The 56,830-nt window shown below is 63.5% G+C and carries 53 protein-coding genes and 1 tRNA gene (2 of these 54 only partly in view); 22 read left to right on the forward strand and 32 right to left on the reverse strand.

The window, feature by feature from the left end:
* The 4 genes from LL253_RS03500 to LL253_RS03515 all read right to left on the reverse strand — a co-directional run.
* Positions 1-3,038: the 5' portion of an autotransporter outer membrane beta-barrel domain-containing protein gene (locus tag LL253_RS03500; RefSeq protein ID WP_228226223.1), read on the reverse strand. 178 nt of this gene lie to the left of the window's left edge; only the first 3,038 of its 3,216 coding nucleotides appear in the window; it begins with the start codon at positions 3,036-3,038; its stop codon lies off the left edge, out of view.
* A 115-nt stretch (positions 3,039-3,153) separates the two neighbouring features.
* On the reverse strand, positions 3,154-5,589 hold the full coding sequence (locus tag LL253_RS03505) for a TonB-dependent receptor domain-containing protein (RefSeq protein ID WP_228226224.1): 2,436 nt from the start codon (positions 5,587-5,589) through the stop codon (positions 3,154-3,156).
* Positions 5,573-6,520, reverse strand: a complete 948-nt coding sequence (locus LL253_RS03510; RefSeq protein WP_228226225.1) for a FecR family protein — start codon at positions 6,518-6,520, stop codon at positions 5,573-5,575. The genes LL253_RS03505 and LL253_RS03510 overlap by 17 nt, the downstream gene beginning before the upstream one ends.
* Before the next feature lie 55 nt (positions 6,521-6,575).
* Positions 6,576-7,088 (reverse strand): RNA polymerase sigma factor, encoded by a 513-nt coding sequence (locus LL253_RS03515; protein ID WP_228226226.1) that lies wholly within the window; start codon positions 7,086-7,088, stop codon positions 6,576-6,578.
* Positions 7,089-7,221: 133 nt separating this feature from the next.
* On the opposite strand from LL253_RS03515, the gene LL253_RS03520 reads away from it, so the two are divergent.
* From LL253_RS03520 to glgX, 6 genes are all read left to right on the forward strand, one after another.
* Entirely contained in the window at positions 7,222-8,427 is a 1,206-nt protein-coding gene (locus tag LL253_RS03520) for a serine hydrolase domain-containing protein (protein ID WP_228226227.1), read from the forward strand.
* A gap of 110 nt (positions 8,428-8,537) precedes the next feature.
* Positions 8,538-11,006, forward strand: coding sequence for a glycogen/starch/alpha-glucan phosphorylase (locus LL253_RS03525; protein WP_228226228.1), 2,469 nt, complete (start codon positions 8,538-8,540; stop codon positions 11,004-11,006).
* A 20-nt stretch (positions 11,007-11,026) separates the two neighbouring features.
* A complete protein-coding gene (glgB, locus tag LL253_RS03530) occupies positions 11,027-13,186 on the forward strand; it encodes a 1,4-alpha-glucan branching protein GlgB (protein WP_228226229.1) in 2,160 nt (719 codons plus the stop codon).
* A 52-nt stretch (positions 13,187-13,238) separates the two neighbouring features.
* Complete coding sequence (glgC, locus tag LL253_RS03535; RefSeq protein WP_228226230.1) at positions 13,239-14,498, forward strand: glucose-1-phosphate adenylyltransferase; 1,260 nt, start codon at positions 13,239-13,241, stop codon at positions 14,496-14,498.
* Between the two features lie 7 nt (positions 14,499-14,505).
* Positions 14,506-15,954: a glycogen synthase GlgA gene (glgA, locus tag LL253_RS03540; protein ID WP_228226231.1), complete on the forward strand. Its 1,449-nt coding sequence runs from the start codon at positions 14,506-14,508 to the stop codon at positions 15,952-15,954.
* On the forward strand, positions 15,951-17,831 hold the full coding sequence (gene glgX, locus LL253_RS03545; RefSeq protein WP_228226232.1) for a glycogen debranching protein GlgX: 1,881 nt from the start codon (positions 15,951-15,953) through the stop codon (positions 17,829-17,831). Before glgA ends, glgX begins: the two co-directional genes overlap by 4 nt.
* On the opposite strand, the gene LL253_RS03550 is transcribed toward glgX, so the two are convergent.
* From LL253_RS03550 to folK, 3 genes are all read right to left on the reverse strand, one after another.
* Positions 17,812-18,378 carry an NUDIX domain-containing protein gene (locus tag LL253_RS03550; RefSeq protein WP_228226233.1) on the reverse strand — a complete coding sequence of 189 codons (567 nt, stop codon included), beginning with the start codon at positions 18,376-18,378 and terminating at the stop codon, positions 17,812-17,814. The two genes, glgX and LL253_RS03550, sit on opposite strands and share 20 nt — an antisense overlap.
* Before the next feature lie 16 nt (positions 18,379-18,394).
* A tRNA-Lys gene (locus tag LL253_RS03555) sits at positions 18,395-18,470 on the reverse strand.
* Positions 18,471-18,512: 42 nt separating this feature from the next.
* Positions 18,513-19,034, reverse strand: a complete 522-nt coding sequence (gene folK / locus LL253_RS03560) for a 2-amino-4-hydroxy-6-hydroxymethyldihydropteridine diphosphokinase (RefSeq protein ID WP_009821263.1) — start codon at positions 19,032-19,034, stop codon at positions 18,513-18,515.
* A 23-nt stretch (positions 19,035-19,057) separates the two neighbouring features.
* Here folK and LL253_RS03565 point away from each other — a divergent pair, with 23 nt between their 5' ends.
* The 3 genes from LL253_RS03565 (at position 19,058) to LL253_RS03575 (ending at position 20,505) form a co-directional block, all read left to right on the forward strand.
* On the forward strand, positions 19,058-19,732 hold the full coding sequence (locus tag LL253_RS03565) for a uracil-DNA glycosylase (RefSeq protein WP_228226234.1): 675 nt from the start codon (positions 19,058-19,060) through the stop codon (positions 19,730-19,732).
* Positions 19,733-19,825: 93 nt separating this feature from the next.
* The gene (locus tag LL253_RS03570) at positions 19,826-20,167 is read left to right on the forward strand and encodes a hypothetical protein (protein WP_228226235.1); all 342 of its coding nucleotides are present in this window, start codon (positions 19,826-19,828) and stop codon (positions 20,165-20,167) included.
* Positions 20,140-20,505 carry a hypothetical protein gene (locus tag LL253_RS03575; protein WP_228226236.1) on the forward strand — a complete coding sequence of 122 codons (366 nt, stop codon included), beginning with the start codon at positions 20,140-20,142 and terminating at the stop codon, positions 20,503-20,505. Before LL253_RS03570 ends, LL253_RS03575 begins: the two co-directional genes overlap by 28 nt.
* A gap of 72 nt (positions 20,506-20,577) precedes the next feature.
* Here the strand turns inward: LL253_RS03575 and rpsD are convergent, their stop codons facing one another.
* Positions 20,578-21,192, reverse strand: coding sequence for a 30S ribosomal protein S4 (gene rpsD / locus LL253_RS03580; protein WP_021225518.1), 615 nt, complete (start codon positions 21,190-21,192; stop codon positions 20,578-20,580).
* A 182-nt stretch (positions 21,193-21,374) separates the two neighbouring features.
* Here rpsD and LL253_RS03585 point away from each other — a divergent pair, with 182 nt between their 5' ends.
* Positions 21,375-21,671, forward strand: a complete 297-nt coding sequence (locus tag LL253_RS03585; protein WP_228226237.1) for a chorismate mutase — start codon at positions 21,375-21,377, stop codon at positions 21,669-21,671.
* A gap of 233 nt (positions 21,672-21,904) precedes the next feature.
* Here the strand turns inward: LL253_RS03585 and LL253_RS03590 are convergent, their stop codons facing one another.
* Positions 21,905-23,047 (reverse strand): pyridoxal phosphate-dependent aminotransferase, encoded by a 1,143-nt coding sequence (locus LL253_RS03590; protein ID WP_228226238.1) that lies wholly within the window; start codon positions 23,045-23,047, stop codon positions 21,905-21,907.
* Between the two features lie 55 nt (positions 23,048-23,102).
* Between LL253_RS03590 and LL253_RS03595 the strand changes: the two genes are divergently transcribed.
* Complete coding sequence (locus LL253_RS03595; RefSeq protein WP_228226239.1) at positions 23,103-23,366, forward strand: hypothetical protein; 264 nt, start codon at positions 23,103-23,105, stop codon at positions 23,364-23,366.
* Between the two features lie 7 nt (positions 23,367-23,373).
* Here LL253_RS03595 and pgl read toward each other — a convergent pair whose 3' ends face one another.
* From pgl to LL253_RS03620, 5 genes are all read right to left on the reverse strand, one after another.
* Positions 23,374-24,066 carry a 6-phosphogluconolactonase gene (gene pgl / locus LL253_RS03600; RefSeq protein WP_228226240.1) on the reverse strand — a complete coding sequence of 231 codons (693 nt, stop codon included), beginning with the start codon at positions 24,064-24,066 and terminating at the stop codon, positions 23,374-23,376.
* Positions 24,067-24,068: 2 nt separating this feature from the next.
* Positions 24,069-24,545, reverse strand: a complete 477-nt coding sequence (locus tag LL253_RS03605) for a YbaK/EbsC family protein (protein WP_228226241.1) — start codon at positions 24,543-24,545, stop codon at positions 24,069-24,071.
* Positions 24,542-25,540 (reverse strand): UDP-glucose 4-epimerase GalE, encoded by a 999-nt coding sequence (galE, locus tag LL253_RS03610; protein WP_228226242.1) that lies wholly within the window; start codon positions 25,538-25,540, stop codon positions 24,542-24,544. The genes LL253_RS03605 and galE overlap by 4 nt, the downstream gene beginning before the upstream one ends.
* Before the next feature lie 67 nt (positions 25,541-25,607).
* On the reverse strand, positions 25,608-27,785 hold the full coding sequence (locus LL253_RS03615; RefSeq protein WP_228226243.1) for a 3-hydroxyacyl-CoA dehydrogenase NAD-binding domain-containing protein: 2,178 nt from the start codon (positions 27,783-27,785) through the stop codon (positions 25,608-25,610).
* A gap of 108 nt (positions 27,786-27,893) precedes the next feature.
* Positions 27,894-29,102, reverse strand: coding sequence for an acetyl-CoA C-acetyltransferase (locus tag LL253_RS03620; RefSeq protein WP_228226372.1), 1,209 nt, complete (start codon positions 29,100-29,102; stop codon positions 27,894-27,896).
* Between the two features lie 316 nt (positions 29,103-29,418).
* Between LL253_RS03620 and LL253_RS03625 the strand changes: the two genes are divergently transcribed.
* Positions 29,419-31,089: an MFS transporter gene (locus LL253_RS03625; RefSeq protein ID WP_228220426.1), complete on the forward strand. Its 1,671-nt coding sequence runs from the start codon at positions 29,419-29,421 to the stop codon at positions 31,087-31,089.
* Here LL253_RS03625 and LL253_RS03630 read toward each other — a convergent pair whose 3' ends face one another.
* Complete coding sequence (locus LL253_RS03630) at positions 31,090-31,674, reverse strand: nucleotidyltransferase family protein (RefSeq protein WP_009821277.1); 585 nt, start codon at positions 31,672-31,674, stop codon at positions 31,090-31,092.
* 154 nt (positions 31,675-31,828) lie between these two features.
* Between LL253_RS03630 and folE the strand changes: the two genes are divergently transcribed.
* The 5 genes from folE to LL253_RS03655 all read left to right on the forward strand — a co-directional run bounded on the left by folE (position 31,829) and on the right by LL253_RS03655 (position 37,932).
* Positions 31,829-32,434, forward strand: coding sequence for a GTP cyclohydrolase I FolE (folE, locus tag LL253_RS03635; protein WP_228226244.1), 606 nt, complete (start codon positions 31,829-31,831; stop codon positions 32,432-32,434).
* On the forward strand, positions 32,431-33,270 hold the full coding sequence (locus tag LL253_RS03640) for an SDR family oxidoreductase (protein WP_228226245.1): 840 nt from the start codon (positions 32,431-32,433) through the stop codon (positions 33,268-33,270). Before folE ends, LL253_RS03640 begins: the two co-directional genes overlap by 4 nt.
* 87 nt (positions 33,271-33,357) lie before the next feature.
* The gene (locus tag LL253_RS03645) at positions 33,358-34,137 is read left to right on the forward strand and encodes an enoyl-CoA hydratase-related protein (protein ID WP_228226246.1); all 780 of its coding nucleotides are present in this window, start codon (positions 33,358-33,360) and stop codon (positions 34,135-34,137) included.
* Positions 34,138-34,330: 193 nt separating this feature from the next.
* Positions 34,331-36,703 carry a TonB-dependent receptor gene (locus tag LL253_RS03650; protein ID WP_228226247.1) on the forward strand — a complete coding sequence of 791 codons (2,373 nt, stop codon included), beginning with the start codon at positions 34,331-34,333 and terminating at the stop codon, positions 36,701-36,703.
* Entirely contained in the window at positions 36,703-37,932 is a 1,230-nt protein-coding gene (locus LL253_RS03655; RefSeq protein WP_228226248.1) for a dipeptidase, read from the forward strand. The genes LL253_RS03650 and LL253_RS03655 overlap by 1 nt, the downstream gene beginning before the upstream one ends.
* 14 nt (positions 37,933-37,946) lie before the next feature.
* On the opposite strand, the gene mmsB is transcribed toward LL253_RS03655, so the two are convergent.
* The 3 genes from mmsB to LL253_RS03670 are packed head-to-tail and all read right to left on the reverse strand — an operon-like array spanning position 37,947 to position 41,138.
* A complete protein-coding gene (gene mmsB, locus LL253_RS03660; RefSeq protein ID WP_009821283.1) occupies positions 37,947-38,831 on the reverse strand; it encodes a 3-hydroxyisobutyrate dehydrogenase in 885 nt (294 codons plus the stop codon).
* A 43-nt stretch (positions 38,832-38,874) separates the two neighbouring features.
* The gene (locus LL253_RS03665; protein ID WP_228226373.1) at positions 38,875-39,960 is read right to left on the reverse strand and encodes an enoyl-CoA hydratase/isomerase family protein; all 1,086 of its coding nucleotides are present in this window, start codon (positions 39,958-39,960) and stop codon (positions 38,875-38,877) included.
* A 32-nt stretch (positions 39,961-39,992) separates the two neighbouring features.
* Entirely contained in the window at positions 39,993-41,138 is a 1,146-nt protein-coding gene (locus tag LL253_RS03670) for an acyl-CoA dehydrogenase family protein (RefSeq protein ID WP_228226249.1), read from the reverse strand.
* Between the two features lie 139 nt (positions 41,139-41,277).
* On the opposite strand from LL253_RS03670, the gene LL253_RS03675 reads away from it, so the two are divergent.
* The 4 genes from LL253_RS03675 (at position 41,278) to LL253_RS03690 (ending at position 44,651) form a co-directional block, all read left to right on the forward strand.
* The gene (locus LL253_RS03675; RefSeq protein ID WP_228226250.1) at positions 41,278-42,171 is read left to right on the forward strand and encodes a LysR family transcriptional regulator; all 894 of its coding nucleotides are present in this window, start codon (positions 41,278-41,280) and stop codon (positions 42,169-42,171) included.
* A 90-nt stretch (positions 42,172-42,261) separates the two neighbouring features.
* Positions 42,262-42,891, forward strand: coding sequence for a class I SAM-dependent methyltransferase (locus tag LL253_RS03680; protein WP_009821288.1), 630 nt, complete (start codon positions 42,262-42,264; stop codon positions 42,889-42,891).
* Positions 42,892-42,951: 60 nt separating this feature from the next.
* Positions 42,952-43,884 (forward strand): ABC transporter ATP-binding protein, encoded by a 933-nt coding sequence (locus LL253_RS03685; protein ID WP_228226251.1) that lies wholly within the window; start codon positions 42,952-42,954, stop codon positions 43,882-43,884.
* Positions 43,881-44,651, forward strand: coding sequence for an ABC transporter permease (locus LL253_RS03690; protein ID WP_009821290.1), 771 nt, complete (start codon positions 43,881-43,883; stop codon positions 44,649-44,651). Before LL253_RS03685 ends, LL253_RS03690 begins: the two co-directional genes overlap by 4 nt.
* Positions 44,652-44,715: 64 nt before the next feature.
* Here LL253_RS03690 and LL253_RS03695 read toward each other — a convergent pair whose 3' ends face one another.
* The 8 genes from LL253_RS03695 to rpsF all read right to left on the reverse strand — a co-directional run bounded on the left by LL253_RS03695 (position 44,716) and on the right by rpsF (position 49,604).
* Positions 44,716-45,036: a WYL domain-containing protein gene (locus LL253_RS03695; protein WP_031297835.1), complete on the reverse strand. Its 321-nt coding sequence runs from the start codon at positions 45,034-45,036 to the stop codon at positions 44,716-44,718.
* A gap of 90 nt (positions 45,037-45,126) precedes the next feature.
* The gene (locus tag LL253_RS03700) at positions 45,127-46,500 is read right to left on the reverse strand and encodes an MATE family efflux transporter (RefSeq protein WP_228226252.1); all 1,374 of its coding nucleotides are present in this window, start codon (positions 46,498-46,500) and stop codon (positions 45,127-45,129) included.
* A gap of 55 nt (positions 46,501-46,555) precedes the next feature.
* Positions 46,556-47,485, reverse strand: a complete 930-nt coding sequence (locus tag LL253_RS03705; protein WP_228226253.1) for a DUF808 domain-containing protein — start codon at positions 47,483-47,485, stop codon at positions 46,556-46,558.
* A 106-nt stretch (positions 47,486-47,591) separates the two neighbouring features.
* The gene (locus LL253_RS03710) at positions 47,592-47,816 is read right to left on the reverse strand and encodes a hypothetical protein (RefSeq protein WP_009821295.1); all 225 of its coding nucleotides are present in this window, start codon (positions 47,814-47,816) and stop codon (positions 47,592-47,594) included.
* Positions 47,813-48,145 (reverse strand): hypothetical protein, encoded by a 333-nt coding sequence (locus LL253_RS03715; protein WP_228226254.1) that lies wholly within the window; start codon positions 48,143-48,145, stop codon positions 47,813-47,815. The genes LL253_RS03710 and LL253_RS03715 overlap by 4 nt, the downstream gene beginning before the upstream one ends.
* Before the next feature lie 179 nt (positions 48,146-48,324).
* Positions 48,325-48,927 carry a 50S ribosomal protein L9 gene (rplI, locus tag LL253_RS03720; RefSeq protein WP_009821297.1) on the reverse strand — a complete coding sequence of 201 codons (603 nt, stop codon included), beginning with the start codon at positions 48,925-48,927 and terminating at the stop codon, positions 48,325-48,327.
* Positions 48,928-48,940: 13 nt separating this feature from the next.
* Complete coding sequence (gene rpsR, locus LL253_RS03725; RefSeq protein WP_009821298.1) at positions 48,941-49,165, reverse strand: 30S ribosomal protein S18; 225 nt, start codon at positions 49,163-49,165, stop codon at positions 48,941-48,943.
* A 13-nt stretch (positions 49,166-49,178) separates the two neighbouring features.
* Positions 49,179-49,604 carry a 30S ribosomal protein S6 gene (rpsF, locus tag LL253_RS03730; protein ID WP_009821299.1) on the reverse strand — a complete coding sequence of 142 codons (426 nt, stop codon included), beginning with the start codon at positions 49,602-49,604 and terminating at the stop codon, positions 49,179-49,181.
* A gap of 317 nt (positions 49,605-49,921) precedes the next feature.
* On the opposite strand from rpsF, the gene LL253_RS03735 reads away from it, so the two are divergent.
* Positions 49,922-51,322, forward strand: coding sequence for a GntP family permease (locus LL253_RS03735; RefSeq protein ID WP_228226255.1), 1,401 nt, complete (start codon positions 49,922-49,924; stop codon positions 51,320-51,322).
* On the opposite strand, the gene LL253_RS03740 is transcribed toward LL253_RS03735, so the two are convergent.
* The 6 genes from LL253_RS03740 to LL253_RS03765 all read right to left on the reverse strand — a co-directional run.
* Complete coding sequence (locus LL253_RS03740; protein WP_266100859.1) at positions 51,319-51,702, reverse strand: BLUF domain-containing protein; 384 nt, start codon at positions 51,700-51,702, stop codon at positions 51,319-51,321. The two genes, LL253_RS03735 and LL253_RS03740, sit on opposite strands and share 4 nt — an antisense overlap.
* 159 nt (positions 51,703-51,861) lie before the next feature.
* Entirely contained in the window at positions 51,862-52,233 is a 372-nt protein-coding gene (locus LL253_RS03745; RefSeq protein WP_228226257.1) for an RcnB family protein, read from the reverse strand.
* Between the two features lie 169 nt (positions 52,234-52,402).
* Complete coding sequence (locus LL253_RS03750; protein ID WP_228226258.1) at positions 52,403-53,608, reverse strand: ABC transporter permease; 1,206 nt, start codon at positions 53,606-53,608, stop codon at positions 52,403-52,405.
* Positions 53,608-54,309 carry an ABC transporter ATP-binding protein gene (locus LL253_RS03755; protein ID WP_228220410.1) on the reverse strand — a complete coding sequence of 234 codons (702 nt, stop codon included), beginning with the start codon at positions 54,307-54,309 and terminating at the stop codon, positions 53,608-53,610. Before LL253_RS03755 ends, LL253_RS03750 begins: the two co-directional genes overlap by 1 nt.
* A gap of 6 nt (positions 54,310-54,315) precedes the next feature.
* Complete coding sequence (locus tag LL253_RS03760; protein ID WP_228226259.1) at positions 54,316-55,857, reverse strand: efflux RND transporter periplasmic adaptor subunit; 1,542 nt, start codon at positions 55,855-55,857, stop codon at positions 54,316-54,318.
* Positions 55,847-56,830: the 3' portion of an efflux transporter outer membrane subunit gene (locus LL253_RS03765; protein WP_228226260.1), read on the reverse strand. Its footprint extends 468 nt past the window's final position; only the last 984 of its 1,452 coding nucleotides appear in the window; the start codon falls outside the window, past its right edge; the stop codon is at positions 55,847-55,849. The genes LL253_RS03760 and LL253_RS03765 overlap by 11 nt, the downstream gene beginning before the upstream one ends.

Genomic DNA, 56,830 nt, shown 5'->3' on the forward strand with positions numbered 1-56,830 from the left:
TAGGCGGTGGTGTCGCCGAGCGATCCGCCAATAATCTGACGCCGGCCGCCTTCCAGCTCCAGCCTGACCCAGCCGTCGGCAGGGTTCAGGCTGCCGAAATCATAACCGGCCGTGATCGTGCCATTGGCGGTGGTCTCGTCGCTCGTGCGATCGAGCACCGTCAAGTTGAAGGCATCGCCGCCGCCGGTTTCGGCATAGCCATCTTCCTTGAGGCGATAATAGTCGATCCCTACCGCCGGACGCAGGCTGAACCGGTTGAACTGTAACTGGTAGGACAGGCCGGCAGTCGCCGAGTAGAGATCGCCATCCCATTCACCGTCAGCGGTGCGCGTCACGTCACCATTTTCGAAATGGCGGGTGCCCGAAAAATTGATCTTCGCAGCCGACAGGCGGGCAAAGGCCAGCAACGGGCCCCATTGACCCCGCCAGTGCGCCGCCAGCTCATATTGATCGGAGTCCACGGCATTGTTCGAACTGCCGCTGGAATCGCTGCCGTGAATATAGGCGAAGGATCCCCCGAAGGCGCCCAGACCCGTCAGATATTCGACGCCGCCGCCAGCGCCCCAGCCGTTGATGTCATAGGATGCCGTGCTGCCAACGCTCTTTGCGCTGCCGAAGGCGACCTGTTGCAGCCAGAAGCCCAGCCGCCCGTCCTTCGTGCGGTAGATGCCGTTGGGATCGGAGAGAATGCGGGCGGTCGCGCGCGATCCCGACGTGACGGCTTCAAACGTGCCGCCGGCATGATCGGGTAGCATCTGGCGCAAATTGGCGTTCAGCGTACTGCCGTCCGATATGCCGAGATAGGCGTCGGCAATGTCGCTGTCATTATCGAGCGCGTTGAAGATGGCGTCATAGGCGCGGGCCGTTGAGCCGCTCAGCCCCAGTTCCGACACGCTTTTGGCCGCGATCGACAGGGTGACGGTGCCGGCAGAATTATCGCCAGTCACACTGCCCTTGAAAATATAGGGCAGCAGGGTTTCGGTATCGAATGCCGGAGCGCCGTTCAGCGATCCTGCCCGGACGATGACATAGTCGCCCTCCGACCCGCCGACCTGCGCCAGATTGACCTTGACCTGCGATCCGCTGGCGAAGCTGGCGGCCCCTGATACGTCGTAGAGCGTACTGGTGCCCTTGTCCGCATCAATGGTAACACCGATGGTCGATGTGCCATTGGCAGCGAGCGAGTTCAGCGCGATCGTCCCGCCATTGGTGGCGTTCAGCGTGCCGCCGTTCAGCACCACGTCGATGCCGCCGGCATTGTTGATCGCACCGGACAGGCTGGATGTGCCTCCCATCGTCAGCGTGCCGCTGCCTCCGCCGAAATCGATTGCGCCGACAATAGCGGCGGTGTCAGACAGGGTAAGGCTGGCTGAACCTGTGCCGAAGCTGGTGTCGCCGGTCAGCCTGGACGCCCCGGAGAGGGAAAGACCGTCGTTTCCGCCACCTAGTGCCAGGTCGCCAGTGATGGTGCCAGCCGAGACCGTGACGTTATCGTTACCAGAGCCGAGGCGAATGTCCCCGGTGATTTGAGGCGCTTTGGCAGTTTCGCTGGCAAGCGACTGGGACAATGTGACGCCACTGCTATTGGCGCTCATGTCGATTGCGATGTTGGTCGCGCCGCCGCTGGCGGTAATCGCACCAGTATTCTTGAGGCTGGACACCGTGCCCGAGGAATCCAGGATTGCGATAGCCGTCCCCTTTTCATCGTCGAGCGCAGCCGCCGCTACCGTCCCACCGACCACAAGATTGCTGACGGTTGCGCCGGAATCGATGACAAGACCGCGAGCAGCCGTGCCTTCCTTTGACGATCCGCTGGCGCCGACGACCCCACCGATCTGAATCGTATCGGAGCGCGCGCCGGAACCCAGGCGTATGGCGGTGGCGTTGCTGTCATAGGAAACCGCGCCGATGCTGCCATTGACCAAAACGCCCTTCGCAATGTCGACATTGCTTCCCAGCCCGCCGATGACGAGGCCATTGGCGTCGACCCCGTCATAGATGCCATAGCCGGCGATGGTTCCGTTGACGATCAATCCGTAGCCCGATCCGCCCGCAGCTACAGCTCCGATCATCGTGTCCGTATCAGCCGCGCCGACCTGCACGGCGGCGGATGATCCGTAGGTCACGATCGACGCCGACCCTTCGGTGCTATCGGTCAGGCCGTCATCGTCGATGTCGGTGTCATCTTCGTCATCATCATCACCTGCGACCGGCGGCACGTCGAAGATAACGCCACCGCTGACATTGCCGGCGATCACGACAGCCGACCCGCCCTGAAGCAGGTCGTCCTCGTCCAGATCTTCCGTATCCGCGGGCCGGGTGGTGTAGCGATAGCCGTTGCTGACGATCGATCCCTGAATCTTCACAGCGCCATCCACATCGCCCAGCAAGGCCGCGCCGATGCTGTTTTCGCCCGTCGCGCTGATGGCGCCGCGCAAGGTGACGTCGCCGGTCACGTCGTTGGCGACAACGCCGTAGCTATTGTCGCCGACAACCGTGATCGAGCCGCTGGTCGCCCAGTCGCCTGTCAATGCGCCATCCAAGCGGATGCCGGCCGAATTATTCCCTTCAATGGAGATGGTGCCGCTATGGGAGATATCGCCGCTATGGCCCGCGCCGGATTGTACCCAGATGCCCTTTTTGTTGCTGCCTTTTGCAAAGGGGCCATCTGTGTCCCCGTCGTCATCATCGTCCTTGGCGGTATAGTCCTCCGTCAGCGTGATCGTGCCGCTATTGGTGATATCGCCGGTCGTGCCGGGCGCGACCAGGATACCGGTGACGTTATCCGCGTCGTTGATGGTGATCGTTCCCCCGTTCGAAACGTCATTATTGCTGTCCACCGTCACCGCGGTCCCGCTGGTCAGCGTAATCGACCCGGCGGATGTGATGGTGATGTCGTCGGCCGATCCGCTAGCCACGGTCGATGTCCGGGCAGGCGCGGTGGTTGCGGACGTAATCTTGGTTTCTGCCGCCGCGTCCGTGCCGGCTAGTGCCGCCAGAACCGGGGCGATGGCCGTACAGGCCAAAAGATGTCGCATGATGTCTCCTCTGCGTGCCGCGCTGCAATTATTCTGAAAGGCGCGCGTGCGCATGGGACGTCGCCGGGCCGTGCTTCCCGTCCGGCGCTGCGACGAATGGATATTCAGGCGATCGTCAAAAGGCGAAATCGATCCCTAAACGCACGGTGCGCGGCCGCAGCGGCGTGTAATAGTCTGACCGCAAATCGAACGGCGTGCCGAGCGAAAAGCGATTGCCATCGCTGTCGAGCAGGTTGGTGAGCGATAGCGAATATTGCAGGGGCCCACGCCGGAGACTGGTGGTCAGGCTGGTGTCGATATAATCGCCCTGCGTCTGCCCCAATATCGGTCCGACGCCCAGTCTGGATTTTCCGACATAGCGCGCAGCGCCATTGACATGAAGGTCCGTGTCGCCGGCCAAGGCTATCCGATAATCGGCCGCCAGACGCCCCCCCAGATTGGCAACATTGGGCAGGGAAAGGGATTCGCCGTCAAAGGACAAGGCGCGTAGAAACTGCGCGGGCCGGCTGAGTTTGCTGTCATTGTAGATGAAGCTGCCGTCAAGGGTCAGCGCAGGCAGTGGTCGCAGCACGATCCTGCCTTCTATCGTATAAATCCGACCGTCCCCGATATTTGCGGTCGTCGGCAATCCGATCCGGTCGGTGACGTCGGCCTGGATATCGCGCCAGTCGGTATAGGCCACGTTGGCGCTGAGCGCGAACGGGTCGCGGCCCGGCGCGCCCTTGCGAAACCCGAGCTCGAAGGTGGAAACGCGGTCATTCTGGTATCGACGCACCCTCTGGTCATCGACAGCAAGGCCACCCGGTCGAAAACCCCGCTGAAACCTGGCGTAAAGGGTAATGTCAGGAATGGCGTCGGTCAGCAGGGAGGCGGAAGGCAGGAAGATTGTCTCGTTTCGATCCGCCTGTGCTTCGGCGCGGGCGAGGTCCGCCGACGACAGGGCGGCAATCGGGTCCAGAGCCGCGCCTGAAAGGCGGCTATTGGTCAGCCGCCCGCCGATGGTGGCGATCAGGCCCTGAACGGGCTCGAACGAGGCTTCCCCGAAAAGGGTCGCCTCTTTCACCTTGTTGCGTACCCCCGTCGCCGGCGCAGGCACGCCGCGTCCGAATACCGGCACGTTGGGGATGATTTCCGGGAGGACCGTGGCCGTGCCGAAGGAGGTCAACGATCGTTGGATGTCCGACGTGCTTTGAAGATAGGACGCGCCCAAAATCCAGCCCAATCCATTGTCGAGGTCACGCACCAGCCGGTTCTCGGTCGAGAAAATATCGACCTTGTTGTACTGGCGGAACAGGGCCGGCGCGCCTTCGGGTTGGGTGGCGTCGTAGCTTTCTGTCAGTTCATGCCGGACAAAGCCGGTCGAAGAGACAAAGCGCAAACTGTCCCACTGGAGCTCGATCCGCAGGTTGCCGAGCACGTAATCGGAGGAATAGGGCTGGGTGACGGCCGACGCACGGTCCAGGCGGCCCACAGATCGGTCGGCATATTGTGCATCGTCGCCCGCAATATGCTGGTAGACGCCATTGAGGTCGATGGTCCAGTTCTCATCCGGCGCGAAGCGCAGCGCCGTGCGGCCGCCCCAGGTTCGCACCCGGTTGACGTCATCCATGTCGCGAGTGACATCGTCGATATAGCCGCCTTCCTGAACGCCATAGCCCACCAGCCTCAATGCCAATTTCTCTGCAACGATCGGCATGTTGAGTGCCGCTGAAAGATCGCCCCCCAGATCGCCATGCTGGGTAACCGATACGCCGGCAGACATCTGGCCGCCATAGTCGCCCAGATTGGGCGCGTTGGGCATGATGCGGATGACCCCGCCCAAAGACCCGGCACCGTATAATGTGCCTTGCGGGCCCTCCAGCACCTCTACCCGGCCGACATCATAGAGTTTGAGGTCGGGGTCGGGAGCTGCATAGTTTAATCGCATATCACCCAGATATTGGCCCGTCGTCGCCTGGGTGGGGCCGGCAACGCCTGAATCAGCGATGGCCCGGATGAATAGCTTGTTGCGGCCATTGCCGGCGTGTGTGGAGCTGAGGCTTGCGATCCGCGCGAGCAGCGTTGCGCTGCCATTGGCGGCTTCCGCGCTGGTGAAAACACTGTTGTCGAGAGCTTCGACCATCCCTGCATAGCGGGGGAGGGGCGTGTCGCGCTTGGACGCGGTGACGATGATCTTGACCGGATCGGCCTGGGTTGCAGCTTTGGCGGCGATGGAGGACGAAGCGCGCGGACGGTAGGGTGATTGGGACCTCCCGCGCTCCAGACGCCATGTGTTCGCCGCAATGCGGCGTGCCTTGACCCCCGTTCCGTCCAGCAGTCGTTTGAGTGCCCCGTCGAGCGACATCTTCCCACTCAGGCCTTTGGTTGGCAGTCCTGCCAAGGACTGATCCGACATGCCGATGCTGACGCCGGTCTGACGGCCAAGCGCGATCGCGGCCTCGCCCAGCCGACCGGGGGCGATGCTGATCCTGTGTCTGTCCGCCGCAAGTGCGGGCGCGGTAGTCGCCAAAATGGCGGCGGTGACGAAAAGAAGGTCAGTCCTGCGGCGCATTCCCTTCCCTGGACGATGCCGGCTTCAAAACCCAAACGCCGTCCCTGGAAACGGCCGAAAGCCCCATCAATGGCGCGGCGCCCGAAAAGAAGCGTGCCGGATTCCTGTCCAGCCGGATCGTTCCTGTAAAGCGCATCGCTCCGGCAGAGGCAGTTGCCGTCACGGGAATGCCGAGCGATCGGCTGATGTCCTGGCTGATGTCGTCGATCGCGGCGTTGCTGTAGACCAGCCGTCCTTCGCGCCAACTGGCGACCGCGGCGGGCGCGACGTTCATGACGCGCAATCCTTGTGCATCGTCGGCAAGCGCCCGGCCAGCCGGTAGTGCGATCGCCTCCGCCTCCGGATTATAGATTACCTTGCCTTCGGACACGCCGATCCGGGTCGCCTTCGCCGTATGAACAATGTTGAACACCGTCCCTGCATCTTCGAACACGGCATCGCCGACGTTCACGCGGAAGGGATCACTGGCGTCGTGCCGGACGGTAAAGGCGGCCTCGCCGCGGTCCAGCGCGGCAAAGCGCATGTCGTTTCGATCGAGGCGCAGCCGCGTGTCGCCGTTCAGGTCGATCATCGTGCCGTCGTCGAGCGCAATGCGGCGGGTTTCGCCGGGGCGCGTGGTGACGCTGTAAATGTCAGCGCGATTCATCATGCCGATCGACACGGTTGCGACTAGGGCAGCGGCGACCGCCCCGCCTGCCGCCCAGCGCCATGCCACACGGCGCGGCGGCGGCGCAGCATCATTGGCGGCCAAGGGCATCGTTACCGGGTCTGCCGGAATGATGGCGTCCAAATCCGCGTCCTGCGCCATCAGCGCGTCATAGGCCAGCGCGCGCGCAGGATCGCCCTCCAGCCAGATGGTGAAGGCCTCCCAGTCGTCAAATCCAGGATCGCGCGTGCGGATCACCCACGCGAGCGCCTCCTCGTTCACCATGGCTTTAGCCCTGTTCCTATTATGCCCCTTGCTAGGCCTGACGTCGCCGACCCGCTCATTCCGTATCCATTTTCTGCTTGAGCGCGATCATTGCGCGATAGGCCTTTTGCAGGTCCTTCTCCACCGTGGTGAGGCTGACCCCCAGCTCATCGGCAATGACTTTCTGCCCGACTCCTTCGATCCGGAAGCGGCGGAAGACCAACTCGACCCTAGGCCCCAGTGCACGCAGCACGCTGCGCGCTTCGCCCAGTTGCTGGGTCAGGATCAACCGGTCGTCTACCGGGACGTCATCGGTGGGGTCAGCCATGACGCCGCCTGCGCCCCCGGCCCAATCCTGCTCGCGCCGCTCGCGGCGTGTCGATGATCGATATCGGTCGAGCATCAGATTGTTGGCCATGCGATAAAGATAGGGCAGTGGATCGGCCACCGGGCCGAGGTCCTTGGCCTCCAGCTTCATCCACATATCCTGCAACAGGTCTTCAGCGTCGTCGCCCGCGCCGCGCGCGCGCAAAAAGCGCAGCAGCGCGGCGCGGTGCGTCATGAATATCGCGGAAAGGCCGGTGGCCATGCCTGTTCTGGGTCCAATGCGTGCGATCAGGCCGGATGCCATAGAGGGGGTTGCGGGGTGTTGGCAATCGGCAAGCTGTTTACGTTGCCGCGAGCGTGCTTTAGCGCGGCAGGCTAAGGCCAGGCGATGAGGGATGCGGATGCTTGACGGGTTGGACAGGGCGGCAGCGATAGCGGCGGGCATGGATGCGGACCGACTGGATGCGCTCGTGATGTTTCTCGACCACCACTATATCCAGAGCGGCAAGCTGCCCCACATGCAGTTTTTCCTGTCGCGCGATGAGGTGCCGCTGCTATCGGTGACGCGCGGTGCGGCGCGGGTCGACGGGACCCCGCTGCACCCCGATGCCCTCTATCGCATCGCATCAATGACGAAGCCGGTCACGTCCGTTGCCTTCATGATGCTGGTGGAGCAGGCTTTGGTCGCTCTCGACACGCCGGTCACCGACGTCATCCCTGAATTTGCGGACTTGCGCGTTGGGAGCGCGAGCCAAAGCCGGCCTGCACGCCCGATGCAGATGATTGATCTTCTGCGCCATACGTCGGGCCTGACCTATGGTTTGCAGCGGCAGACCGCGATAGACGCGCGCTATCGGGAGATGGGGCTGGACGAGTTTCAGCAAAAGCGCAGCTCCGACCAGTTCATTGCCGATCTCGCGACCTTGCCGCTGGAATTTTCTCCGGGAGACAGATGGAATTATTCGGTGTCTACGGACGTGCTGGGCGTCGTGGTCGAGCGATTGACGGGAACGGACCTGCAAAGCCATTTCGAGCGCGCCATCTTCACGCCGCTGGGCATGGAAGACACCGGCTTTGTGCTGCCCGACAGCAAGACGGCGCGCATGACGGACGCCTGGCGGCTGGAGGAAAGCGGGGTGCGCGTTCCCGCCGACCTGGGTGCGCGCAGCGGCTGGCGGCGGGCCGGATGTTTCTTTTCGGGCGGCGGCGGGCTGGTGTCGAGCGTCGCCGACTATCATCGGTTCGCCCGGATGTTGCTGCGCGGTGGCGAACTCGATGGCACGCGTCTGCTGTCGGAGGAGACGGTCGCGGCGATGCGGACCAACCAGTTGCCCGGCGGCAGCGACCTGGCGGGCATGTCGAGCGCGATGTTCAGCGAGGCGGATTATCAGGATGTGGGTTTTGGCCTGGGCTTCGCCATGGGGTTGGAGAGGGGCGAATATTATTGGGGTGGTGTGTTTTCGACCTATTTCTGGATCGACCCGGTGGAACGGCTGATCGGGATATTCATGACCCAGCTTCTGCCATCCAGCGCCTATCCTGTGCGGGCGCAAATGCGCGCGGCCGTGTCCGATGCGATTGTCCGATCGTGGCGCGGCTGACGGATCAAAAGGCCGCGCGACAAGTTCTTGCTGCACCGCCGAAATGCTGATGGCGCTGGTCTTGCGCCTATGCCATCATCATGGGTGATTCAGCAGGGGGACGTCACGCCATGAACTTTGAGGGCCAGACCAAACTTCCCCGGCCCGCACCGCGGCAGGTCGATCCCGAATTGCTGGCCCGCGAAATCGTCGAGCGGCTGACCTATCGCATCGGCAAGGATGCCGCCGCCGCAAAGCCCCATGACTGGCTGCATGCCGTCATCCTGGCGATCCGCGACCGGGTGATCGACGCCTGGATCGAATCCACCCACAAAACCTACGAGGCGCAGGGGCGGCGGGTTTATTATCTCAGCCTGGAATTCCTGATCGGCCGGTTGATGCGCGACGCTGCATCCAACATGGAAATGCTGGACGATCTTCAGGCCGCGCTGGCGTCGTTGGGTGTCGATATGGACATCATCGCCGCGCTGGAGCCCGACGCCGCGCTGGGCAATGGTGGCCTGGGTCGGCTGGCGGCTTGTTTCATGGAAAGCATGGCGACGGTGGACGTGCCCGCTTATGGCTATGGCATCCGCTATGTAAACGGCATGTTCCGGCAGGAAATCAGCGATGGCTGGCAGGTGGAATTGCCCGAAAACTGGCTGGCGCATGGCAATCCCTGGGAGTTCGAGCGGCGCGAGGCGAGCTACGAGGTCGGCTTTGGCGGACGCGTCGATCCGGCGGAGGGGGGGGAGGCTGGACCGCATCAGATGCACTGGCGGCCGGGCGAACGCGTCATCGCCACCCCCTATGACACGCCGATCGCGGGCTGGCGGGGCAAGCGGGTCAATACGCTGCGACTGTGGGAAGCCCAGCCCATCGACCCGATCCTGCTCGATAAATTCAACGCCGGCGACCATCTTGGCGCCTTATCAGAAAGCAATCGGGCGGAAGCGCTGACCCGCGTGCTCTACCCGGCCGACTCCTCACCCGCCGGGCAGGAATTGCGGTTGCGGCAGGAATATTTCTTCTCCTCCGCTTCGCTACAGGACATTGTCCGTCGGCATATTCAATATTTCGGCGACATCCGGACGCTGCCTGACAAGGCGGCGATCCAGCTTAATGACACCCATCCGGCGGTTTCGGTCGCTGAATTGATGCGCATTTTGCTCGACGATCATGGGCTGGACTTCGACGAAGGGTGGGACATTACCCGCCGCACCTTCAGCTATACCAACCACACCCTGTTGCCCGAGGCGCTGGAGAGCTGGCCAGTGCCGCTGTTCGAGCGGCTGCTGCCGCGCCACATGCAGATCGTCTATGCGGTGAACAGCCGGCTGCTGGCGGAAGCGCGCCGGTCCGGGCAGTTTGATGACGGCGCGATCGGCGCGATTTCCCTGATCGACGAGCATGGCGGCCGCCGGGTGCGAATGGGCAATCTCGCCTTTGCCGGATCGCACAGCGTCAACGGTGTGTCGGCGCTGCACACCGATCTGATGAAGGAAACGGTCTTCGCTGACCTGCACCGCCTTTACCCCGCGCGCATCAACAACAAGACCAATGGCGTCACCTTCCGCCGCTGGCTGATGCAGTGCAATCCGGGCCTCACCGCTTTGATCCGTGATGCCATAGGCGATCGGTTCCTGGACGATCCCGAGGCGTTGCGCGAGCTGGATCGCTTCGCCGATGATGCTGCCTTTCAGGAGCGTTTCCTGACGGTCAAGCGCGCCAACAAGGTGGCGCTCTCTGAGCTGCTGCGCAAGCGTGTCAATGCCCGGATCGACCCGGCCGCCTTGTTCGACATTCAGATCAAGCGCATCCATGAATATAAGCGCCAGCTGCTCAACATCATTGAGGCGGTGTCGCTTTACGACCAGATTCGCTCTCATCCTGAAAGGGATTGGGCGCCGCGCGTCAAGCTGTTCGGCGGCAAGGCCGCGCCCAGCTATCATAACGCCAAGCTGATCATCAAACTGGCCAATGACGTGGCGCGCGCCGTCAATCACGATCCGGCAGTGCAGGGGCTTCTCAAGCTGCAATTCGTTCCAAATTACAATGTCTCCATGGCGGAAATGATGATCCCGGCGGCGGACCTGAGCGAACAGATTTCGACCGCGGGCATGGAGGCGTCGGGCACCGGCAACATGAAATTTGCGGTCAATGGCGCGCTGACCATCGGCACGCTGGACGGCGCCAATGTCGAAATGCGCGATCATGTCGGCGAGGATAACATCATCATCTTCGGCCTTACCGCGCAGGAGGTGAATGAGAGGCGTGCCAATGGCTATAACCCTGGCGAGGTGATCGGCCAGAGCCGCGAACTGGGACAGGCGCTCGATGCCATTGCCAGCGGCGTCTTTTCGCCGGACGATCCGGATCGCTACAAGCCGCTCATCCAGGATATCCATGATCATGACTGGTTCATGGTCGCGGCCGACTTCGACAGCTATTCCGCGGCACAGCGGTCCGTCGACGCCCTGTGGAAGGATGAAGCGCTCTGGGCAAAAAAGGCCATCCACAATGTGGCGCGCATGGGCTGGTTCTCGTCCGATCGTACGATCCGCGAATATGCAACCGACATCTGGAAGCTGCCCGCATGACGAGAGGGTGCAGATAGGCGATGCTGACGCCGGATCAGATCGACCGGGTGGTTACGGGACGCGAGGATGATCCCTTTGCCACTTTGGGCGTCCATCCGGCGAGCAAGGGCTTCACCGCTTGTGTCATGCTGCCGGACGCGACAGGCGTCACGGCCCTCACTCTGGAAGGCAAGGCCGTAGGGCAATTGGCCTGCATCCATCCCGACGGGCTGTTTTTTGGCAGGGTGTCGGTGAAAAAGCGCCAGCCGCTGCGCTATATTGCGCACTATTCCGACAGTAGCGATTATGCGCTGGTCGATCCCTATGGCTATGGCCCCGTGCTGGGGCCGATGGACGATCATTATTTCGCGGAGGGGTCGCACGGGCGGCTGTTCGACAAGATGGGCGCCCATGTCATCCATCACGAAGGCATGGACGGAACCCATTTCGCGGTCTGGGCGCCCAATGCGTTGCGGGTCTCAGTGGTGGGCGACTTTAATCGGTGGGACGGGCGGCGGGGCCTGATGCGGCGCCGCACCGATGCGGGTATATGGGAAATCTTCCTGCCCGAAGTCGGCGCGGGCAGCGCCTACAAGTTCGAAATCATCGGGGCGAACGGCGACCTTCTGCCGCTCAAGTCAGACCCTTTCGCCTTCCAGGCCGAATTGCGTCCTTCGACCGCGTCCATCGTTGCGCAGCCGCCTGCCCATATATGGGGCGACGATCGGCACCGGGCACATTGGCGCGATGCCGATCCGCGCCGCGAACCTATTGCGATTTATGAAGTCCATGCCGGGTCATGGCAGCGCGATGCCGACGGCAATTTCCTGACCTGGGACGAATTGGCCAATCGGTTGATCCCCTATGTCGTGGGCATGGGCTTTACCCACATCGAATTTCTGCCGATCAGCGAGCATCCCTATGATCCCAGTTGGGGCTATCAAACGCTCGGCCTCTATGCGCCTAGCGCGCGCTTTGGGGATGCGGAGGGATTTGCGCGGTTTGTCGATGGCGCCCATCGCGCTGGCATAGGCGTCATCCTTGACTGGGTGCCGGCGCATTTCCCGACCGACGAACATGGGTTGGCGCATTTTGACGGCACCGCGCTTTATGAACATGCCGACCCGCGCAAAGGCTTCCACCCTGATTGGAACACCGCCATCTACAACTATGGCCGGCGTGAAGTGGCACAGTTCCTCTCCAATAACGCGCTATTCTGGGCAGAGCGTTATCATGTCGATGGACTGCGCGTGGATGCTGTCGCCTCCATGCTGTACCTCGATTATTCCCGGCAGCCGGGCGAATGGATCCCCAATGATCATGGCGGTCGCGAGAATGTGGAGGCCGTGGACTTCCTCCAGCAGATGAACAAGGCGCTCTATGGCGCGCATCCCGGTGTCATGACGATCGCGGAAGAATCGACCAGCTGGCCCGGCGTTTCGCGGCCGGTCGATGCGGGCGGCCTGGGCTTCGGGTTCAAATGGAATATGGGCTTCATGCACGACACGTTGCGCTACTTGCAGCGCGACCCGGTATATCGCGCCCATCATCATGACGACATCACCTTCGGGCTGCTCTACGCCTTTGACGAAAATTTCGTCCTGCCGCTCAGCCATGACGAAGTGGTGCATGGCAAATCGTCACTGCTGCACAAGATGGCGGGCGATGACTGGCAGAAGTTCGCGACGCTGCGCGCCTATTACGGCTTGATGTGGGGGTATCCAGGCAAGAAGCTGTTGTTCATGGGGCAGGAATTTGCCCAGCGCGATGAATGGAGCGAGGCGCGGGCGCTCGACTGGCACCTGCTGGACCATGGGCCGCATCTGGGCGTGCAGCGGCTGGTCGCGGACCTCAACCATCTTTATAGCAGCCGGCCGGCGCTTCACGCCCGCGATTGCGAGGCGGAAGGCTTCGAATGGGTGCTGGTCGATGCGCGCGCGGATTCAATCTTCGCCTGGGTGCGGCGCGCGCCCGGCGCATTGCCCATTGTCGTCATCAGTCATTTTACGCCGGTGCTGCGCCACGGTTATCGCATGCGCTTGCCCTCTGGCGGGCGTTGGCGGGAAGTGATGAACAGCGACGCGCAGGATTATGGCGGCAGCGGCGCGGGCAATATGGGCGCGGTGACAGCGGATGAAGAAGGATGGGTGAACATCACGATCCCGCCCTTTGCCACGCTGATGCTGGAACTGGAATTTTAACGAACTGCGGGCGGCAGACCGGCGACTTGTGGGCGGGTGGATGGAGAGGCGGATGCAGACAAAATATCAGCCCATAGCGCGTGATGCGATGGCCTATGTATTGGCCGGGGGGCGCGGCAGCCGCCTGGCTGAACTGACCGACCGGCGCGCAAAGCCGGCGGTGCATTTCGGCGGCAAGGCCAGGATCATCGACTTTGCGCTGTCCAACGCGCTTAACAGCGGTATTCGCCGCATCGGCGTCGCTACCCAGTATAAGGCGCATTCGCTGATCCGGCACCTTCAGCGCGGCTGGAATTTCCTGCGTCCCGAACGCAATGAAAGTTTCGACATATTGCCAGCCAGTCAGCGTATTTCCGAAAGCCAATGGTATGAAGGCACCGCCGACGCCGTCTTCCAGAATATCGACATCATCGAAGCCTATGCACCGGAATATATGGTCATTCTGGCTGGCGACCATGTTTACAAGATGGACTATGAACTGATGCTCCAGCAGCATGTGGACAGCGGCGCTGACGTTACTGTCGGCTGTCTGGAAGTGCCGCGCATGGAAGCTGTCGGATTCGGCGTCATGCACGTGGACGAGGCCGACGTCATCACCGCCTTTGTTGAAAAGCCGAAGGATCCGCCTGCCATTCCGGGGCAGCCGGATGTGGCGCTGGCGTCCATGGGCATTTATGTGTTTCGCACCCGTTTTCTGATCGAGCAGCTGTGGCGCGACGCCGACGACCCGGCGAGCAAGCGGGATTTCGGCGGCGATCTCATTCCCTATATCGTAAAGCACGGGAAGGCGGTGGCGCATCGCTTTTCCAGCAGTTGCGTGCGCGCCGAGAGTGAACTGGAGCCATATTGGCGCGACGTCGGCACCATCGACGCCTATTGGCAGGCGAATATCGACCTGACCGACGTGGTCCCTTCGCTCGATCTTTATGACCATAGCTGGCCGCTCTGGACCTATTCGGAAGTTACGCCGCCCGCCAAATTCGTTCATAATGAAGATGGCAGGCGCGGGTCGGCGACATCATCGCTAGTGGCGGGCGGCTGCATTGTTTCGGGATCTTCGCTGCACCGCAGCCTGCTCTTTTCGGGGGTGCGTACACATAGTTTTTCATCGGTGACGGACAGCATCATCATGCCGGGCTGCGAGATCGGACGCGGCGCGCGCCTGCATAAATGCGTGGTCGATTCGGGCATTCTTGTTCCGCCTGGCCTCATCATCGGGGAAGACCCGGTGCTTGACGCCCAACGCTTTCGCAGGACCGACAGCGGCATCTGCCTGGTGACCCAGCCGATGATCGACCGGTTGGAGGTTTGACCGGTCGATGACGATGCAGCTTTTGTCCGTCGCCTCGGAAGTCTATCCGCTCGTCAAGACCGGTGGGCTGGCCGACGTGGTCGGAGCATTGCCGGCCGCGCTGGCGGCACATGGTGTCGCCACCCGTACGCTGGTCCCTGGATATCCGTCAGTCCTAAAGAAACTGGGTAAGGCGAAGACAGTGCGCCGCTATGAGGCGCTGTTTGGCGAACGCGGGGCCGTGCTGGCGGCGAAAGTCGATGGACTGGATATTCTGGTGCTGGACGCGCCGGCCTTTTTCACGCGTGACGGTGGTCCCTATGGCGGCCCGGATGGCACGGACTGGAGCGACAATTGGCGGCGTTTTGCTGCGCTGGCTCGTGTCGGCGCGGATATTGCCGAAGGTACGCTCAGGGGCTGGCGACCGGACATCGTCCATGTTCACGACTGGCAGGCAGCCTTGACAGCCGCCTATATGCGCTTTGGTTCAGCCGCTGCCGTGCCAAAGCTGGTGACGATCCACAATCTCGCCTTTCAGGGGCGTTTTGCCGCGGACATTTTTCCGGCGCTTGGCCTGCCACCCGAAGCCTGGGGCGTTGATGGCGTCGAATATTATGGCGGAGTCGGTTATTTGAAGGCCGGACTCATATCCGCCGACGCGATTACCACGGTCAGTCCCACCTATGCGCAGGAAATCCGATCGCCCGATCATGGCATGGGGCTGGACGGGCTGATCAACGGGCGCATCGCCCGACTGCATGGCATATTGAACGGCGTCGATACCGACATCTGGAACCCGGCCGACGATCCGTTGATCCCCCGCAGGTTCAGCGGCCGATCGTTGGGCGCACGGGCGGGCAATCGCCGGGCGCTCGAAAAGGCGTTTGGCCTCGACCAGGACGACGCGCCGTTCTTCATCATCGTCAGCCGCCTGACCTGGCAAAAGGGCATGGACCTGATGATCGACGCCATCGACCATCTGGTCGGGCTGGGCGGCAAGCTAGCGTTGCTAGGATCGGGAGATCAGGCGCTGGAGGGCGCATTCCTGGCCGCGGCCGACCGGCATCACGGACGGATCGCGGCACGGATCGGCTATGATGAGCCCCTGTCGCATCTGATGCAGGCGGGCGGCGACGCCATCTTGATCCCGTCCCGCTTTGAACCCTGTGGTCTCACCCAGCTTTACGGGCTGCGCTATGGCTGCCTGCCGGTCGTGGCGCGGGTCGGCGGGCTGGCCGATACGGTCATCGACGCCAATGAAGCGGCGGTAAGCGCTGGCGCGGCGACCGGCATCGCCTTCGCACCGTCCGACCCGCTGGCGCTGCATGGCGCGATCGCCCGTGCCGTTCAACTGCATGGCAACCGGCCCATTTGGCAGGCGATGCAGCGGGCCGCCATGCGCGCCAACGTGTCATGGGACAGCAGCGCAGCACGCTATGCCGCGCTCTATCGCGATTTGCTGGCGGAGGCAGCGTGACCACGGGCGCAGGTGCGCCCCAGTTAACGGAACGCGGCGCATTGTTTCGAGTCCATGCGCCCGACGCCCACGCACTATGGCTCTGCCTGTTCGACCCCTTGGCTGGCGAAACCCGCCTGCCGATGCAGCGAGAGGCCGATGGGGTGTGGCAGCTTGCGGCGCCGGGTATTGGCGCTGGGGCGCGTTATGGGCTGCGCGCCGATGGGCCCTATGATCCGCCCGCGGGCCTGTGGTTCGATCCCGACAAGCTGTTGCTCGATCCTTATGCGACTGCGATCGACCGCCCTTTTACCTATGATCCTGCGCTGGCCGCGCCACGTGGGGAGGCGGGGGACACGGCCCCGCTCCTGCCCAAGGGCGTCGTCGAAGCGCCCCGGCCGCACGTGGCCGCGCGGTCGCCGCTCTTTACGCCCGGCGGCCTCCTCTACGAACTGCATGTGCGCGGTTTCACCATGTGTCATCCCGAAGTGGCCCCGGCGCAGCGCGGGACCATCGCCGCGCTCGGTCATCCGGCCGTGATCGCGCATCTGAAAGCCCTGCAGGTCTCCGCCGTTGAACTCATGCCGATAAACGCGTGGATTGATGAACGGCATTTGGGGCCGCTCGGCCTCACAAATTATTGGGGCTATAACCCGGTCAGCTGGTTCGCCATCGACCCCCGTCTGGCACCCGGTGGCATGGCCGAATTGAGGGATGCGGTGTCAGCCCTGCATGACGCTGGGATCGGCGTCATCCTCGACATGGTCTATAATCATAACGGCGAAGGCGACTGCCATGGCCCGACCCTATCGCTGCGCGGTCTCGACCCGCGCGGAGCATTCCGCCATGCGGCTGACGGAAGCCTGATCAACGATACCGGCACCGGCAACAGCATCGCCTGCAACGCTCCAACGATGCGTGCGCTTATTCTGGCGTCATTGCGGCATTTCGTGCAGCAGGCCGGCGTCGATGGCTTCCGCTTCGACCTTGGTCCCGCACTCGGGCGGATGGACCATGGCTTTGATCCGCGCGCGCCACTGCTGGAAGAGATGCGGGCCGACCCGGTCCTTGCTGATCGGATCATGATCGCAGAGCCGTGGGACATTGGTCCGGGCGGCTATCAGCTTGGACAATTCCCAGGCGGATGGCTGGAATGGAATGATCGCTATCGTGACGACATGCGGCGTTTCTGGCGCGGCGATGCGGGGATGATCGGGGCCGTAGCGACGCGTCTTGCCGGATCAAGCGACATATTCCCGAACGGCCGAAGCCGGACGGTCAATTTCCTCGCCGCGCATGATGGTTTCACTCTGGCTGACCTGACGGCCTATGAAGAGCGGCATAATCAAGCGAATGGCGAGCAGAATCGCGACGGCCATGGCGAAAATTACAGCTGGAACAATGGCATCGAGGGAGCGAGCGACGACCCCGCTATCCGCGCCGCCCGCTGTCGCGACGCCAAGGCGTTGCTTGCCACGCTCTTCTGCTCACGCGGGACGATCATGCTCAGCGCCGGCGACGAATTCGGCCGGTCCCAGCGGGGCAACAACAACGCCTATGCGCAGGATAATGCGTTCAGCTGGATCGACTGGGATGGCCGCAGCACAGAACTGGAGCGGTACGTCTTTGCCCTGGCGGCGCTGCGGGCAGATGAAACGGACCTCCATGGCACGGACATACTGACGGACGACGATGTCGAATGGCTTGATGAAGCGGGCAACCTGCTGACCGTGGCGCAGTGGGAAGATCCCGGCCGCCGTCGGCTTGTCCTGCGTTATCGCGTGAGCGGACTTGCGATCTGCCTCAACGGCGCATCCGATCCCTGTCGCTTTCGCCTGCCCCATGGCGCTGCTGACGTGGCCGCACGCACGATTGTCGTCAGTCGACCGGAACGCTGAACAAGGCCGGTTGCCGCAGCCGCAGCGCCATCAGCAGGATCGCCAGCTTGCCATCGGCAATTTCCTTGAGCGCCATCATCGTCCAGAGTGTGTCCAGCGGCAGTTCATGCACGCTGATATTCTCCTGCTCCTCGACCAGGCCGCCGCCAGCCGCGACGCGATCCTGTGCGCTGTAGGGCGCCAGATAATAGTCGATCTTTTCCGTAACGACGCTGGGGATGCTCCAGATCTGGCCCAGGTGGACCAGCTCGCCCAGCCGAACACCCGCTTCCTCCATTGCTTCGCGTCGCGTGCAATCGGCAGGGTCGTCTTCCAATATGCCGGCGATTGCCTCCATCATGTCGGGCAGGCCTGCCAGCATGACGGGTGTGCGCGGCATCGACACTGTGATGGCTACGCGACGATCAGGATCATAGGGCAGGACGGCTACCGCCCGGCGCATTTCCACCACATGCCGATCAACCTCCACGCCATCGTCGGCGCGCATCCGCACCATCCGCAGGTTGAGCCAGCCTTCATAGAGGGTCGAAGTGGAGATTATCTGCATCGCGCTCCACAAGAAGTGGTGAGTCCAGCTGGGTTCGAACCAGCGACCTACTGATTAAAAGTCAGTTGCTCTACCGACTGAGCTATGGACCCCCGAAGCGGTGGACGACGCCCTAAAGGGGGCGGCGCGGATGGTCAACCACTTGTCGGCCGCTTTGGTTTCGCTTTTTTGAGCCGCGCGCTCAGATGGCGGATGGCAAGGCCGCTGCGGGGATCACGCCAGCCGGGTGCAATCAGGGACAGGGGCGTCAGTACGAAGGGGCGGGTGCAAAAGGCGGCGTGGGGCACCGTCAGCCGGCGCTCACGCCAAGTGCCGCCCGACCAGAGGATGATGTCGATATCCATGCTGCGCGCGCCCCAGCGACGGTGGCGTCGTCGGCCCAACTGCGTCTCGATCGCCTGAAGCATGCGCAGCAGGGCAGGGGGCGGCAGCGGGGTTTCCACCAGCATCGCGGCATTGGCGAAGCGGCGCAGCGATGGACCCAGCGGCGGGGTATCGAAAATTGGCGATATGGCGATCACCGGCATCCGCGCGCCGATCAGCGCGGCAGCCTCCTCAACCAGTTTCGGCGGCGTGCGGCGGGCCGAGAGCTGCCGGTTCGATCCCAGCGCCAGCGCATAGACATGGGTGCGGCTTTCGGGCCTTGTATCCGCCATGGCCCAGCGCCTATCTGCTCTGCGTGACCGTGGAAAGCCCCCTTGCTGCGACCGAGCCTCCGCAGGATTGTCAGCGTTGCCCCCGCCTCGTTGCGTTGCGGGAGGAATGTCGGGCGCAGCATCCCGACTGGTGGAACGCGCCGGTCCCGGCCTTTGGCGACCCGCAGGCGCGCATCGCGATCGTCGGTCTGGCGCCGGGACGGCAGGGGGCGAACCGCACGGGCAGACCGTTTACCGGCGACTATGCCGGCGACCTGCTGTTTGCAACGCTGGCGCGCCACGGCCTGGCCGAAGGGACCTATCAAGCGCGGCCGGATGACGGCCTGGTCCTGCGGGATGTCATCATCATCAATTCGGTCAAATGCCTGCCGCCGCAGAACAAGCCCGAACCGGCGGAAATCCATAATTGCCGGCCGTTTCTGGCGGACGCGGTGGCGGCGCTGCCCCATGCGCGCACCTTCATCGCCCTGGGCCAGATCGCGCACCAGTCGGCGGTCAAGATACTGGGCGGCAAGCTGCCCAAGGCGCGTTTCGTCCATCTGGCCGAACACCGCATGCCCGATGGCCGCGTTTTGATCGATAGCTATCATTGTTCGCGCTACAACCAGAATACCGGGCGGCTGACGGCCGAGATGTTCGATGCGGTCTTTGCGCGGGCCGTCGCGGTGGCGGCGACGCGCCCATGGCCCGGCTCCTGACGATGACGATCTAGCCTATCCATGCTGGGGCCTTCTCGATAGACCATGGTCGCTGCGGCTCGGCAGGTCGGGCGCGGGGCAGGAGGATCATTCATGGACTTCATGAAGATCATCGAGTCGCTCGACGAAGCGCTCTACACGGTGATGGGTTGGCTGGTTTTCTATCCCCTGACCTTGTGGCGGGCGCTGGTGCGGCCGTTGGCGATGATGGCTTATGCCGATCGCGAAGTGTCGGACGCACCTGATGAACAATATGATGACGCCATCCGGCCGCCCCTTTTCCTGTTTCTGACCCTGCTGATCTCCCACGGGCTGGAAGCCCTGGTTGCGGGGCGCAATCCCCTGTTGACGGGCACCAGGGGGCTGGCGGCGCTGGTCGTTCGGATCTTGCGCTGCTGGCGCTGCGATTGGTGCTGTTCAGCCTGTTCGCGCTGATGATGTCGTTGTTCATGCTGCGTCGGCAGGGGCTGAAGCTGACCCATTCCAATTTGCGCCGCCCCTTTTACGGGCAATGTTTCACAACCGCTCCGCTGGCGCTGATGGTGGGGGTTGCGACGCTGCTGCCAACGTTCCATCCCTCCCACGGGCGAACGGCAGGGGCGGTGGTGATGCTGTGTGCGGCGCTATGGTATCTGGGCGTGCAGACAGTCTGGTTTTCGACCAGATTGCGCATCGGGCGCTTCGCTGGCTTCCGGCAAGCGGTTGCGGCGGTCATGACGGCTACAATTCTTTTCACCGCCATCGCGCTGATGCTAGGCCTGAGCGCCCAGTGAATCATATCGTGCCACGAAAAAGGGCGGCCCCCATAAGGAGCCGCCCTTCTTGTGTCTTGTAGGTCGCAGAACTTAGCGCGAATAGAATTCGACGACCAGGTTCGGTTCCATCTTCACGGGATAGGGTACTTCGTCCAGCGTGGGGACGCGGACATAAGTCACCTTGGCGGCGCCATCGGGCGACACATAGTCGGGAATGTCGCGCTCTGGCAGGCTCTGCGCTTCCAGGACCAGCGCCATTTCCTGCGCCTTCTTGCCCAGGGTGATTTCGTCGCCCGGCTTCACCAGACGCGAGGCGATGTTGCACTTGACGCCGTTCACATAGATGTGGCCGTGGCTGACAAGCTGGCGGGCCGACCAGATGGTGGGCGCGAACTTGGCGCGATAGACCAGCGCGTCGAGGCGGCGTTCCAGCAGGCCGATGAGGTTCTGGCCGGTGTCACCCTTCATGCGGGCGGCTTCGACATAGTTCTTCTTGAACTGCTTTTCGGTGATGTCGCCATAATAGCCCTTCAGCTTCTGCTTGGCGCGCAGCTGAATGCCATAGTCGGACATCTTGCCCTTGCGGCGCTGACCATGCTGGCCGGGGCCATATTCCCGCTTGTTGACCGGGCTCTTGGGACGACCCCAGATATTCTCGCCCATCCGGCGGTCGAGCTTGTACTTGGCGCTGGAGCGCTTCGACATATGTCTTTCCTTACGATATGCTAACAACGTTGGTCCCGGTATCGCCTGTTTTCCGTATTTCAGGGACAGGGCCGCCGCTTCACCGGGATGCAGGGCCAATCGCGAAGCGGCGCCTATGACGCCAAGGGGCTGGCCTGTCAAGCCCTCGACAGGTCGGGGCGGGCGGCCTAAGTGCTCGCACCATGAACCCCGACAGCTATACCAGCATGAGCGAAGTGCGCGCCGGCGTCGATGAAATCGACCGGCAAATTGTTGCGCTGCTCGATCTGCGTTTTGCCCATATGCGCGCAGCCGCCCGGATCAAGCCCGATCGCGGCGCGGTGCGCGACGAAGCGCGCAAGGCGCAGGTAATTGCCAATGCCCGGGCGGAGGCGGAACGGCTGGGCGCGCCCGGTGATGTCATCGCCGACCTGTGGGACGGGCTGGTCGAAGCTTCCATTGCTTATGAAATGAATGAGTTCGACCGGACACGGGGGTAAAGGCGGCCGCGTTGCGCGTGTTTTGCAACGGTGGGAAAGGGTGCGAAGTTCACACCGTCGTGCGCCGACGCATTTGCGTCGATTGAGACCCGAAGCGTCGATTTCGCAATAGGAGATTTTTTGCGAAGTCGACCGCGACGGACAAGGGGCCGCGCGGGGCAATGGCTAGACTGCGAAAAAGAGCCGATCGCTTGGCCTAGCACGAGGCCGGCCCTGTAGGACAGGCTCGGGACCTACTGCGCTGCCTGCGTCTGGAACCAGGGGGCCATCCGCGCGATCGCATCCTGAACCCGGTCGGTGGACACGGCAAAGCTGAAGCGGATGAAGCGGTGGCCGTCGACGGGATCGAAGTCGATCCCCGGCGCGGTCGCCACGCCGGTTTCGCGCAGCAGTTTCTGGCAAAAACCCAGGCTGTCGTTGGTCAGATGGCTGATATCCGCGTAGATATAGAAAGCCCCATCGGGTGGGGCGATGCGGGCAAGGCCCATGGCGGGCAGCGCATCGAGCAGCAATTGCCGGTTGCGGCGGTAGCTTGCGACGTGACCGTCCAGTTCCTCGACGCAGTCGAAGGCGGCAAGGCCGGCGCGCTGCGCCAGCACGGGGGGCGTCAGGAACAGATTGCCCATCCGTGCGCGCGCTGTGTCGATAAGGTCCGGCGGCACGACCACCCAGCCCAGGCGCCATCCCGCCATGCTGTAATATTTGGAAAAGCTGTTCACGATCACGGCGTCGGGCGCATATTGCAGCATCGAATGGGCCGGCTCACCGAAGCTGAGGCCGTGGTAGATTTCATCGGAGATGGTGCGGATACCCCGGTCGGCGCAGACTGCAGCGATGCGCGCCAGTTCAGCGGGCGGGATGATCGTGCCGGTCGGGTTGGCGGGACTGGCGAGGATCAGGCCATCGGGCGCGGGGTCGAGTGCGGCGAGCGCGTCGGCGCTGATCTGGTAGCGTTCGGCCGGGCCGCAGGCGACCTCGACCGGGTTCAGGTAGAGCGCCTTCAACGTATTGCGATAGGCGACATAACCCGGCCGCGCCGTCGCCACGCGCGCGCCCGGAGCAAACAGGCTGGTGAGCGCCAGCACCAGCGCGGGGGAAGCGCCGCAGGTTAGGATTATCTGTTCGGGATCGACGGTGACGGCGTAGCGATGCTGATAATCGCGGGCCATTCTTTCTTTCAAGGCGGTGCTTTCCCAGTAGCCCATGGGTTCGGTGTCGAGCACATGATGCGCGACCGCGATGGCCCGCGTCGGCGCGCCGGTCGATGGCTGGCCAAACTCCATGTGCAGGATCGAGCGGCCCTGTTCCTCCAGCGCGTGCGCCTCCCGGCTGATGGCAATGGCGTGGAAAGGGTCGATACCGGCGACGTTATGCATGAATCACCTGCGTTAATTTTGGCAACATGGCCCTGGCTGCTGCGTTGGGCAGGGCATGAGCCAGACCTTCTTGACCGTCCTGCAATATTATGGCGCGGGGGCGGCCACGCTCGCCGCGCTGATCGTTTCGCTCAACCTTGGCCGCCGCATCACCGGATGGGCCTTCGTGCTGTTCGTGACAAGCTCCATCGCGCTGATCGCCTGGGGTTTCCTGGATGACAATAGCGAAGGCATTGGCTGGCAGAATGTCGCCCTGCTCTTCATCAACGCGACCGGGGTATGGCGCTATCTGATTTCCGGCCACGATCCGGCGGACTGAAAAATCGTCAGTTTTCGGCGATCCAGACCTCGACCGGCACATCGTCCTGCAAAAGCGCGAGGCGGATCGGCAATTCCTCGACCGGGCCGCCCGCCAGTGCGCGATCATAGACTGCCTTCTTGGAAGCGCCGCTGATTTGGAGGAAAATATGGCGGCTTTTGAGGATCGCGCTGGCGGTCAGCGACAGGCGTTGATGCGGCGCGGCCGGCGGGGTGGCGGCAATGGTCAGCGCATCGGTGGCAAGACCTTCAGCCAGTTCCCTGCTCTCCGGGAAAAGTGAGGCGGTATGGCCATCATCACCCATGCCCAGCAGGATGATGTCGAGCGGCCAGGGCAGGGCGGCGAAAGCGCGTTCCACGTCCGGCTGGCCTGCATAGGCGTCCGCCGCATCCGTCTTCATCGGCACGAAGCGCGCCTGCGCGGCGGGCCCTTGCAACAGCGTGTCACGCACCAGTCGTTCGTTGCTGTCCGCGCTGGCCGCATCGACCCAGCGTTCGTCCACCAGCGTGACGATCAGCTTGCTCCAGTCGAGTGTGGCCAGGCTCAGCGCTTCCAGCACCGGCCGGGGCGAGCGCCCACCCGACAGGGCGATGGTCGCAATCCCGCGCACGGCAATAGCGTCCGACAGGATGGTGGCGATCCGCTCGGCAATGTCGGCGGCGGCCTGCGCCCCGGTGGCGAATAGATGTTCGGTCGGCATGGTCACTCCGCGTCATCAGGAAGGGTGCAGATGTCCACCCAGCTTGCCCCGGTCAAGGCCGCGAGCCTATCGGGTGTCAATTCGACGGACGCGGTGCGTGATCCTGCGGCCGGAAAGACGGTGGCGAATGCCTTGAGCGACAGGTCGCAATAGACGGGCAGGGGCGTCGTCAAGCCGAAGGGGCAGACCCCGCCCACCGGGTGCCCGGTCAATTCCTCCACCTCATGCGCGCCGAGCATCCGCGGTTTGGCGCCCAGCGCGGCCTTGGCCTTGCCGTTCGACAGGCGGGCGTCACCGCGCGCGCAGACGAGTATGACCTGATCCCCCACGCGCAGCGATAGGGTCTTGGCTATGCGCGCTGGCTCGACGCCAAGCGCTGCGGCGGCTTCCATGACGGTTGCTGTGCTGACGCCCTGATCGATGATCGACACATCGGGCGCATGCGCGGCGAAGTAGGCGCGGACGCTCGCTTCGCTCATGGGCGGTCCCCGAGCTGGCGTTCCCACGCCAGGGCATGGGTGACGATCTGGTCGAGATCGGCGTGGCGTGGCGTCCAGGGAAAGGTGCGCAGGATGGCGCTGTTGTCCGAAATCAGCTTGCCCGGATCGCCCGCGCGCCGGCCCGTCATGATGCGCTTGATCGGATTGTTGGTCGCCCGATCGACCGCGTCCAGCACCTCCAGCACGGAAAAACCCCGGCCATAGCCGCAATTGAGCAGATGGTTGCGATCCGGCTCTGCCATCAGCGCTTCCAGCGCCAGCAGATGGGCAGCGGCGAGGTCACTGACATGGATATAGTCGCGCACGCCCGTGCCGTCCGGCGTGTCGAAATCATCGCCAAAGATACTGACGCTTTCGCGCTTGCCCAGCGCCGCTTCGACTGCAACCTTGATGAGGTGGGTGGCACCCGCCGTCGACTGGCCGGTGCGTCCCTGCGGATCAGCGCCCGCGACGTTGAAGTAGCGTAGCGCGCAAAAGTTCATCGGATGCGCCGCCGCCACGTCGCGCAGCATATGCTCGGTCATCAGCTTCGACATGCCATAGGGATTGATCGGGCGCTGCGGCGTATCTTCCCGCACAGCTTCCACGTCCGGCGTGCCATAGGTGGCGGCGGTGGAGGAGAAGATGAAATGCGGTACGCCTACGCGCACCGCGCTTTCGATCAGGTCGCGCGTCTTGGCGCTGTTGTTATGGTAATATTTGAGTGGGTTATCGACTGACTCCGGCACCACAACCGAACCGGCGAAATGCATGATCGCGCGGACATCATGGTCGCGCAGCGTCGCTTCCACCAGCGGCTGGTCGGCAATGTCGCCGCGCACCAGCGGCACGTCTCCGGGCACCGCCCAGTCGAAGCCGGTGACGAGATTGTCGATCACGACGACGCCATAGCCGGCATCCTTTAGCGCCAGCACGGCATGGCTGCCGATATAGCCGGCGCCGCCCGTGACCATGACCGTCGGCTTGTCGCTCATAAAGAAAAGGTCTCCCCAGCTGATGCCGGGGAGACCTAGCGAAAGCGCGTTAAGATTTATAGGTCGTTCAGGCGGCCGCCTTCATCGACGCGGGCTTGTAGAAGGTCGAACCGCTCGCCGCCATGTCGCGCAGCTGTTGCGTGGGGGCAAAGCGCGGGCCGTGCGCCGCCGCCAGCCGATCAAGTGTCGCGACGACATTGGCGATGCCGACCGTGTCCATATGGCTGAACGGCCCGCCGGTATAGGGCGCAAAGCCCCAGCCGAAGATCGCGCCGATGTCGCCATCCTCTGGCGTTTCCAGCACGCCTTCCTCGAAGCAGCGGGCGCATTCGATGAGCTGGCGATAGAGGAGGCGTTCCTTGACCGCCTCCACGTCGGGCTGCTCGGCCGCGCGCGGGAACATCTCGCCAAGCGCGGGCGAAAGGTGCTTTTTCGCGCCTTCGGGATAATCATACCAGCCCTTGCCATTCTTGCGGCCCAGCCGTCCGGCATCGGTCATCTTGACCATGATGTCGTCGGATCCCTGGCGGACATAGGCATCGCCCAGTTCCTTCTTCGCCGCGGTCATGATCTTGACGCCCAGTTCGATAGACACTTCGTCGCTAACCGCCAGAGGCCCGGTCGGCATGCCAAGCTGCTTGCCGGCATTTTCGATGAGCGCAGGATTGACGCCTTCGCCGACCAGTTCCGCGCCTTCCTGCACATAGGTGCCAAAGCTGCGCGAGGTATAGAAACCGCGGCTGTCATGCACGACGATCGGGGTCTTCTTGATCTGCGCCACGAAATCGAGCGCCTTGGCGATGGCGGCCGGGCCGGTCTTTTCGCCCAGGATGATTTCGACCAGCGGCATCTTTTCAACCGGTGAGAAGAAATGGACGCCGATGAAATTTTCCGGCTTGGACCAGGCGTTTGCCAGCCTGGTGATCGGCAGGGTGGAGGTGTTGGAGCCGAAGATAGTGTCGGCGCCCAGCACTTCCTCTACCTTCTTTGTGACTTCGGCCTTGATGCCGACATCCTCGAACACGGCTTCGATCACGAAGTCCGCGCCGGCGAGGTCAGCATAATCGGTGGTGGGGGTCACGCGGGCCAGCGTCTCGGTCATCTTCTCGGGCGTCATGCCGCGGCCCAGGCGCTTCTTGAGCACCGCCTCGACATGCGCCTTGCCCTTTTCGGCATAGGCCTGGTCGCGATCGAACAGCACGACGTCCATGCCCGCCTGCGCGGCCACGGTGGCGATGCCAGCGCCCATCATGCCCGCGCCCAGCATGGCGAGTTTCTTCGTCGGCGCCTTGGCCTCATCCTTGGGACGACGCGCACCGCGTTCGGCCGCCTGCTTGTTCACGAAGAGAGTGCGGATCATGTTGCTCGCCTGCGGGTCGGCGGCGACCTTGGCGAAATATTTGCTCTCGATCGCGATCGCCCGGTCCATCGGCAGGGTGATGCCTTCATAGACGGCCGACAGCAGCGCGATCGGCGCGTTCATGTTGCGCTGCGTCTGCTTCAATGTCATCGGCACTGCGCCGGCCATGGTCTGGACGAAGGCGGGGTTGAAACCACCCGCACCGCCCGGCACCTTGAAGCCCTTGACGTCCCAGGGCTGGGTATGGGCGTTGGGGTTCGCCTTCACCCATTCGCGCGCCGCGTCGAGCGCGGTGCCCTGCGGCACGACCTGATCGACGACCTTCATCATCGCCGCGTCGGCCGGGCGGAACATTTTGCCCTGAAGCATGTACATCAGTGAGGCCTGCACGCCCATGATGCGCGGCAGGCGCTGCGACCCGCCACCGCCGGGGAAGAGGCCGATCAGGATTTCCGGCAGGCCCAGTTGCGTCTTGGGACTGTCGCCCACGAAGCGGCGATGACAGGCGAGCGCGAGTTCGAACCCGCCGCCAACGCATGTGCCCTCTATCGAGCAGGCGATGGGCTTGCCACTGGTTTCCAGGCGCCGAAACAGCTGGTTCAGCACGAACACCTTGTCGAAAATATCGGCCGGGGCAGGGCGCTGACCCTCGCCACTTACCAGCATCGACCCGAAATATTTGAGGTCCATGCCGGCCATGAAGCCGCTGTCCTTGCCGGACGCGATGACCGCGCCCTTGATGCTTTCTTCGGACGCGATGCGCGTGATCGCGGCGTCGAGGTCGGCCAGGAAATCGGGGCCGATGACGTTCATCGACTGGCCGGGCACGTCGATGATCAATGTGGCGATGCCGTCGGCGTCGGTGGTGAAATTGATGGTCTGCATAGTGGTGCTACCTCTCAAATCCGTTCGCCCTGAGCTTGTCGAAGGGCTGCACTGTCTGTTGATGAAGGACAGGGCTTTGACAGGCTCAGCGCGAACGGTATTTTGTTCTTAGATACGCTCGATGATAATGCCGGTGCCCATTCCTGCGCCCACGCACAGGTTGACGAGCGCGGTGCCCTTGCCGGAGCGCTCCAGTTCGTCGAGCGCGGTGCCCAGCACCATTGCGCCCGTTGCTCCCAGCGGATGGCCCATGGCGATCGCGCCGCCATTCACATTGATCCTGGAATGATCGAGGTCCATCGCCTGCATGTAGCGCAGCACAACCGATGCGAAGGCTTCATTGAGTTCCCACAGGTCGATGTCGTCCTTGGTCATCCCGGCACGCGCAAGCAGCTTGCCAGCGACAAATTCCGGCCCGGTCAGCATGATCAGCGGTTCCGACCCGATCGAGGCCATGGCCTTGATCCGGGCGCGAGGCGTCAGCCCGTATTTGTCGCCCATTTCCTTGCTGCCGACCAGAACGGCCGCCGCGCCATCGACAATGCCGCTGCTGTTGCCGGCATGATGGACATGATTGACCTTTTCCAGTTCGGGATAGCGCAGCAGCGCGACCGTATCGAAGCCGGGCATCTCCTCGCCCAAGGCGGCGAAACTGGGCTTCAGGCTGCCCAGCGACTGCATCGTGGCGTCGGGACGCATATGTTCGTCATGGTCAAGCACGACCTGGCCGATCACGTCCTTCACAGGAAGGATCGACTTCTTGAAGCGGCCTTCGTCCCAAGCCTGCTTCGCGCGCTTCTGGCTTTCCACCGCGTAGGCGTCCGCATCGTCCCGGCTGATCCCGAACTTGGTGGCGATCACGTCTGCGCCAATGCCTTGCGGCGCGAAATAGGTTTTGTAGGCGACCGCCGGGTCCATCGCCCAAGCGCCGCCGTCCGACGCCATCGGCACGCGGCTCATCGATTCGACGCCGCCGCCGATCGCGAACATGGCTTCACCCGAAAAGACCTTGGCCGCAGCCATGTTGACCGCTTCAAGGCCAGACGCGCAGAAGCGATTGATCTGAACGCCCGGTACGGTCTGGGCGTAATCGGCGTTGAGCGCTGCAACGCGCGCGATGTCTGCGCCCTGTTCGCCCACGGGGCTGACGCAGCCCAATATGACGTCATCGACATCGGCCGTGTCGATCTGGTTGCGATCGCGCACAGCCTCCAGCACCTGCGTCGCCAGCTGAATGGGTGTGATTTCATGCAGCGAGCCGTCAGCCTTGCCCCGGCCCCGGGGCGTGCGGACGGCATCGTAAATATAGGCTTCCATTGTCATTCCCTCTCCATGGGGGTCCTCTCGGCGTCGCACTGGACGAACGAAATCTGGACCTGAATGTATTTACGTTTACGTAAAGTGCAAGTGTCTATTGCCAGTGGCTTCGTCCCTCCGCCATGCCGTAACGGCAGGATGCGCAACGGGGGATAGGCGACGAAAATGACTCCTTTGGGGGCGCGTTTGAACCCCTGAGGCCAAAGAATCGTCAGCGTGGGCGTGCGGAAACCGGATGTGTGCCGGCTCGTTATCCGACCCGTGGACGAGGAGGCCAAGGAATGCCGGGTTTGACGCCACCAACGGATTACGCTTCATGACGTCTGTGCCCGATCAAGCCTCCGCCAGCCCCGCATCGCCCTTTTCCATCCCGGTATTTCGGGCGATCTGGTTTGCCAGTCTTGCGTCCAATTTCGGCGGGCTGATCCAGTCTGTCGGCGCGGCATGGATGATGACATCCCTTTCCGCGTCGCCCTTGCTGATCGCGCTGGTGCCCGCCGCGACGACCCTGCCGATCATGCTTTTGTCGCTGTGGGCGGGGGCTGTCGCCGACAATCTGGAGCGGCGCAAGGTGATGATCGCCTGCCAGGCGTTCATGCTGCTGGTGTCGGCGCTGCTTGCCGCGACTGCATGGGCAGGCTGGATGACGCCCTGGCTGCTGCTGGGGTTCACCTTCCTTCTGGGCTGCGCCACCGCGATCAACGGGCCTGCCTGGCAGGCGTCTGTCGGAGACATGGTGCCACGCGCCATCCTGCCCAGCGCGGTGGCGATGAACAGCATGGGTTTCAACCTGGCGCGCAGCGTCGGGCCCGCGCTGGGCGGCGTGATCGTCGCAGCGGCGGGGGCGGCGGCCGCTTTTGTCACCAATGCGGTCAGCTATCTGGGTCTGCTGGTGGTGTTGGCACGCTGGCGGCCCGAACTGCCGCCGAAACTGCTGCCGCGCGAAAGGCTGGGCGTCGCGATGCTGGCCGGGCTCGGCTATGTCGCCATGTCGCCCAAGATCAAGCTGGTGCTGCTGCGTGCGGGCATATTCGGCCTTGGCGCCGCGGCGGTTTCCGCATTGATGCCGCTGGTCGCGCGCGACCTGCTGGGCGGTGGCGCCCTGACTTTCGGCGTGACCAGCGGTGCATTCGGATTTGGCGCTGTGCTGGGTGCGTTGTCCAGCCGCCGTTTGCGCACCCGCTATTCGGTCGAGGCCATCGTTCGGTCGGCCGCGCTCGCGCTCGCGATCGGGACGGCGCTGACCGGCGCCAGCACGTGGCTGTGGGTGGCCCTTCCCGGCTACATGCTGGCAGGCGCGGGCTGGGTACTGGCGCTATCGACGTTCAACGTGTCGGTACAGATGTCCGCGCCGCGCTGGGTCGTCGCGCGCGCGGTCGCCCTGTATCAGATGGTCGCGTTCGGCGGCATGGCGGGCGGGGCCTGGCTCTTTGGATGGGTGGCCGAACAGGATGGCGTGGTCACGGCCCTTTATACCGCGGCAGCGGTCCAGTTCGTCGCGGCCCTGCTGGGTCTGTGGCGGCCGCTGCCACAGATTGGCGACGACAATCTCGATCCGCGCGGCGACTGGCAGGAGCCGGACACGGCCGTACCGGTAGAACCACGCAGCGGACCCATCGTCGTCACGATCGAATATCGCATTCCGGCGGGGTCCATCGTGCCCTTCCTGGCCGCGATGAGCGAGCGGCGGCGGATTCGCAGGCGCGATGGCGCGCATGGCTGGCAATTGTTGCGCGACCTGGGCGAGAGCGATTTGTGGGTCGAACGCTATCATGTGTCGACATGGCTGGATTATGTCCGTCACAATCAGCGGCGCACCGTGGCGGATATTGCCAATAGCGATGCCATTCATGCCCTGCACGACCGGCCGGAACCCCCGGTCGTGCATCGCCGGCTGGAGCGGCAGACGGGATCCTTGCCGCTCAGCCGATCGCCCGACGCGCGGGAAATGGGGGAAGGCTGGATCGATCCGACGCGATCGAGCTGATCAGCCTGCCGTGGCCAGATCATCCGGCGTGTCGATGTCGCGCAGAATGCCGGCGGGCGCTTCGATCTGCAATCCATGGCTCAGCAGCGCGCGTGCGCCCTGATCACCGCGCAGAGCCAGCAATTCGGGGAAATGCTTGCGCCCGATGAAGGCCGGGGGTGAGGAGGAAAAGCCGTCCGTCGATGCCACGACGGACCGTATGTCCTCGGCCGCAAGGCAGATATGGTTATAGTGGGTCTGCGGCACGTCGGGCATGTCGGCCAGGCAAATGAGAATGCCGCGCACGTCCCGGTTGGGCAGGACATGCCGCACCGCGCGCACGATGCTGCCCGACATGCCGTCCTGTGGCCGGTCGTTGACGATGATGCTGTAGCCGCGCCGGTCGAGCTTGCGATGGAGGACCGGGGCGTCATCAATCGGCCGCGTCACCGCGACCAGTTCGGCAAAGGCCATGGAGGCGACGGTTTCCAGCACGTGGGCCGCCATGGGCTTGCCGCGCAGGGTGGCCATCAGCTTGTCCTCCTCGCCAAAGCGGGAGGATGTACCGGCGGCAAGCAGGACGGCGGCGATATGTTCAGTGCGCATAGGAAGAAGCGAATGTCATGTTTATGAGGCGATCCCGATTGCTTCGCGATGTGCCACCGGGGCGATGCTGTGTCCAGCATGGCGGAAAGGACTGGTCACGGCCCCCCCCAGTCGCCATATGCGGGGCCGATCAGGAAAGGAGCGGCGAGGGCCCATGGCGTGTGACATTGATGCGGAAACCATTGGCGTCGGCAAGGAACCGGTGCCCGCGGACGTCAGCGAGGCCATCCGCACGTTGATCCGCTGGGCCGGCGATACGCCCGAACGGGAAGGCTTGCTGGAGACGCCCGAGCGGGTGGCGCGGGCCTGGCGGGAATATTGCCGCGGCTATGACGACGATCCGGCCTATCATCTTTCACGCATCTTCCATGAAGTGGGCGGCTATGACGACATCGTCCTGCTGAAGGATATTCCGTTCCAGTCGCATTGCGAACATCATATGGCGCCGATCGTGGGCAAGGCGCATATCGCCTATCTGCCTGGCGACTATGTCGTGGGTATCTCGAAACTGGCGCGGGTGCTCCATGCCTATGCCAACCGGTTGCAGGTGCAGGAAAGGCTGACGTCCGAAGTCGCCAACTGCATCCAGGAGCATCTGAAACCCCAAGGCGTCGCCGTCGTTATCGAGGCGACCCATGGCTGCATGACCGGCCGGGGCGTGCGTACGCCCAACGTCATCATGAAGACCAGCCGCATGCTGGGCGTGTTCCGCGATGATGAAAAATCGCGCGAGGAAGTGCTGAAGCTCATCAGCGCATGATCGAGCCGCAAGAGACGGGATATCGTCCGCTGGGGCGTGCGCGGGCTGATGCAGAGCCGGTGGGCAAGCCCCTGGCCGCCAAGCGGCTCGCGCTGGTGACGGGCGGGCACCGGCGGCTGGGCGGCATTATTTCCGCCGCTTTGGCGCGCGCCGGCCATTCGCTGGCCATCCATGGCAGTCATGACACGCGGCTCGATTCCCACCTGGCGCTGGCGCTGGAGGAGGAAGGGACGGAATGGGATGGTTTCGTCGTCGATTTCGCTGACCCCGAGGGCGCTGAGGAACTGGTGGCGAAGGTCGCCGAGCGCTTCGGACGACCGCCCGACATTTTGGTGAACAGCGCGGCGATGTTCGGGCAGGATCGGCTGGACACGGTGACGGCCGATGATCTGATGCGCCATTATGCGGTCAATTGCGCGGCGCCCGTCATGCTGACCAAGGCGTTCGCGACCGTGCCGGCCGGCGCGGTCGACCGGTGCATCATCAATATCCTCGACCAGCGGATCGACCATCCCCATGGAGATCAACTGGCCTACACGCTTTCAAAACTGGCGCTTGCCGGTCTCACCCGGACGAGTGCCGCCAGCCTGGCGCCCAAAGTGCGCGTCAACGCGGTCGCGCCGGGCCTCACCATCGCGACGCCCGATTATGACGCAGCGCAAATGGAGCGACTGGGCGAGATGATGCCGCTCGCGCGCCTGCCGCAGGCGGAAGAGATTGCGCAGGCCGTCCTTTATCTGACGGACGCGAGCGCCGTCACCGGTCAGACGCTCTACGTCGATGGCGGTGCGCACCTCAAAAGCTATGAGCGCGATTTCATGCATCTGTGCCGATGACATTGGCACAATTGCAAGGGCAGGAGGGCTGGCGATCCACCGAGCATCGCCATAAAGCGGTCCTCAATGGACATAAGGGAGATGGCGATGACCTATGAAACGATCCTGGTCGAACAGCGCGACGCGGTAACGTTGATCACGCTTAACCGGCCGCAGGCGCTCAACGCGCTCAACAGCCGGGTGCTCGCTGATCTGAGCGCGGCGTTCGGCGCCTATGATGGCGATCCGACGCAGCGCTGCGCGGTGCTGACGGGCAGCGGGGAAAAGGCTTTCGCCGCCGGCGCCGACATCAAGGAAATGGTGTACAAGGACGCGGCCGACTTCTTCCTGGAGGATTTCTTTTCCGGCTGGCAGACCGGCGTGGTTGCTACCCGCAAGCCGTGGATCGCGGCGGTCAATGGCTTTGCGCTGGGCGGCGGGTGCGAACTGGCGATGATGGCGGACTATATCATTGCGGCCGACACGGCGAAGTTCGGCCAGCCCGAAATCAAGCTGGGCGTGGCGCCCGGCATGGGCGGATCGCAGCGGCTGACCCGCGCGGTCGGCAAGGCAAAGGCGATGGACATGTGCCTCACTGGCCGCATGATGGGTGCGGAAGAGGCCGAGCGTGCTGGCCTCGTCAGCCGGATCGTGCCGGCCGCGGCGTTGCTGGACGAAGCGCTCAAGGACGCTGCGCTGATCGCCTCCATGCCGCCCATGGCCGCGATGGTGAACAAGGAAATGGTCAATATCGCGTTCGAAACCGGGCTGGCGCAGGGCCTGCTTACCGAACGCCGCCTGTTTCAGATACTCACCGCGACCGAGGACAAGAAGGAAGGCATGACCGCCTTTGTCGAAAAGCGCGCGGGCGTCTGGAAGGGGCGCTGATGCGCTTTTGTTGCCATATTGCAACAACAGGGAGATTGTTGACGGACAGATAGCGGCTTGGCGCACCAACCTCGTTTCAACAGACAACTGAAACGACTGGTGGGTGCGTCCAGACCTGGCCAGCGACCAATGGAGAGGGGGTGCGGATCGCCGCGCCACCTGATCGGCTCGCATTAGCCAGGGGAGCCTTTTCATGTCCGTCCGTTTGCCCATTCGTCTTTCCGCGCGCGCCGCCCTGCTGCTGGCGAGCGCCGCTGGTGCCCTGAGCACGGCCCAGGCGCAGGAGCCGGCCGCTGGCGACGAAGATCTGATCACCGTAACGGGCCGCCGCGTCTCGCAGGCGTCGGAGGCGATCGGCGAGGACAAGATCAGCAACGTCGTCGCGGTCACACGCGAGGCGCTGCTGTCCGCGCCGTCGGGCATTTCGGGTCTCAAGATGCTGGAGCAACTGCCCGGCTTCAATGTGCAGACTGACGGCGCGCTGGGGCTGTATGAGTTTGGCAACAGCGTCCAGACCCGCGCCTTCAACCTCGACCAGATCGGGTTCGTGGTTGATGGCATCCCGACCGGTCGCAGCGACGCCTTTGGCGGCAGCCCGGTGTTCCGCTATGTCGACAATGAAAATCTGGGTGTGGTGGAAGCGGCCGTGGGCGCAGGCGATGTGTCCTTGCCCAGCTATTCGACGCTGGGGCCAGTGGTGCAGTATAACAGCATCGCGCCGCAGGAGGAGATGGGCCTGTTCGTGTCGCAGAGCTTTGGCGATTTTGACATGAAGCGCACCTTCATCCGCGCGAGCACGGGACGCGTCGGCCCGTTCAAGGCCTATGTCAGCCGCACCAAGCTGGACACCGACCTGTGGCGCGGGCCAGGATCGGTCGATCGCGAACATTGGGAAGGGCAGATCCACGCCGACCTGGGCGGCGACAGCTGGGCGCGGTTCAAATTCGTGTCGAACGACTTTTTCGATTATGATTCGCCAACGCTCACCCGCGCGCAATATAATTGCACGGTCAAAAGCCTGACGGGCGCATGCGGGCGCGATTATGCCTATATTGAAAATGTCCCCAACACGACGCCGGGCTTCGAACCGACCGTTCCGGGCGTCTATTATTCCAACAGCAATTATGCGCAGGTCTACAACCTTGCCATCAACGTGCGAAAGGACAAGCTGTACGGCGCGACCTTCCATGCCGGGATCGCGGATGGCGTCTGGGCCGAATCCACCCTCTATTGGGAGGACAAGAGCGGTTATGGTGTTTCGCCCGATACCTATGCCAATTCCCTGACGCGCTATACCGGGCAGGTCGCGGTCGGCCTGCCCGTCACGGCGCCCAAAGGCGTGGAGTTCGGTCGATCTGGCGTGGGCGGCGACCGCTATGGCATCACCACAAAGCTGCACTGGGAGATGGGCGTCAATACGGTCGAAACCGGCATGTGGGCGGAAGTCGATAAATATCATCGCACGCAGGCGCGCTATAACACCGTCGATGGCGCGCCCGATGGCGCGCCGCTGCTGGATGAACTCGTCTATCTGCGCCGCGATTATCGCTCGAAGCGCGACACGCTCCAGATTTTCCTGAAGGACACGGTCAAGCTTGCCGATGAGCAACTGGTGCTCGATCTCGGCTTCAAGGGCCTGATGATGGATTACCGCTATACCGGCTATCGCGATTTCGACGACTATTATCGGACGGTCGGCGGCGTTCCGGTGCCGGGCTATGGCCCCAGCGTCAATCGCGCCCAATATCGCGACATGTTCCTGCCGATGGCGGGCCTGCTCTACAAGATTGACGGCCGAACCCAGGTCTTTGCGTCCTATGCCGAAAATATGGCGCTGCCCAAGGGGATGGACGATATTTATTCCGTCATCCGCGCCGGCGGCGCGCTGGTGCCGCAGCCCGCGCCCGAACGATCGACCAATATGGAAGTTGGCATCCGCACCAACCAGGGCCAGCTCTACGCAAGCCTTGCGGGCTATTACACCAAGTTCAAGAACCGCATTCAGTCGATCACCTCCATCCTTCCGGGCAGCGGCGGGGCGGCGACGGAAACATTCTTCCAGAATGTCGGCCGGGTGCGCGCCTATGGCGTGGAATTCAGCGGTACGTACAAGCCCGCCTTCCTGGATGGGCTGGCCTATGGCAATCTCAACGTCACCTACAACAACGCCAAGTTCAAGGATGACATTCCCGCCGCCACGCCGATCGAGATTGCGGGCAAATATATTCCCGACAGCGCGAAATGGATCGTCGGCGGCGGCATTACCATCGAACCGGCAAGCTGGTTGGTGGCCAATATTTCGGGCAAATATACGTCGAAACGCTGGTCGACCTTCACCAATGCCGCAGGGTCCAGCGTGCCGGGCTTCACCGTGTTCAGCGCCTATGTCGATATTGGCGATGGCTGGACCTTCGGCCCGATCAAGAGCGTGAAGGCGCGGTTCAACATCGACAATCTGTTCGACAAGGATACGCTGTCCTATATTTCCTCGTCCGTGACGGGCGACGGTTTCTTCCGCCCGCTGAGCCCGCGCACCTTCCAGTTCACGCTGACGGGGGAAATCTGATGCGCGCGATGATGATGATGGGGGCGGCGCTCGTTGCGTTGCTCCCGACAGCCGCGATGGCGCAAAGGCCGGCGGTGCCGAAGCAGACCTATCAGCTGCATCAAAAGCTGCTGACGCTCGATAGCCATCTCGACACGCCTGCCTCGCTCGACCTGCCCGGCTGGTCGATCGAGGAAGAGCATGACGTGCTGCATGATTTCACCCAGGTCGACCTGCCGCGCATGAAGAAGGGCGGACTGGATGGCGGCTTCTGGGCGATTTACACGAGCCAGGGACCGCTGACGTTCGAAGGGTTCCGCAAGGCGCGCGACTTTGCGATCCTGCGCGGCCTGTCGATCCGCAATATGGTCGCCGCCGATCCCGACAATTTCGCGCTGGCGCTTGAAGCCAAGGACGCCGCGCCGATCGCCGCAAAGGGCAAGCGCGTCGTCTATATGTCCATCGAAAACGCCTATCCGCTGGGCGAGGACGTGTCGTTGCTCGACACATTTTACGCGATGGGCGTCCGCGTGGTGGGCTTTGCCCATTTCGCGCATAACCAGTTCGCCGACAGTTCGACCGACCCGTCGGGCAAGCCGCGCTTTGGCGGGCTGTCGCCGCTGGGCAAGGAACTGCTCAAGGAGATGAACCGGCTGGGCGTCGTGCCCGACGCCTCGCACAGCAGCGACCAGGTGCTGGACGACCTGCTGGCGCTGTCAACGACCCCGGTGTTGCTCACCCATTCGGGCTGCAAGGCGGTCTTTGATCATCCGCGCAATGTTGACGACGCGCATTTGAAGGCGCTGGCGGCAAAGGGCGGGGTCATCCAGATGAACGCCTATGGAAGCTATCTGAAAGCGTCCAAACCCAACCCGGAGCGGCAGAAGGCGATGAGCGCGCTGTTCGCGTCATTGCGCGAGGGCGGGAAGATAACGGCAGAGAAGCGCGCAGATCTGCTGGCTAAGCGGCGGGAGATCGACCGGCTCTACCCGGAGACCGACCGGGCGACCTTTGACGATTTCATGACGCATATGCTTCATGCATTGGAGGTGGTGGGACCAGACCATGTCGGGATCGGCGCGGACTGGGATGGCGGCGGCGGCGTCGTCGGCATGGAGGATGTGGTCGACCTGCCCAAGATCACCGCCGCCCTGCTCAAGGCCGGTTACAGCGAGGCGGACGTCCAGAAAATTTGGTCAGGCAATGTCCTGCGCGTGCTGGCGGCGGCGGAGGCCGGGAAAGCCCCATAGGTGCGTGTTCGCGCCTATTTTCCCTCCAGCATCTCGATCATCAGGGAGAAGTCGCGCGCGGCCTCTCCCTGGTTCGCGAGCATCTGATAGAGCGCCTCGGCCGCATTGCCCATCGGCACCGATGCGCCGACCGACGCGGCCGCCGCGCTCGCCAGCTTGAGGTCTTTCAGCATCAGGCCCACGGCAAAGCCACCTTGATAGCCATTGTCGGCGGGTGTTTGCGGGCCGACGCCTGGCACTGGGCAATAGCTGGTCATTGACCAGCTCTGACCCGACGACACGCTGCTGATGTCGTAGAAGGTCTGCGGGTCGAGCCCCAGCTTCCGCGCCATGGCAAAGGTTTCGCAGGTCGCCACCATGGTCGCGCCCAGCAGCATGTTGTTGCAGATTTTGGCCGCCTGCCCATTGCCTGCGCCGCCCGCGTGGATCACCGCCTTGCCCATGGCGGACAGGATCGGCCTGGCGCTGTCGAAGGCCGCATCCGTGCCGCCCACCATGAAGGTGAGCGTGCCGCCATTGGCCGCGGCAATGCCGCCCGAAACCGGCGCGTCCACCATGGCGAACCCGGCGGCGACGGCCGCTTCGCTGACGCGCCGCGCGGTGGCGACGTCGATGGTGGAGCAGTCGAGGAACAGCGCGCCGGGCGTGGCTGCGCCGAATATCTCGCCGGTATAGACCGCCTCGACATGGGTTCCGGCCGGCAGCATGGTGACGACGGCGTCGGCCCCCGTTGCGGCGTCGGCAGCGCTGGCCGCGCGCACCGCGCCATGGCCCTCGGCCCTCGCCAGCGCCTCGTCCGACAGGTCGAAGGCGCGGACGGCATAGCCGTTTTTCAGCAGGTTGGCGGCCATGCCACCGCCCATATTGCCAAGGCCGATGAAGGCGATCGTCTGGGTCATGTCGGCATCCTCTTTGCGGTTATGGCTCTCTATGGTCTTGGGGTTAGGCGTCGGCGTAGTCGGGCAGGGGCGTCCAGCCCTTGTCGGCCGGCAGCGGTTCGAAGATCGCGTCGATCATCGCTTCGCTCACCTCTTCCAACGTGGCCGGGTTCCAGCGCGGCGCATTGTCCTTGTCGACGATCACCGCCCGCACGCCCTCGACGAAATCGGGGCGGCGGATGACGGCGCAGGCGATGCCATATTCCATCGCCATATTGTCGGCGAAGCTGGACTTGGCCGCGCCTTCGACCAATTGGCGCAGCGCGACCTTGATCGTCTGGGGTGATTTGGTGCGCAGGGTCGACAGCTGCTTTTGCGCCCATTCGCCCCCGTCGGCTTCCAGCGCCGCGACGATCTCCTCGGCGGTGTCGGACGCGAACATCCGGTCGATGTCGGTGCGCGACGCGGCGAGCTTTGACGCGGGCGGCTGGGCGCTGGCGGCGTCGAGCACGAGCGTCAGGTCCCATGGGTTGGTCAGGATGCGCGCCTTGACCGCGTCCAATGCTTCGGACGGCATATAATGGGTGGCGATGCCGATAGCGGCGCAATCGGCGCCATCGATCCGCGCCCCGGTCGCGGCGAGCCAGGCGCCGACGCGCCCCGGAAGCCGCGGCAGATACCAGCCGCCACCCACATCAGGGAACAGGCCGATGCCGGTTTCGGGCATGGCGAAGGTGGTGCGTTCGGTCGCCACGCGGTAGCGCGCGGGCAGGGACAGGCCGACGCCCCCGCCCATGACGATGCCGTCCATGAAGGCGACGATCGGCTTTTCATAGACGAACAGCAGATGGTTCATCCGATATTCGATGCTGAAGAAGCGTTCGGCCTCCACGCAATCCGTCTTTGCGCTGTTGGCGATGAGGGCGATGTCGCCCCCGGCGCAGAAGCCGCGCGACAATTTGGGGTCGCCATCGGGCGCGGGCAGATGGTCGATCATGACCGCGACTACGCTGTCGTCCTTCGCCCAGCCGAGCAGCGCGTCGATGATGGCGACGCACATCTCAGGCGTCAGCGCGTGGATCGCCCTGGGCCGGTTGAGCCGGATGCGGCCGACGCCATTTTCGATGAAGGTTAGCACTGGGTCCGTCATGTCCATCTCCCGCTGGTGGGTGGGCGCAGCCATCATCCCTGCCGCAGCATGTCGCGCGCGACGATCATGCGCATGACCTGGTTGGTGCCCTCCAGGATCGAATGGACCCGTAAATCGCGCCAGAAGCGTTCGACCGGATAGTCCATCAGATAGCCATAGCCGCCATGCAGCTGGAGCGCGCGGTCAACGACCGACGACCCCGTGTCCGTCGCCAGCCGTTTGGCCATGGCGGCAAAGCGCGTCTTGTCGGGCGCATTTTCCGTCACCTTGACGGCGGCCGCGTAGAGCAGGGTGCGCGCGGCCTCCAACTCGGTCAGCATGTCCGCCAGCATGAATTGCGTATTCTGGAAATCGGCGATCGCCTGGCCGAACTGCTTGCGCTCCTTGGTGTAGCGCACGGCCTCGTCGATGCAGCGCTGCGCCCCGCCCAGCGAGCAGGCGCCGATATTGAGCCGCCCGCCATCCAGCCCCATCATGGCGATGCGGAAACCTTCACCCTCCGCCCCGACGAGATTGTCGACCGGTACGCGCACACCATCGAAATTGACCTGCGCGGTGGGCTGCGAATGCCAGCCAAGCTTGCGTTCCTGCGCGCCGAAGCTGATGCCGTCCATGTCCTTTTCGATGACGAGGCAGCTGATCCCCTTGGGGCCATCCTCACCCGTCCGCACCATGACGACATAGATTTCATTCTCGCCGCCGCCCGAAATGAACTGCTTGGACCCGGTGACGACATAATGATCGCCTTCGCGCACGGCCTGCGTCTTGAGCGCGGCGGCATCCGACCCCGATCCCGCTTCGGTCAGGCAATAGCTGCCAATGCGGTCCATCGGGATCATGGAGGGCAGATATTTGTCCTTGAGCGCCTGGCTGCCGAACCGATCGATCATCCATGCAGCCATGTTGTGGATCGATATGAAGGCGCTGGTTGACGGGCAGCCATAGGCCATGGCTTCCATGATCAGCGCGGCTTCCAGCCGGCCAAGGCCGATGCCGCCCGACGCTTCCGACACATAGATGCCGCCAAAGCCGAGTTCGGCGGCGGACTTGATCGTGTCGCGGGGAAAGATGTGCTTTTCGTCCCATTCGCCGGCGAATGGCGTGATGGCGTCAGCCGTAAAGCGCTGCGCCATGTCCTGGATCGCGCGCTGGTCTTCGGTCAGATCGAATTGGGTCATGCTCTCCTAGCTCCGCGCCTGTTCCGTCATGTCGGTCTGCGCGCCATGATCTTCGTCTTCCTCGCTTCTAGCAATGCCGCATCCTTGCCAGCAATGGGGAAGTTGTGCATCAATATGCTGCAAATTTGCAGGGGCGAAAATGTTCGACTGGGATGATCTGCGGGTGTTTCTGGCGGTTGCGCGCGCACGAAAGATCGCCCCTGCCGCCCGCGCGCTTGGTATCGACGCGACGACCATCGCGCGCCGTCTGTCGCGACTGGAAAAGGCGCTGGGGGCCGACCTGTTCGAAATGGGCAGGGGCGAGCGCGCCCTGACCACCAGCGGGCTGACGCTGCTGCGCCATGCCGAAGGGGCCGAAAGTGCCGCGCTGGCAGCCATGGAGGAGGTGAAGGGGCAGGAGCATCGCTTGAGCGGGCAGGTGCGCCTGTCGGTCGCGGAAGGATTCGGGACCTGGGTGCTGGCGCCGGGCATGGGAGCGTTCAACCGGCGTCACCCCGGCATAAGGCTGGACCTGGTGACGGCATCGGGTTTCCTCAATCCGTCCAATCGCGAGGCCGACATGGCGGTCATGTTGGCGCGCCCGCAGCGTGGGCGGCTGACGGTGCGGCGGCTGGGCGACTATCGTCTGCACCTTTATGCCGCGCCCGCCTATCTGGACAGGGCCGGATATCCCATCACATCCGCCGACCTGCGCCATCATGTGCTGATCGGCTACGTGCCCGAATTCATCTTTTCGCCTGAACTGGATTATCTGGACGAGGTGGAAGCGGGGCTGGAGGCGCAGTTGCGCGCGACCAGCATCAACATGCAGCAGCGGATGATCGCGGAAGGGGCGGGCATCGGGGTGCTGCCTGATTTCATCGGCCGGCGCGATCCAGCTTTGACCGCGATCATGACGGATGCGGTGGAAATCACCCGCAGCTTCTGGCTCGTCATGCATGGCGACCTGCGCCACCTGGCGCGGATCGGTGCGGTCGCCGAGTGGTTGCAGGAGCGGGTTGACCTGCTTACCGGGCAGCGCCCGGGCCAATGATCCGCCATCAAAGCCGCGAAAGCTGATCGACGCGGGCGCACGACGCCGCTAAGGGAGTCGCGATGGATAGAGAGCGGTCGCATTTCGCCTATGCAGCATAGGTCCAAGCGCAGCCGGGCAATCGCCTTGCCCAATAGCGAGTTGCGCACGCGCGCCACCGAATATCTGGATTTTCTGGCCGCGTGGGTAAAGAAGCCCCGCCAGACGGCCTCTGTCGTGCCGTCCAGCCGCTTCCTCGCGCGCCTGATGGTAGAGCAGATCGACCCTGCCGGCGGTCGTGTGCTGGAGTTGGGCGGCGGTACGGGCGTGTTCACGCGCGCCATCCTGGAAACCGGACTGCCGGCGAACCATCTGGAGGTGGTGGAAATCAACCCGGCGTTCGCGCGCGGGCTGCGGCGTCATTTCCCCTCGGTTTCGGTGCTGGAAACGCCGGCGCAGATCGTATCGACGGCGACGGCCGGCGAACCTGGCGACTATCAGCTGGTGGTGAGCGGCCTGCCGCTGCTGGCGATGGACCGCCATGTCCATGCCGACATCCTGTCCGAAGCCTTCCATATGCTGCGGCCAGGTGGCAGCTTCATACAATTCACCTATTCGATGCGCCCGCCAGTCAACCGCGACATACTTGATTCCCTGGGACTGGACGTGGTGCGCGACGGGCATACCGTGCGCAACTTCCCGCCGGCGACCGTTTTCCGGTTCTTCCGGCGCGGGCAATAGGTTGCATAAGGCCATCGGCCCCCTATCTTCGCCGCAACGCGAAAAGGGGGACCGCCGTTCATGGCATCCATTATCAACATACGCGGCCTGACCAAACGCTATGCGTCGGGCTTTGAGGCGCTAAAGGGCGTCGATCTTTCGATCGAAGAGGGTGAGATTTTCGCGCTGCTGGGCCCCAATGGCGCGGGCAAGACGACGATGATCTCCATTATCTGCGGCATTGCTCGGCCGACCGGCGGCGAGGTGCAGGTCGCAGGGCACGATATCGCGCGCGATTATCGGGGCGCGCGCAGCGCGATCGGACTGGTGCCCCAGGAATTGAGCACCGATCAGTTCGAACGGGTGATCGACACCGTGACGTTCAGCCGCGGCCTGTTCGGCAAGCCGCGCAATGACGCCTATGTCGAAAAAATCCTGCGCGACCTGTCCCTGTGGGACAAGCGGCACAGCAAGATATTGGAATTGTCGGGCGGCATGAAGCGCCGGGTGATGATCGCCAAGGCACTGAGCCACGAGCCGCGCGTCCTGTTCCTGGACGAGCCGACCGCGGGCGTCGATGTCGAGCTGCGGCGCGACATGTGGAAGCTGATCGGCGAACTGCGCCAGACCGGCGTCACCATCATCCTGACCACCCATTATATCGAGGAGGCCGAGGAAATGGCCGACCGCGTGGGCGTCATCAACCGGGGCGAACTGATGCTGGTCGAGGAAAAGACCGCGCTCATGAAGAAGCTGGGCAAGAAGACGCTGACGATCGTCCTGATCGACCCTATCGCGACGCTGCCGCCGGAACTGGCGGACTGGGATCTTTCGCTCCATGCCGAAGGGCAGGAAATCGAATATATTTTCGATGCGCAGGCGGAGCGGACGGGCGTGTCGTCGCTGTTGCGACGGCTGGGCGACCTGGGCCTGGGCTACAAGGACCTCAACACGCGCCAGAGCAGCCTGGAGGATATCTTCGTCAGCCTGGTTCATCAGGAGAAGGCCGCATGAGCATTCAGAATCTGCGCGCCATCGCCGCCATCTACAAGTTTGAGCTGCACAGGTTCCGGCGCACGCTGCTGACGGGCCTGCTGGTCCCGGTCATCACCACGTCGCTCTATTTCGTGGTGTTCGGCGGGGCGATCGGCTCGCGCATGAATGAAATTGACGGCATTCCCTATGCCGCCTTCATCGTGCCCGGTCTCATCATGATGTCGATGTTCACCGAAAGCATCTTCAACGCCAGCTTCGGCATTTACATGCCCAAATTCACCGGCACCATCTATGAACTCCTGTCCGCGCCGGTATCCGCCGCCGAAACGATCATCGCCTATGTTGGCGCTGCGGCGACCAAGTCGCTGATCGTGGGCGCGATCATATTCCTGACGGCGCATCTGTTTGTGGATATTCAGGTCATGCATCCGCTGGCGATGGTCGCCTTCATGGTGCTGATCGCGGTCAGTTTCTGCCTGTTTGGCTTCATCCTGGGCATATGGGCGCAGAGTTTCGAGCAGTTGCAGGTCATCCCGCTGCTGCTGATCATGCCGATGACGTTCCTGGGCGGCGCTTTCTATTCGGTCCACATGCTGGCAGAGCCATGGCGCACGATCACGCTGTTCAACCCGATCGTCTATCTGATCTCGGGCTTTCGCTGGACCTTCTTCGGCAAGGGTGATGTGGGCATCGAATTCAGCCTGATCTTCGTCGCGGGGATGCTGGCGCTGTGCCTTGGCATCATCGGCTGGATGTTCCGGTCGGGCTATCGGCTGAAGAAATAGGGGCGTGCAAGACGGGCAGGGGGGAGCGAAAAGGCGCTCCCTCCCCCCGTCAAAAGGGGCTGGATCAGGCGGCGGCGCTTTCGGGGGCGACGGCGAACAGGGTCACGCCCTTATATTTGTCATCGCCATCATTATAGAGGCCATACATCGCCTCAAACGTCTCATCGAGCACCTGAATGTCGGACAGGCCCGCCAGCTTGAACGTGCCAAGCTTCAGCTCGCGCGGCGGGCGGCCGTCGCGATCGGTCGTCACGGCGTCGATATACATCTCGTCATGACGGGTATAAAGGATGTGCGGGGCGAGGGTGACGACCATCTTGTTATAGGTCACCTTCAGGCACTTCTGGAGCGCGATCGCTTCAAAAATCTCGGTCGGGGCTTGCATGATGAGCATTCCCTGACGGATTTTGGCGATTCTTTCAATTGCTTTGTGCGCCGCACCATTTCCTTCCGTGCAATCGTTGCGGCGAATGGTTTACTGGTGGGGCAACAGGTGGAGCCGCTCGCGCAGCGTCCAGCGCGCGACCAGCAACACCGCTGCGGCGCCAAGCCCGCTTGCCAGGCCAAGCCAGATGCCGACGCCCTGCAGCCCGAACGGGAAAGCAAGCAGCGTCCCGACGCCGATCCCCACCACCCAGTACCCGATCAGCGCAAAGACCATTGGCACGCGCGTGTCCTGGACGCCACGCAAGACGCCCGCGCCCACCGCCTGCGCGGCGTCGGCCAGCTGAAACAGGGCGGCGACGGCCAGGAAGCTGACGGCCAGACTGACCGTGCGCGCATTGGCCGGATCCGCCAGATCGAGAAAGGCGGAGACCAGGGTGCGCGGTATCAGGATAAGCAGAGCCGCCGCGCAAAAGGCAAAGCCGGTGCCGATGCCCAGCGCCAGCCAGCCCGAGCGCCCGACGCCGGCGCGGTCGCCGCGTCCATAGGCGATGCCCACCCGCACGGTCGCGGCCTGACCAATGCCCATCGGCACCATGAAGACAAGCGCGGCGATCTGGATCGCGACCGCATGGGCGGCCAGCGAATCCCGGCCGATCAGTCCCATCAGGAAGGCCGAGGCATTGAAGACGCTAGTTTCAAAGCCCAGCGTGATGGCGATGGGCAGGCCCAGCGCCCACACCTGACGATGCCGCTCCCGATCGGCGGACCAGAAACGGCCGATCAGCCGATAGCGCCGGAAACGCCGGTCGATCAGGATCACGGCCAGCAGCCCGAAGAACAGGAAGCTGGACGACAGGGTACTGGCCAGCCCGGCTCCAAACAGGCCAAGCGCGGGCAACCCCAGATGGCCGAAGATCAGCGCCCAGCCTGCCGCGACGTTGAGCGGGATCGCCGCCAGCATGATGACGAGGCCCCAGACCGGCCGTTCCAGCGCGGCGATGAAGTTGCGCAGCGTCGTGAAGCCCAGGAAGGGGAGCAGCGCCCATTGCAGCCCGCGCATCAATTCGCCTGCGCCGCGCGCGAGATCGGGCTGCTGCCCCAGCGCCAGCAATATGGCTTCGCAATACCAGAGGATGACCCAGGACGGGATCACGAAGAACAGGGCGGCGCGCAGCGTCTGGTGCACGGTGCGGCGCACGTCGCGCACGCTATGGCGGCGGCGGCCACGCTCGCTGGCGATCAGGGGCGAGGCGGCCGTGACAAGGCCCATGCCGAAGATCAGCAGGGCATGGAACAGGTTGATGGCGAGCGCGCCCGCCGCCACGCTTTCCGCGCCCCGCCGGCCGAGCAGCAGCAGGTCGCTGGCGGCAATGGCGGACCAGGCGATGTTGCCCGCGATCATCGGCAACGCCAGCAGGATGAGCGCACGCGCTTCGGTGCGCCAAGGATGGGTGGATGTCATGACAAATTTTGGCGAAGAGGCGCGCATCTTCGCTCACGCTCCGAAAATTGTGGCTTTAATGCTTTTTGAACAGGTGCAGCACAGCGACGATGAGGCCGCCCACCACCAGCCCGACGATCGCACCGCCAATGACGTTGACGATCCAGTCGGCCGCTGCGCCGATCGCGGGCAGGGCCTGCGCCGCTGAGGCCGCCAGATGATGGATGGCGCCAGGCACCAGATCCAGGTGGAATTCGTGCAGGCCATGGACGATGAGGCCGCCGCCGACCCACAGCATCGCGGCGGTGCCAACGACGCTCAGCACCGACATCAGTACGGGCATCGCCTTGACGAGGCCCCGACCCAGCGCCTGCGTGGCGGCTGATGACCGCTGCGCCAGGTGGAGGCCGATATCGTCCATCTTCACGATAAGCCCGACCACGCCATAAACGCCAGCCGTGATCAGCAAGGCGACGACGACAAGGACAACAGCCTGTTCCCAGATCGGCTCGCTCGCCACCGTGCCGAGTGAGATGGCCATGATCTCACCTGACAGGATGAAATCGGTGCGGATGGCGCTGGACACCTTCTGCTGTTCCAGTTCGGCGGAATTGTGCGTCTGAATCGCCTCTTGCGCGACGTCATGGCCCTTGCCCATCGCCTCGATCAGCTTTTCGACGGCTTCGAAGCAGAGGAAAGCGCCGCCCGCCATCAGCAGCGGCGGCAGCAGCCAGGGCGCAAAGGCCGACAGCAGCAGCGCAGCCGGCAGCAGGAAGAGCAATTTGTTGCGGAGCGACCCCTTGGCGATCTGCCAGATGATCGGCAATTCGCGCTCGGGACTGAGGCCCATGACATAATTGGGGGTGACGGCCGTGTCGTCAATGACGACGCCCGCCGCCTTGGAACCTGCCCGGCCTGCCGCGCCGGCGACGTCGTCGAGCGAGGTGGCGGCCAGCTTGGCGATGCCCGCCACATCATCGAGCAGCGCAATCAAACCCGAAGGCATGATGGAAAATCCCCTGTTGCAGGCGGCAAAGGCACCGCCTGTCCGGTCGCTCCCTTACCGGGCGCTGATCAGGGGAGCAATGGGCCTCATGCGTCGAAACCCCGAGTCAGAAATTGCCCGGCGGATCGCTGGCGGGAAAGCTTTCGTCCGCCTGTTCATCGACCTTGTCCCAGCTTGGCTCGCCGCCTTGCGGTCCAGCGTCGCGCACGACGCCGGATGATCCGACCGGGCCGCGATCATCGGCCTCTCCGCCGCCCATCCAGTCGCGCCATCCCTTGACCGCGAAATAGCCCAGGCCCGTGACGATCCCCAGCTTCAAAAGCCCCTTCATGATGGTGTCTCCTGCTTTTTATGAAGATGAACCCAGTCCGCGCGGTCATGGCTGACCGCATCGGGCGTCAGTTGCATGTCCCCTTCTTCGTCGGTCCCCAATGGCGGCTCGGTTTCCGGCGCCGTCTGTGCCAGCGACCAGCGGTCGCGCAGCGCGGCCTCGATCATCGCGCCCCAGGCGGATGCATCGCCCGCTTCGCGCATGGCGGCGTCGGGTTCCTTGAGGATAGCCAGGATGCTCGCGGCGTCCTCCACGCGAGCGGGCCAATGGTCGGGCTGATCCGCCGCCAGGTGACGCGCCAGTCTTTCGATAAGGGAACGGTTTTCCATGGCTGTCGAACGCCCGGCCGCATGGGCCGTTCCGGATTTCGTTTCGCCTGCGCGACTTAATGTCGGCGGAAAGGCATGGCGTCTAACCTGTCTTGCTTTTTGCGGATCGCGTCAGGACCGGACAACAAAAAAGCCGCCCGTCGCCGGGCGGCTCTTTCGTTTGGATCCTGCAAGGAAACTCAGGCTTCGTCTTCGGCCGGGGTTTCTTCTTCGGTGTCCGCGGCGATTTCGCCGGGCTCCGCATTGGGATCATAGTCTTCGGTGAAGCCGGCCTCGTCCTTTTCGAACATTTCGGCCATCACGTCGACACCCTGCGCCTGCAGTTCGGCCTCTTCAGGCGACCGCGCGACGTTGACGGTGACCGTCACGGCGACTTCGGGGTGCAGCGCGACCTTAACGTCGAACACGCCCAGCGTCTTGATCGGGCGTTCCAGCACGACCATTGCCTTGGTCACATTGGTGACGCCGTCGGCGTGCAGCGCGTCCACCACGTCGCGGACCGCGACCGACCCATAAAGCTGGCCGGAGTTGGACGACTGGCGGATGAGCACGATCTGCTTGCCGTTGACACCTTCGGCCGCCTTTTCAGCGTCGCCACGACGGGCGGCGTTTTCGGCTTCGATGCGGGCGCGGTTGGCTTCGAACACCGCCTTGTTGGCGTTGTTGGAGCGCAGGGCCTTCTTGTTGGGCAGCAGGAAGTTACGCGCATAACCGTCCTTGACGGTTACGACGTCGCCGATCGCGCCCAGCTTCTCGATGCGTTCGAGGAGAATGATTTCCATGGGTCTTTCTCCCTTACTTCACGATGTAGGGCAGCAGGCCCAGATGACGGGCGCGCTTGATGGCCGAAGCCAGCTCGCGCTGCTTCTTGGCCGAAACGGCGGTGATGCGGCTGGGGACGATCTTGCCGCGCTCGGACACGAAGCCCTGAAGCAGACGGACGTCCTTATAATCGATCTTCGGCGCATCCTTGGCGGCGAAGGGGCAGCTCTTGCGGCGGCGGAAAAACGGGCGTGCCATGATCTAGATCTCCTTATTCGCCAGCGTTCGCGTCTTCGCGCTCGCGGCGCGGGCCACGATCGCCATCACGGCCGCCACGGTCGCCGCGCGACCCGCGGTCGCCACGATCCGAGCGTTCCTGCTTGCGCATCATCACCGACGGGCCGGTTTCCAGCTCGTCCACCTTGACGGTCATGTAGCGGATGATGTCTTCGTTGATCTGGGTCTGGCGCTCCAGTTCCGCGACGACGCCGGCAGGGGCGTCGATGTTCAGCATCACATAATGCGCCTTGCGATTCTTGGCGATCTTGTAGGCCAGGCTGCGCAGGCCCCAGGTTTCAACCTTGGTAACCTTGCCGTCCATGTCCTCGACGATCTTGGTGGCGGTTTCCGCCAAAGCGTCGACCTGCGCCTGTGCCAGATCCTGGCGCGCAAGGAAGACGTGCTCATAAAGAGCCATGTCATTGCCTCATCTGTTGGCCGATCGCTGACGCCCACCCCATGTGGAACGCCCCTCCGGCTGTCGTCTCAACTGCATTCACTCCCGCAGGGCCGAGTCACCCCGGTCCTGTTGGAAGCGGCGCCTATGACGCAAAGGCCGGGGAAAGGCAAGGCGCGTTTGTGCAGCATGATCCTGCCAGAAGCCGTTCGTTCCGAATAGCGAGCGCGCTTGTGGAAATGGCGTATCGAGGGATAGATTGGCGTGCGACCCGGCGATACGGGTCTTCGATACGCTCGGCCCCTATTCAGGGCGAACGGGAGGGGAGCAGAAAATCCATGCCAATCGCGATCGCCGCCCTGTCCCTCATCCTGCTGATGATTGCGGCCTATCGCGGCATGAGCGTCATCGTCATGGCGCCGTTACTCGCCATGCTGGCGGTGCTGCTGACGGACCCGGCCGCTGTGCCGGCGGCCTTTTCGGGCCTGTTCATGGAAAAGGCGGCGAGTTTCCTGAAGCTCTATTTTCCCGTCTTCCTGCTCGGCGCGCTGTTCGGCAAGCTGGTGGAAATTTCCGGCTTTTCCCGCGCGATTGTGACGGCGGTGATCGGATTCATCGGGGCAGGGCGCGCCATTCCGGCGATCATGATCGTCACCGCCCTGCTGACCTATGGCGGCGTTTCGGTGTTCGTTGCAGTGTTCGCGGTCTATCCTTTCGCAGCCGAAATGTTTCGCCGGGCCGATATTCCCAAGCGCCTGATCCCCGCCACGATCGGCCTGGGGGCGTTGACCTTCACCATGGATGCGTTGCCGGGCACGCCGCAGATCCAGAACATCATTCCCGCCAGCTTTTTCGGCACGACGGCCTGGGCCGCGCCGATCCTGGGGCTGATCGGATCAGCCTGCATCATCACGGCGGGCCTTGCCTATCTGGGCTGGCGGCGGCGCAGCCTGATGGCGGTGGGGGAGGGCTATGGCGCGCCCAGCCATCTCGTCAATGAACCCGACCAGCAGGACGCGGGCGCGACCATTCACCCGCTGATCGCGCTGCTGCCGCTGCTGGTCGTGGGTGTCGGCAATTTGCTGCTCACCATGGCGATCCCGCGCTGGGCAGGGGGCAAGGCGGTGACGTTGGCGCTTCCCGGCATGGCCGATCCGGTGTCGGTTCAGGTCGCGCAGATGGCGGCGCTATGGGCTGTCGAAGGGGCGCTTTTGCTGGGGATCGGCACGATTCTGCTCTTCGCCTTTCGCCCCGTCGCGCAACGCTTTGCCGGCGGATCCAAGGCTGCCGTCGGCGGCGCGCTGCTGGCGGGCATGAACACGGCGGTGGAATATGGGTTCGGCGCTGTTATCGCCGCGCTGCCGGGCTTCCTGATGGTCAAGGAAGCACTGCGTGCGATCCCCAACCCGTTGGTCAATGAAGCCATCACCGTGACGTCGCTTGCCGGCATCACCGGGTCGGCGTCCGGCGGCCTGTCGATCGCGCTGGCGGCGATGGCCGACCAGTTCGCGGCAGCGGGCGACGCGGCCGGCATCCCGCGCGAAGTGCTGCATCGCGTCGCCTCCATGGCGTCGGGCGGGATGGACAGTTTGCCGCACAATGGCGCGGTCATCACGTTGCTGGCCGTCACCGGCCTGACCCATCGTCAGGCCTATAAGGATATTTTCGCGTTGACGGTGATCAAGACGATGACGGTCTTTGTCGTCATCGCCGTCTATTATCTGACCGGGCTGGTCTAGCCCCGGTGCATTTCGGCCGATCCGATGAAATGCGCCCGGGTCGACGGCCCGGCATGGTCCAGCAGCTTTGCTACCTTGTCCTTTAGGGCCGAGGCGGGCTGAAAAGGATCATCATAGGCCATGCCCCATTCGCCAAATTCGCGCGCGTCGATCGACGCGTCGCGCAATTTGACGATCGCATTGTGCCGGCCATCGCGCGTGATGCGCTGGTAGATGCGCTCGACGGCATCCTTGGGACCTTCCAGGACCTGGAGGAAGCGTTTGCTGTTGAACAAGAGCAGGCCGGTGACGCCATCGACGCGATTGCGATCCTCCGCATCCTTGGCGATGGCGGCGCATTGCGTGGCCGAAACCGGCCCGGTCGCGCTGCTGATATACATGATCTGATGCAAGGACATGACCCAATCTCGTGAAAATGGCCCCCCGACCGGCCCGCAATTAAGCGGAAAACCCTTAAAGATCAGTATTTGACTTCGATCAGCAAAAAGCCCGGAGGCTGGGGCCTCCGGGCTTTCAAAAGGATGAGGATAATGTAGGGGTTAACGAATAACGCTGCCCACCACCGCGCCGATGATGCCGCTGGTGATGGCGATCAGGACGGCGTCATTGCCCGAGCGCACCCACTGATACCCGCGCGGCGGAGCGCTCAACCGATAATCGCGATAGTTGTTCACGACGCGATAATGGGTGGCATAGCGGCGGTCGAAACGCTGACCCTTCGCCCAGCGGCGGGCGGGCGTTGCCTTGCGGACTGTGGTCTTCTGCTTCACGACCGTGCGGCCGTGCGGCCTGTGCTTGACGACGGTGCGGGTCACTTCCTGCCGGTGCGGCGCCGCCTGCGCCTGAGCGGTGACGACGGGGCTGGCGACCAGCGTGGTGGTGGCCAGGGTCATGATGATCTTCTTGAACATAGTCTGCTCCTTTGCCTGTGATCGGGCGCCGCGTTCCGGCGTCGAAAACAGATTTAGGAGGCGGTTGTCGCGCGGATGTGTCGTCGGGTGCGCAACTTTGTCTGAAAATGCAACAAGCTGAATTTAAACCTGAATATCGGTTCATCGGCGGTTATTGACGGCGCTGCGCCTACTCGTGGCGCAGCGCGTCGATGGGATTGAGAGCGGCGGCGCGGCGTGCCGGGAAATAGCCGAACACAACCCCGATCGCGGCCGAAAAGAGGAAGGCGATAAGATTCACCTTCACGTCGAAGAGGAATGGCACCTGCATCAGTGGCGCGATGGCGAGCGACGCGATCAGCGCCAGCAAAAGCCCGATCAGGCCGCCGAGGCACGACAGCACGATGGCTTCGACCAGAAACTGCATCAGCACTTCGCGCGCGACCGCGCCGATGGCCAGGCGGATGCCGATTTCCCGCGTGCGTTCCGTCACCGACACCAGCATGATGTTCATGATGCCGATGCCCCCGACCAGCAGGGAGATGGCCGCCACCGCACCGACGATCTGGGTCAGGATGGTAGTGGTGCCAGTCAGCGTGTCGCTGATCTGCTTGGTGTCGAAGACGTTGAAATTATCTTCGGTGCCCGGTTTGATCTTGCGCCGTTCGCGCATCAATTCCTCCAGGCTGGTCTGGACGGTCGATGTGTCATAGGCATCATCGACCGCCACCATGATCTGGCTGACGTCGCGGTCGCCGGTGAAGCGCCGCTGCACGAAGCGGATCGGCATGACGACGACATCGTCCTGATCACCAAAGCCGCCTTGGCCGCGTGTCGACAGGACGCCGATCACCTGGCAGGACACGCCCTTGATGCGCATGCGCTTGCCCAGCGGGTCATTATTCTGGAACAGGTTGGTGCGCACGGTATTGCCGATGACGCAGACCGGCTTTCCGGCCTCTTCCTCTTCGGGCATGAACAGCCGTCCGTCGGCGACTTTCCATTGCTGGACTTCGGAATAGGCCGATGTGGTGCCATAGACGGTGGTCGACCAGTTATTGCCTTCATAGATGGCGGTGCCGCTCGACTGGACCAGTGGGGCGACCGCGCGCACGCCGGTCAGCTGGTTCTGGATCGCGGTCAGGTCTGCTTCCTTGAAGTCGGGCGGACGCGGCCCGCCGCCGCCACGACCAAAGCCTTGGCCGGGGCGCAATTGCAGCACATTGGCGCCCAGCGAGCTGATCTGTTCGCGCACCGCCGCCGTCGCGCCATTGCCCAATGTGACCATGGTCACGACGGCCGCCACGCCGATGATGATGCCAAGCGTGGTCAGGAAGCTGCGCAGCTTGTGCCGGTTGATCGCGCGGAAGGCGAGGATGATGGTGGTGCCCAGCATTATGCGCCTGCTCCTGCGTCCACCCGTTCGACCAGCCCGTCCTTGAAATGGACGATGGTGCGGGCAAAGGCCGCCATGTCCGGCTCATGCGTGACCATCAGCACGGTGATGCCGCTATTGCGGTTGAGGTCGGTCAGTAATTCCATGATCTCGATCGACCGTTCGGAATCGAGGTTTCCGGTGGGCTCGTCCGCCAGCAGCACATCGGGCTGCGTCACAATGGCGCGGGCGATGGCGACGCGCTGCTGCTGACCGCCAGACAGTTCGGCGGGCGTATGGTCCCACCAGGGCTTGAGGCCCACCTTGTCGAGCGCCGCCATGCCCATGTCGTAGCGGGTCTTCTTGTCCTCGCCGCGATAGAGGAGGGGCAGTTCCACATTTTCCAGCGCGGTCGTGCGCGACAGCAGGTTGAAGCCCTGAAACACGAAGCCGAGATAGCGGCGGCGCAGGAGCGCACGCTGGTCGCGGTCGAGTGTTTCGACATGGCGCCCCTTGAACAGGAAGGCGCCCCCCGATGGCACGTCGAGGCACCCCAATATGTTCATCGTGGTGGACTTGCCGGAACCCGACGGCCCCATGACGGCGACGAAATCCCCCTGCGCGATGTCGAGGTCGATGCCCTTGAGCGCCTGAAAGGCGGTCGCCCCTTCGCCATAAATCTTGGTGACGCCGCGCAGCGAGATGATGGGTTTGTCGGTCATCAGCGGTCAGGTTCCGCTCTGCCGTCCGGTGCCGCGCGTCTCCGTTGGTTCGCTCTGGCCCTGCGCGGGCGCGACCGGCGCGGTTTCGGGCGCGGCGTCGCCTGAATTGCCCAGCTTGCCCATGCTCGCCGGGCTGCCATCGGTCGATGGATTACGCGGCCTTTGGCCTGTCGCCTTGTCCTGGGCGTTGCCCGCGTCGGCCTTCTGGTCCTCGGCCGGCGCTTCCTGGCCCGCCGCGAGTTGCCCTGTGATGACCTTCATGCCGGATTTGAGGTCGCCTCCGGTGATGACGGTGCGCGATCCGTCACTGGCGCCGACGACCACTTGAACCGGCTTGGGATTGCCGTCTTCACCCAGCACATAAACGGTCTGGCTGCTGCCCGCGCCGAAATTGACCTGGCGATTGCCGCCGCGGCGGAAACGGCGCGGGCCGGGCAGCACGCTGGTGATGCCGCCGCCATCCGATGCGCCGCTGCTGGGCTTGAAGCGCAAGGCGCTGTTGGGAACCAGCAGCACGTCATGCAATTCCTGCGTCACGATGTCCGCCGTCGCCGTCATGCCGGGGCGCAGAATTTCGTCCTGATTGTTTACGGACAGCACGGCCGTGTAGGCGACCACGGTGCCGGTGGTGGTGCTGGAACTGCTGGAAGTGGAGGAGGAACTGGAACTGCTCGACGCATTCGACCCGACATTCACGCGCGTGACCTTGGCCGGGAAGCTGCGGCCGGGAAAGGCGTCGACGGCGAAGGTTGCGGACTGGCCTTCCTTCACCTGGCCGACATCGGCCTCGTCCACCGCGACCTCGACCTCCATCTGCGTCAGGTCCTCTGCGATGGTGAAGAGCACCGGCGCATTCAGGGACGCGGCGACCGTCTGCCCCGGCTCGATATCGCGCGACAGCACGACGCCGGTGACGGGCGACACGATCTGCGCGATCGACAAATTGGTCTGGGCGCTCGACAACTGGGCCTGCGACGCTGTGACCTGCGCCCGGGCCGATCGCAGATTGGCGATCGCGCTCTGATAATCGGCGCGCGCGGCGTCCAGCTCCGTTTTCGCGGGAACCCGGCCGCCTGACAGCTTGAACACATTTTCCTGCCGGTCGAGCGTCGCCTTGGCCAGTGCGACCTGCGCCTGCGCCTGCGCGACGCTGGCCTGCGAGGAGGCGACCTGGGCGCGGTTCTGGTTCACCGTGTCGACCAGCCGCCGCGTGTCGAGTTCGGCCAGCTTCTGCCCGCGCGTCACCCGGTCATTCACGTCGACATAGACTTGCGTGATCTTGCCCGATTGTTCGGAGCCGACATCCACCTGGTTGATGGGTTTCAAATTGCCGGTCGCTGACACCGTGACCGTCAGGTCTCCCTGCCGCACAGCGCGGGTCGCATAATTGGGCTTGTCGTCGCCACCAAAACAGCGGGCGATCAGCAGGATGGCGATCAGCAACGCGATGCCGATGCCGCCGCGGATCACCCATTTGCGCCACGGTTTTTCCGGCTTGGCGCCAAGGAAGTCATTGAGGTCCTGATCGGTGGTCATGTCATTGCTCATCGGGGCGGTCGTCCATGCTCTGCCAGCCGCCGCCCAGCGCATTATAGAGCTGGGCGATGGCAAGGGCTTCGTCGGCTTGCGCAGAAGCCAGGCTGTTGCGGGCGTTCAAAAGCGTATTTTCGCTGTTTGACAATGTCTGGAAGTCGATCAGACCAGCCTGATACTGGCTGCGCGCCAGGATCGCGGCGTTGTTCGACGCATCATAGGCGATGGCGAATTCCGCCTTGCGCGCGCGGGCGCTGGTGAGAGAGGCCATCGCGTTTTCGACATCCTCCAGCGCGCTCAGCACATTTTGCTTGTAGGCGGCGAAGGCGGCATCGGTCGCGGCCTTTTGCGCGCGCACCTGCGATGCCAGCCGCCCGCCATCGAAAATGGTCTGCGCGACATTAGCGAACACGCCGCCGGTGATGAGCTCGAACAGCTGGCTGAACGCGTTCGACGTAGTGCCGATATTGCCGCTGATGCCGAGCGAGGGATAAAGCTGCGCCTGTGCTACGCCGATCCGGGCGGTTGCAGCGGCAAGCGCGCGTTCGGCGCTACGCACGTCCGGGCGCTGGCGCAGCGTATCGGCCGGAATCCCGGTCGCGATGTCCGTCGGCGGCTGCGGGATGGGGGCGGGCGTTTCCAGCGTCCGCGTCGCGCTGCCCGGCGCTTGTCCTGTTAGCACCGCGATGCGGTTGAGGCTGCCTTTGAGGCTCGCCTCCAGCTGCGGGATGGTGGCGTTGGTCTGCGCCAGCTGCGCGCGGGCCTGCTGTTCGTCGAGTGAGGAGACGAGGCCCGCCTGCAACCGCCAGCTGGCGATCTGATAATTGTCGCGCTGCACCGCCTGGGTTTCGCGCGCTACCTTGAGCTGCGCCTGCGCCAACCGCGCCTGAACATAATTGTTCACCAGTTCGGATATGACCGTCATGCGCACGGTGGCGAGGTCAAAGCCCGACGCTTCCAGATCAGCGCGCGCCGCTTCGCGCCCGCG

The sequence above is a fragment of the Sphingobium soli genome (assembly GCF_020782245.1).
GTDB lineage: Bacteria > Pseudomonadota > Alphaproteobacteria > Sphingomonadales > Sphingomonadaceae > Sphingobium > Sphingobium soli.

Bases quoted from the DNA above. Each gene is read 5' to 3' on its own strand.
- galE (WP_228226242.1), bottom strand. From the start codon at position 25,540: ATGAGCGACAAGCCGACGGTCATGGTCACGGGCGGCGCCGGCTATATC.
- glgB (WP_228226229.1), top strand. From the start codon at position 11,027: ATGCTGACGCCGGATCAGATCGACCGGGTGGTTACGGGACGCGAGGAT.
- LL253_RS03630 (WP_009821277.1), bottom strand. From the start codon at position 31,674: ATGCGCACTGAACATATCGCCGCCGTCCTGCTTGCCGCCGGTACATCC.
- LL253_RS03650 (WP_228226247.1), top strand. From the start codon at position 34,331: ATGTCCGTCCGTTTGCCCATTCGTCTTTCCGCGCGCGCCGCCCTGCTG.
- LL253_RS03625 (WP_228220426.1), top strand. From the start codon at position 29,419: ATGACGTCTGTGCCCGATCAAGCCTCCGCCAGCCCCGCATCGCCCTTT.
- LL253_RS03615 (WP_228226243.1), bottom strand. From the start codon at position 27,785: ATGCAGACCATCAATTTCACCACCGACGCCGACGGCATCGCCACATTG.
- LL253_RS03760 (WP_228226259.1), bottom strand. From the start codon at position 55,857: ATGAGCAATGACATGACCACCGATCAGGACCTCAATGACTTCCTTGGC.
- glgC (WP_228226230.1), top strand. From the start codon at position 13,239: ATGCAGACAAAATATCAGCCCATAGCGCGTGATGCGATGGCCTATGTA.
- rpsF (WP_009821299.1), bottom strand. From the start codon at position 49,604: ATGGCTCTTTATGAGCACGTCTTCCTTGCGCGCCAGGATCTGGCACAG.
- folE (WP_228226244.1), top strand. From the start codon at position 31,829: ATGGCGTGTGACATTGATGCGGAAACCATTGGCGTCGGCAAGGAACCG.
- LL253_RS03585 (WP_228226237.1), top strand. From the start codon at position 21,375: ATGAACCCCGACAGCTATACCAGCATGAGCGAAGTGCGCGCCGGCGTC.
- folK (WP_009821263.1), bottom strand. From the start codon at position 19,034: ATGGCGGATACAAGGCCCGAAAGCCGCACCCATGTCTATGCGCTGGCG.
- LL253_RS03705 (WP_228226253.1), bottom strand. From the start codon at position 47,485: ATGCCTTCGGGTTTGATTGCGCTGCTCGATGATGTGGCGGGCATCGCC.
- LL253_RS03605 (WP_228226241.1), bottom strand. From the start codon at position 24,545: ATGAGCGAAGCGAGCGTCCGCGCCTACTTCGCCGCGCATGCGCCCGAT.
- LL253_RS03640 (WP_228226245.1), top strand. From the start codon at position 32,431: ATGATCGAGCCGCAAGAGACGGGATATCGTCCGCTGGGGCGTGCGCGG.
- LL253_RS03710 (WP_009821295.1), bottom strand. From the start codon at position 47,816: ATGAAGGGGCTTTTGAAGCTGGGGATCGTCACGGGCCTGGGCTATTTC.
- LL253_RS03700 (WP_228226252.1), bottom strand. From the start codon at position 46,500: ATGACATCCACCCATCCTTGGCGCACCGAAGCGCGTGCGCTCATCCTG.
- LL253_RS03715 (WP_228226254.1), bottom strand. From the start codon at position 48,145: ATGGAAAACCGTTCCCTTATCGAAAGACTGGCGCGTCACCTGGCGGCG.
- LL253_RS03645 (WP_228226246.1), top strand. From the start codon at position 33,358: ATGACCTATGAAACGATCCTGGTCGAACAGCGCGACGCGGTAACGTTG.
- LL253_RS03670 (WP_228226249.1), bottom strand. From the start codon at position 41,138: ATGACCCAATTCGATCTGACCGAAGACCAGCGCGCGATCCAGGACATG.
- LL253_RS03680 (WP_009821288.1), top strand. From the start codon at position 42,262: ATGCAGCATAGGTCCAAGCGCAGCCGGGCAATCGCCTTGCCCAATAGC.
- LL253_RS03655 (WP_228226248.1), top strand. From the start codon at position 36,703: ATGCGCGCGATGATGATGATGGGGGCGGCGCTCGTTGCGTTGCTCCCG.
- LL253_RS03685 (WP_228226251.1), top strand. From the start codon at position 42,952: ATGGCATCCATTATCAACATACGCGGCCTGACCAAACGCTATGCGTCG.
- LL253_RS03510 (WP_228226225.1), bottom strand. From the start codon at position 6,520: ATGGTGAACGAGGAGGCGCTCGCGTGGGTGATCCGCACGCGCGATCCT.
- glgA (WP_228226231.1), top strand. From the start codon at position 14,506: ATGACGATGCAGCTTTTGTCCGTCGCCTCGGAAGTCTATCCGCTCGTC.
- LL253_RS03590 (WP_228226238.1), bottom strand. From the start codon at position 23,047: ATGCATAACGTCGCCGGTATCGACCCTTTCCACGCCATTGCCATCAGC.
- LL253_RS03690 (WP_009821290.1), top strand. From the start codon at position 43,881: ATGAGCATTCAGAATCTGCGCGCCATCGCCGCCATCTACAAGTTTGAG.
- LL253_RS03570 (WP_228226235.1), top strand. From the start codon at position 19,826: ATGGACTTCATGAAGATCATCGAGTCGCTCGACGAAGCGCTCTACACG.
- rpsD (WP_021225518.1), bottom strand. From the start codon at position 21,192: ATGTCGAAGCGCTCCAGCGCCAAGTACAAGCTCGACCGCCGGATGGGC.
- LL253_RS03665 (WP_228226373.1), bottom strand. From the start codon at position 39,960: ATGACGGACCCAGTGCTAACCTTCATCGAAAATGGCGTCGGCCGCATC.
- rpsR (WP_009821298.1), bottom strand. From the start codon at position 49,165: ATGGCACGCCCGTTTTTCCGCCGCCGCAAGAGCTGCCCCTTCGCCGCC.
- LL253_RS03550 (WP_228226233.1), bottom strand. From the start codon at position 18,378: ATGCAGATAATCTCCACTTCGACCCTCTATGAAGGCTGGCTCAACCTG.
- LL253_RS03525 (WP_228226228.1), top strand. From the start codon at position 8,538: ATGAACTTTGAGGGCCAGACCAAACTTCCCCGGCCCGCACCGCGGCAG.
- LL253_RS03740 (WP_266100859.1), bottom strand. From the start codon at position 51,702: ATGTATATCAGCAGCGCGACCGGGCCGGTTTCGGCCACGCAATGCGCC.
- rplI (WP_009821297.1), bottom strand. From the start codon at position 48,927: ATGGAAATCATTCTCCTCGAACGCATCGAGAAGCTGGGCGCGATCGGC.
- LL253_RS03755 (WP_228220410.1), bottom strand. From the start codon at position 54,309: ATGACCGACAAACCCATCATCTCGCTGCGCGGCGTCACCAAGATTTAT.
- LL253_RS03620 (WP_228226372.1), bottom strand. From the start codon at position 29,102: ATGGAAGCCTATATTTACGATGCCGTCCGCACGCCCCGGGGCCGGGGC.
- LL253_RS03515 (WP_228226226.1), bottom strand. From the start codon at position 7,088: ATGGCCACCGGCCTTTCCGCGATATTCATGACGCACCGCGCCGCGCTG.
- LL253_RS03520 (WP_228226227.1), top strand. From the start codon at position 7,222: ATGCGGATGCTTGACGGGTTGGACAGGGCGGCAGCGATAGCGGCGGGC.
- mmsB (WP_009821283.1), bottom strand. From the start codon at position 38,831: ATGACCCAGACGATCGCCTTCATCGGCCTTGGCAATATGGGCGGTGGC.
- LL253_RS03675 (WP_228226250.1), top strand. From the start codon at position 41,278: ATGTTCGACTGGGATGATCTGCGGGTGTTTCTGGCGGTTGCGCGCGCA.
- LL253_RS03595 (WP_228226239.1), top strand. From the start codon at position 23,103: ATGAGCCAGACCTTCTTGACCGTCCTGCAATATTATGGCGCGGGGGCG.
- pgl (WP_228226240.1), bottom strand. From the start codon at position 24,066: ATGCCGACCGAACATCTATTCGCCACCGGGGCGCAGGCCGCCGCCGAC.
- LL253_RS03735 (WP_228226255.1), top strand. From the start codon at position 49,922: ATGCCAATCGCGATCGCCGCCCTGTCCCTCATCCTGCTGATGATTGCG.
- LL253_RS03750 (WP_228226258.1), bottom strand. From the start codon at position 53,608: ATGCTGGGCACCACCATCATCCTCGCCTTCCGCGCGATCAACCGGCAC.
- LL253_RS03505 (WP_228226224.1), bottom strand. From the start codon at position 5,589: ATGCGCCGCAGGACTGACCTTCTTTTCGTCACCGCCGCCATTTTGGCG.
- LL253_RS03695 (WP_031297835.1), bottom strand. From the start codon at position 45,036: ATGCAAGCCCCGACCGAGATTTTTGAAGCGATCGCGCTCCAGAAGTGC.
- LL253_RS03745 (WP_228226257.1), bottom strand. From the start codon at position 52,233: ATGTTCAAGAAGATCATCATGACCCTGGCCACCACCACGCTGGTCGCC.